General features: G+C 67.7%; 49 protein-coding genes (1 of these 49 running past the window's edge). 17 read left to right on the top strand and 32 right to left on the bottom strand.

The annotated features are described in order from the left end of the window. Window positions 1-18: 18 nt before the first annotated feature. From J2S73_RS10200 to J2S73_RS10190, 3 genes are all read left to right on the top strand, one after another. A complete protein-coding gene (locus tag J2S73_RS10200; protein WP_306885417.1) occupies window positions 19-1,029 on the top strand; it encodes an ABC transporter substrate-binding protein in 1,011 nt (336 codons plus the stop codon). 240 nt (window positions 1,030-1,269) lie between these two features. Then, on the top strand, window positions 1,270-2,139 hold the full coding sequence (locus J2S73_RS10195) for an ABC transporter permease (RefSeq protein WP_306885416.1): 870 nt from the start codon (window positions 1,270-1,272) through the stop codon (window positions 2,137-2,139). A 15-nt stretch (window positions 2,140-2,154) separates the two neighbouring features. Next, window positions 2,155-3,360, top strand: a complete 1,206-nt coding sequence (locus tag J2S73_RS10190; protein WP_306885415.1) for a quaternary amine ABC transporter ATP-binding protein — start codon at window positions 2,155-2,157, stop codon at window positions 3,358-3,360. A gap of 38 nt (window positions 3,361-3,398) precedes the next feature. Here the strand turns inward: J2S73_RS10190 and J2S73_RS10185 are convergent, their stop codons facing one another. The 11 genes from J2S73_RS10185 to J2S73_RS10135 form a co-directional block, all read right to left on the bottom strand. Continuing rightward, on the bottom strand, window positions 3,399-4,331 hold the full coding sequence (locus J2S73_RS10185) for a cation diffusion facilitator family transporter (RefSeq protein ID WP_306885414.1): 933 nt from the start codon (window positions 4,329-4,331) through the stop codon (window positions 3,399-3,401). A 110-nt stretch (window positions 4,332-4,441) separates the two neighbouring features. Then, window positions 4,442-5,245: a YdcF family protein gene (locus J2S73_RS10180; protein ID WP_306885413.1), complete on the bottom strand. Its 804-nt coding sequence runs from the start codon at window positions 5,243-5,245 to the stop codon at window positions 4,442-4,444. 112 nt (window positions 5,246-5,357) lie between these two features. Then, window positions 5,358-6,182: an aldo/keto reductase gene (locus J2S73_RS10175; protein WP_306885412.1), complete on the bottom strand. Its 825-nt coding sequence runs from the start codon at window positions 6,180-6,182 to the stop codon at window positions 5,358-5,360. A 105-nt stretch (window positions 6,183-6,287) separates the two neighbouring features. Further along, complete coding sequence (locus J2S73_RS10170; RefSeq protein ID WP_306885411.1) at window positions 6,288-6,632, bottom strand: hypothetical protein; 345 nt, start codon at window positions 6,630-6,632, stop codon at window positions 6,288-6,290. Window positions 6,633-6,639: 7 nt separating this feature from the next. Then, the gene (locus J2S73_RS10165; RefSeq protein WP_306885410.1) at window positions 6,640-7,254 is read right to left on the bottom strand and encodes an ATP-dependent Clp protease proteolytic subunit; all 615 of its coding nucleotides are present in this window, start codon (window positions 7,252-7,254) and stop codon (window positions 6,640-6,642) included. Between the two features lie 161 nt (window positions 7,255-7,415). After that, window positions 7,416-8,102 (bottom strand): SMC-Scp complex subunit ScpB, encoded by a 687-nt coding sequence (gene scpB, locus J2S73_RS10160; RefSeq protein ID WP_306885409.1) that lies wholly within the window; start codon window positions 8,100-8,102, stop codon window positions 7,416-7,418. Next, window positions 8,099-8,902, bottom strand: a complete 804-nt coding sequence (locus tag J2S73_RS10155) for a segregation and condensation protein A (protein WP_306885408.1) — start codon at window positions 8,900-8,902, stop codon at window positions 8,099-8,101. The genes scpB and J2S73_RS10155 overlap by 4 nt, the downstream gene beginning before the upstream one ends. Continuing rightward, window positions 8,899-9,936: a beta-N-acetylhexosaminidase gene (gene nagZ, locus J2S73_RS10150; protein ID WP_306885407.1), complete on the bottom strand. Its 1,038-nt coding sequence runs from the start codon at window positions 9,934-9,936 to the stop codon at window positions 8,899-8,901. Before nagZ ends, J2S73_RS10155 begins: the two co-directional genes overlap by 4 nt. A 174-nt stretch (window positions 9,937-10,110) precedes the next feature. Beyond that, window positions 10,111-13,767, bottom strand: a complete 3,657-nt coding sequence (locus J2S73_RS10145) for an SPOR domain-containing protein (protein WP_306885406.1) — start codon at window positions 13,765-13,767, stop codon at window positions 10,111-10,113. A 336-nt stretch (window positions 13,768-14,103) separates the two neighbouring features. Next, the gene (gene argS / locus J2S73_RS10140) at window positions 14,104-15,864 is read right to left on the bottom strand and encodes an arginine--tRNA ligase (protein WP_306885405.1); all 1,761 of its coding nucleotides are present in this window, start codon (window positions 15,862-15,864) and stop codon (window positions 14,104-14,106) included. Between the two features lie 134 nt (window positions 15,865-15,998). Next, a complete protein-coding gene (locus J2S73_RS10135; RefSeq protein WP_306885404.1) occupies window positions 15,999-17,213 on the bottom strand; it encodes a deoxyguanosinetriphosphate triphosphohydrolase in 1,215 nt (404 codons plus the stop codon). A 116-nt stretch (window positions 17,214-17,329) separates the two neighbouring features. Between J2S73_RS10135 and erpA the strand changes: the two genes are divergently transcribed. The 3 genes from erpA (at window position 17,330) to J2S73_RS10120 (ending at window position 19,015) form a co-directional block, all read left to right on the top strand. Further along, complete coding sequence (gene erpA / locus J2S73_RS10130) at window positions 17,330-17,674, top strand: iron-sulfur cluster insertion protein ErpA (protein WP_306885403.1); 345 nt, start codon at window positions 17,330-17,332, stop codon at window positions 17,672-17,674. A gap of 97 nt (window positions 17,675-17,771) precedes the next feature. Beyond that, window positions 17,772-18,551, top strand: coding sequence for an exodeoxyribonuclease III (xth, locus tag J2S73_RS10125; RefSeq protein WP_306885402.1), 780 nt, complete (start codon window positions 17,772-17,774; stop codon window positions 18,549-18,551). 38 nt (window positions 18,552-18,589) lie between these two features. Further along, a complete protein-coding gene (locus J2S73_RS10120; protein ID WP_306885401.1) occupies window positions 18,590-19,015 on the top strand; it encodes a GFA family protein in 426 nt (141 codons plus the stop codon). A gap of 537 nt (window positions 19,016-19,552) precedes the next feature. Here J2S73_RS10120 and J2S73_RS10115 read toward each other — a convergent pair. Further along, window positions 19,553-20,371, bottom strand: coding sequence for a tetratricopeptide repeat protein (locus tag J2S73_RS10115; protein ID WP_306885400.1), 819 nt, complete (start codon window positions 20,369-20,371; stop codon window positions 19,553-19,555). A gap of 546 nt (window positions 20,372-20,917) precedes the next feature. Here J2S73_RS10115 and parE point away from each other — a divergent pair. Then, window positions 20,918-22,978 (top strand): DNA topoisomerase IV subunit B, encoded by a 2,061-nt coding sequence (parE, locus tag J2S73_RS10110; RefSeq protein ID WP_306885399.1) that lies wholly within the window; start codon window positions 20,918-20,920, stop codon window positions 22,976-22,978. A gap of 11 nt (window positions 22,979-22,989) precedes the next feature. Then, entirely contained in the window at window positions 22,990-23,208 is a 219-nt protein-coding gene (locus J2S73_RS10105; RefSeq protein ID WP_306885398.1) for a helix-turn-helix domain-containing protein, read from the top strand. 76 nt (window positions 23,209-23,284) lie between these two features. On the opposite strand, the gene J2S73_RS10100 is transcribed toward J2S73_RS10105, so the two are convergent. Further along, window positions 23,285-24,385 carry an NAD(P)/FAD-dependent oxidoreductase gene (locus tag J2S73_RS10100; RefSeq protein WP_306885396.1) on the bottom strand — a complete coding sequence of 367 codons (1,101 nt, stop codon included), beginning with the start codon at window positions 24,383-24,385 and terminating at the stop codon, window positions 23,285-23,287. A 139-nt stretch (window positions 24,386-24,524) separates the two neighbouring features. Between J2S73_RS10100 and J2S73_RS10095 the strand changes: the two genes are divergently transcribed. Continuing rightward, window positions 24,525-25,496, top strand: a complete 972-nt coding sequence (locus J2S73_RS10095; protein WP_306885395.1) for a 2-hydroxyacid dehydrogenase — start codon at window positions 24,525-24,527, stop codon at window positions 25,494-25,496. Here J2S73_RS10095 and J2S73_RS10090 read toward each other — a convergent pair. From J2S73_RS10090 to tpiA, 3 genes are read right to left on the bottom strand one after another with little or no spacing between them, the layout of a single operon-like run. Then, entirely contained in the window at window positions 25,493-26,026 is a 534-nt protein-coding gene (locus tag J2S73_RS10090) for a hypothetical protein (protein WP_306885394.1), read from the bottom strand. The two genes, J2S73_RS10095 and J2S73_RS10090, sit on opposite strands and share 4 nt — an antisense overlap. 4 nt (window positions 26,027-26,030) lie before the next feature. Next, window positions 26,031-26,735, bottom strand: a complete 705-nt coding sequence (locus J2S73_RS10085; RefSeq protein ID WP_306885393.1) for an alpha/beta fold hydrolase — start codon at window positions 26,733-26,735, stop codon at window positions 26,031-26,033. Beyond that, window positions 26,732-27,484, bottom strand: coding sequence for a triose-phosphate isomerase (gene tpiA / locus J2S73_RS10080; protein ID WP_306885392.1), 753 nt, complete (start codon window positions 27,482-27,484; stop codon window positions 26,732-26,734). Before tpiA ends, J2S73_RS10085 begins: the two co-directional genes overlap by 4 nt. A gap of 194 nt (window positions 27,485-27,678) precedes the next feature. Between tpiA and J2S73_RS10075 the strand changes: the two genes are divergently transcribed. From J2S73_RS10075 to lexA, 6 genes are all read left to right on the top strand, one after another. Beyond that, the gene (locus J2S73_RS10075; protein WP_306885391.1) at window positions 27,679-29,571 is read left to right on the top strand and encodes a peptidylprolyl isomerase; all 1,893 of its coding nucleotides are present in this window, start codon (window positions 27,679-27,681) and stop codon (window positions 29,569-29,571) included. A gap of 66 nt (window positions 29,572-29,637) precedes the next feature. Continuing rightward, a complete protein-coding gene (trpD, locus tag J2S73_RS10070) occupies window positions 29,638-30,651 on the top strand; it encodes an anthranilate phosphoribosyltransferase (RefSeq protein ID WP_306885390.1) in 1,014 nt (337 codons plus the stop codon). Window positions 30,652-30,654: 3 nt separating this feature from the next. Beyond that, window positions 30,655-31,476, top strand: coding sequence for an indole-3-glycerol phosphate synthase TrpC (gene trpC, locus J2S73_RS10065; RefSeq protein WP_306885389.1), 822 nt, complete (start codon window positions 30,655-30,657; stop codon window positions 31,474-31,476). A gap of 7 nt (window positions 31,477-31,483) precedes the next feature. After that, on the top strand, window positions 31,484-31,975 hold the full coding sequence (moaC, locus tag J2S73_RS10060) for a cyclic pyranopterin monophosphate synthase MoaC (RefSeq protein ID WP_306885388.1): 492 nt from the start codon (window positions 31,484-31,486) through the stop codon (window positions 31,973-31,975). After that, complete coding sequence (locus tag J2S73_RS10055; protein WP_306885387.1) at window positions 31,972-33,180, top strand: molybdopterin molybdotransferase MoeA; 1,209 nt, start codon at window positions 31,972-31,974, stop codon at window positions 33,178-33,180. Before moaC ends, J2S73_RS10055 begins: the two co-directional genes overlap by 4 nt. A 170-nt stretch (window positions 33,181-33,350) precedes the next feature. Continuing rightward, a complete protein-coding gene (gene lexA / locus J2S73_RS10050) occupies window positions 33,351-34,064 on the top strand; it encodes a transcriptional repressor LexA (protein ID WP_306885386.1) in 714 nt (237 codons plus the stop codon). 44 nt (window positions 34,065-34,108) lie between these two features. On the opposite strand, the gene J2S73_RS10045 is transcribed toward lexA, so the two are convergent. Next, window positions 34,109-36,343: a ComEC/Rec2 family competence protein gene (locus J2S73_RS10045; RefSeq protein WP_306885385.1), complete on the bottom strand. Its 2,235-nt coding sequence runs from the start codon at window positions 36,341-36,343 to the stop codon at window positions 34,109-34,111. 118 nt (window positions 36,344-36,461) lie between these two features. Between J2S73_RS10045 and gltX the strand changes: the two genes are divergently transcribed. After that, window positions 36,462-37,883: a glutamate--tRNA ligase gene (gene gltX, locus J2S73_RS10040; protein ID WP_306885384.1), complete on the top strand. Its 1,422-nt coding sequence runs from the start codon at window positions 36,462-36,464 to the stop codon at window positions 37,881-37,883. Window positions 37,884-38,459: 576 nt separating this feature from the next. Further along, window positions 38,460-39,755: a citrate synthase gene (gene gltA, locus J2S73_RS10035; protein WP_306885383.1), complete on the top strand. Its 1,296-nt coding sequence runs from the start codon at window positions 38,460-38,462 to the stop codon at window positions 39,753-39,755. Window positions 39,756-39,911: 156 nt separating this feature from the next. On the opposite strand, the gene lpxB is transcribed toward gltA, so the two are convergent. The 15 genes from lpxB to dnaE form a co-directional block, all read right to left on the bottom strand. Beyond that, window positions 39,912-41,180: a lipid-A-disaccharide synthase gene (gene lpxB / locus J2S73_RS10030; RefSeq protein WP_306885382.1), complete on the bottom strand. Its 1,269-nt coding sequence runs from the start codon at window positions 41,178-41,180 to the stop codon at window positions 39,912-39,914. After that, a complete protein-coding gene (locus J2S73_RS10025) occupies window positions 41,177-42,046 on the bottom strand; it encodes an LpxI family protein (protein WP_306885381.1) in 870 nt (289 codons plus the stop codon). The genes lpxB and J2S73_RS10025 overlap by 4 nt, the downstream gene beginning before the upstream one ends. Next, the gene (lpxA, locus tag J2S73_RS10020) at window positions 42,043-42,843 is read right to left on the bottom strand and encodes an acyl-ACP--UDP-N-acetylglucosamine O-acyltransferase (protein WP_306885380.1); all 801 of its coding nucleotides are present in this window, start codon (window positions 42,841-42,843) and stop codon (window positions 42,043-42,045) included. Before lpxA ends, J2S73_RS10025 begins: the two co-directional genes overlap by 4 nt. Window positions 42,844-42,855: 12 nt before the next feature. Beyond that, entirely contained in the window at window positions 42,856-43,320 is a 465-nt protein-coding gene (gene fabZ, locus J2S73_RS10015; protein WP_306885379.1) for a 3-hydroxyacyl-ACP dehydratase FabZ, read from the bottom strand. Beyond that, entirely contained in the window at window positions 43,317-44,399 is a 1,083-nt protein-coding gene (gene lpxD / locus J2S73_RS10010) for a UDP-3-O-(3-hydroxymyristoyl)glucosamine N-acyltransferase (RefSeq protein WP_306885378.1), read from the bottom strand. Before lpxD ends, fabZ begins: the two co-directional genes overlap by 4 nt. 290 nt (window positions 44,400-44,689) lie before the next feature. After that, window positions 44,690-47,035: an outer membrane protein assembly factor BamA gene (gene bamA, locus J2S73_RS10005; RefSeq protein WP_306885376.1), complete on the bottom strand. Its 2,346-nt coding sequence runs from the start codon at window positions 47,033-47,035 to the stop codon at window positions 44,690-44,692. Between the two features lie 424 nt (window positions 47,036-47,459). Then, entirely contained in the window at window positions 47,460-48,596 is a 1,137-nt protein-coding gene (gene rseP / locus J2S73_RS10000) for an RIP metalloprotease RseP (RefSeq protein ID WP_306885375.1), read from the bottom strand. 50 nt (window positions 48,597-48,646) lie between these two features. Further along, window positions 48,647-49,843: a 1-deoxy-D-xylulose-5-phosphate reductoisomerase gene (locus J2S73_RS09995; RefSeq protein WP_306885374.1), complete on the bottom strand. Its 1,197-nt coding sequence runs from the start codon at window positions 49,841-49,843 to the stop codon at window positions 48,647-48,649. Next, complete coding sequence (locus J2S73_RS09990) at window positions 49,840-50,733, bottom strand: phosphatidate cytidylyltransferase (RefSeq protein WP_306885373.1); 894 nt, start codon at window positions 50,731-50,733, stop codon at window positions 49,840-49,842. Before J2S73_RS09990 ends, J2S73_RS09995 begins: the two co-directional genes overlap by 4 nt. A 2-nt stretch (window positions 50,734-50,735) precedes the next feature. Continuing rightward, the gene (locus J2S73_RS09985) at window positions 50,736-51,506 is read right to left on the bottom strand and encodes an isoprenyl transferase (RefSeq protein ID WP_306885372.1); all 771 of its coding nucleotides are present in this window, start codon (window positions 51,504-51,506) and stop codon (window positions 50,736-50,738) included. 30 nt (window positions 51,507-51,536) lie between these two features. Then, window positions 51,537-52,100 carry a ribosome recycling factor gene (gene frr, locus J2S73_RS09980; protein WP_306885371.1) on the bottom strand — a complete coding sequence of 188 codons (564 nt, stop codon included), beginning with the start codon at window positions 52,098-52,100 and terminating at the stop codon, window positions 51,537-51,539. A gap of 40 nt (window positions 52,101-52,140) precedes the next feature. Beyond that, window positions 52,141-52,878 (bottom strand): UMP kinase, encoded by a 738-nt coding sequence (gene pyrH, locus J2S73_RS09975; protein ID WP_306885370.1) that lies wholly within the window; start codon window positions 52,876-52,878, stop codon window positions 52,141-52,143. A 181-nt stretch (window positions 52,879-53,059) separates the two neighbouring features. Beyond that, window positions 53,060-53,983 (bottom strand): translation elongation factor Ts, encoded by a 924-nt coding sequence (gene tsf / locus J2S73_RS09970; protein ID WP_306885369.1) that lies wholly within the window; start codon window positions 53,981-53,983, stop codon window positions 53,060-53,062. A gap of 257 nt (window positions 53,984-54,240) precedes the next feature. Then, complete coding sequence (gene rpsB / locus J2S73_RS09965; RefSeq protein ID WP_306885368.1) at window positions 54,241-55,101, bottom strand: 30S ribosomal protein S2; 861 nt, start codon at window positions 55,099-55,101, stop codon at window positions 54,241-54,243. 472 nt (window positions 55,102-55,573) lie between these two features. Then, window positions 55,574-57,671, bottom strand: the 3' portion of a protein-coding gene (gene dnaE, locus J2S73_RS09960) for a DNA polymerase III subunit alpha (RefSeq protein WP_306885367.1). It continues 1,349 nt past the right edge of the window; 2,098 of the gene's 3,447 nt are visible here — the last part of the coding sequence; its start codon lies beyond the right edge, outside the window; it ends in the stop codon at window positions 55,574-55,576.

Here is a 57,671-nt window from a genome sequence, read left to right as displayed (position 1 = left end):
ACCAAGAGGAGCAGCACCATGACGCATTTGAGACCGCTGGTTGCGGCGGGCGGCATTGCCCTGTTCGCGACCTTCGCGCCGGCCGGCGCGAAAGCTGCGGAGTGCGGCACCGACGACACCATCACCATCGCCAACATGACCTGGCTCTCCGCCAGCGTGCTGGCGAACGTCACCGAGCAGATCCTCTCGGAAGGCTATGGCTGCAACGCCGAGCTGGTCCCGGGCGACACGGTTCCGACCGCCACCTCGATGCTGACCAAGTCGGAACCCGACATCGCCCCGGAGATGTGGGTCTCCACCGCCCAGGCCATCTGGGACAAGGCGATGGACAAGGGCAACGTCTACAAGGCCGGTGACATCTTCGGCGACGGCGGCGTCGAGGGCTGGTGGATTCCCGACTACGTCGCCGAGGAGCACCCGGAGATCAAGTCGGTCACCGACCTCAAGGAGAACTGGGAAGTCTTCTCCGAACCGTCCTCTCCCGATGCCGGCCGCCTCTATGGCTGCCCGCCCGGCTGGGGCTGCGAGATCATCACCAACAACCTGTTCGACGCCCTCGGCCTCGAAGAGACCTTCGAGCTCTTCTCGCCGGGGTCCGGCGCCAACCTGAAGGCCTCGTTCGCCCGCAAGGTGACGCGCAAGGAGCCCATCGTCGGCTACTACTGGGGTCCGACGGCCGTGATCGGCCGCTACAACCTGGTCCGGCTGGAGATGCCGCCGTTCGAGCAGGAGAAGTTCACCTGCCTCACCGATTCCAACTGCGCGGATCCGCAGGTGACCGGCTGGAAGAAGGGCGAAGTGGCGGTCGCAGCCACCACCGACCTGCGTGAAAAGGCCGCCCCCGTCGCCGACTTCCTGTCCAAGATGCAGGTCCCGAACGACGTGGTGAACAAGGTCCTCGCCTGGGGCGACGAGCAGTCGGCGAGCCCGGAGGACACGGCGGTCTACTTCCTCAAGACCTATGAGGACGTTTGGACCGAGTGGGTTCCGGAGGACGTCGCGACCTCCGTGAAAGAGTCGCTGTCCTGACGGCGCCCGCCCACCGGTGAAAACGCCCGACCGGCCGACGATGGCGACAGGTGTGCATACCGGCTCGCCACAAGCAGGACGGCTGCGCACGTCGGCCGGAGTCGGGTGATCACGACCAACGACCGGCGCGGCGGCCTTCGGGCCGCCGCGTTCGCACGGGGCAACCACACAAGCGCCTGACAAGAGCGTGCGCCCGCATTTCGAACAAAAAGCCTTTCCGAAGCAGAGGGACCACAGGCGATGGACTCCGGCTTTCCAGAGCTGATCAACACGCGCGGGCTGCGGCTCGCGATCGACGACGCCTTCAACTGGGTCGTCATCGAATGGGGCCGTCAGCTCGAGATCGCGTTCCTGCCGGTGCTCCGGCTTCTGAACAATATCGAAGACGGCCTCCTCTGGCTCCCCTGGTTCGTCGTCATCGCCGTGATCGCGGGCATCGGCTACCTGGCCACCCGCTCGATCTGGACCGCGATCGGCATCGCCGTGATGCTGTTCCTCACCGGCCTGATCGGGCTTTGGGAACCGGCGATGGCCACCATCGCGCTGATGCTCACCGCCACGCTCCTCGCCGTCCTGATCGGCATTCCGCTCGGCATCCTGATGTCACGCTCTGACCGGATGCAGTCGATCATGCTGCCGGTCCTCGACGTCATGCAGACCATGCCGATCTTCGTCTACCTGATCCCGTTCGTGATGCTGTTCGGCCCCGGCAAGATCCCGGCATTGCTCGCCACGATCGTATTCGCCGTACCGCCCGTGATCCGGCTGACCAATCTCGGCATCCGTCAGGTCGATGCGGAGGTCATCGAAGCGGTCACCGCATTCGGCGCAACGTCCACCCAGCGCCTGTTCTCCGTGCAGATCCCGCTTGCCCTGCCGACCATCATGGCCGGCATCAACCAGACCACCATGATGGCGCTCTCCATGGTGGTGATCGCCTCCATGATCGGCGCCGGCGGCCTCGGCTATCAGGTGCTGCAGGGCATCCAGCGGCTGGAGGTCAGCCGCGGATTGCTGGCCGGCCTCGCCATCGTCTTCCTGGCCATCATCTTCGACCGGATCGCCCAGGCCTATGGCCGCCGCGTCCAGCAGCACCTGCACAACAACTGAGGGGCCTGAGCCACGATGAGCAACGACGCCCCGGCGCAAGAACCCAAGATCTCGATCGAGCATGTCTACAAGATCTTCGGCGAGGATCCGCAATCGGTGCTCCCGCAGGTCGAGGCCGGTGCGGACAAGCGCGAGATCCTGGAACAGACCGGCCACGTGATCGGCATCCGCGACATCAGCCTGCAGATCCAGCCCGGCGAGACCTTCGTCGTGATGGGCCTGTCGGGGTCGGGAAAGTCCACCCTGATCCGCCACGTGAACCGGCTGATCGAACCGACCGCCGGCCAGATCCTGATCGACGGCCAGGACGTTCTCACCCTCGACGAGAAGCAACTGCGCGATCTCAGGCGGCAGAAGATCTCCATGGTGTTCCAGAAGTTCGCGCTTCTGCCGCACCGCTCGGTCCTGTCCAACGTCATGTATCCGCTGAAGGTCGGAGGCGTCTCCACCGACAAGGCCAAGGCGGCGGCGATGGAGCAGATCGAGACCGTGGGGCTCGCCGGTTACGAGGACCGCTACCCGCGCCACCTGTCGGGCGGCATGCAGCAGCGGGTGGGACTCGCCCGGGCGCTCGCCACCAGCGGCGACGTCCTGCTCATGGACGAAGCCTTCTCCGCCCTCGATCCGCTCATCCGCGGCGACATGCAGGCCCAGCTCAAGACGCTGCAGGCCAAGCTGCACAAGACGATCATGTTCATCACCCACGATCTCGACGAGGCGCTGCTGCTGGGCGATCACATCGCGATCCTGAACGATGGCGAACTGCGCCAGGTGGGCACCGGCGAGGATATCCTGCTCAATCCGGCCGACGATTATGTCGCCCGCTTCGTCCGCGACGTGAACCGGGGGCGCGTGGTGACGCTGGCCACCACGGCCCGGACGCCCACCACCCTGTCGGCGTCGGATCTCTCCCGCGACAAGCTCGAGCAGGCGCTGACCAGCGTCTCCGAAGCCGTCATCGTCACGGACGCGGACGGGCGCCCGGTCGCAGCCGTCACCGAAGGCCATCTCCACGCCAATCGGGACAAGGCCGAAGACTGGTGGCGGTCGCCGGACAACCTCCCCACCCCGCAGACCGCCGACGAGACGACGGTCCTGGCCGAGATCCTTCCCCTGTTCGCCGGAAGCGAGACCCCGCTCGCGGTGGTGAATTCCAACGGGGTTCTCGTCGGCAAGATGGCCGCCGCAGACGCCCTTGCAGCCCTCTCCAATTCCGACTGACCAACGACGCGGCCGGAGCGGCCGCTCAACCGGCGGCGTTACGGAAGCACGGGCGTCGGCGTTTCGCTTTGGGAGCGGATGGGCCGCAGAAAGACGCGGCTGATCTCGTCGCGGCTGGCCTCCAGCGCCCGGGTCAGCTCGCGCATGGTCGTCTCCACCTCTTCGCCCGAGAGGGTCTCCCGGAAGTCGATGGACACGGCCACGAGGATCTCGCGCGGGCCGAGATGCATGGTCAGCACCTCGCCCACGTGATTCACGCGATCATCCGCCGAGAGAACCTCGTCGACGTCCTTGAGCACACCGGCCGAGGCGCTCTCCCCAGTCATCAGGCTCAGGGTCTCGCGGGCGAGGAACACGGCCGTGGCAACCAGAATGGCGCCGATGAGGATCGAGGCGATGCCGTCGAACACCGGCATCTGTAGATAATAGGCGAGAGCGACGCCGACCAGCGCGACCGTCAGGCCCGCCAGCGCCGCGAAATCCTCGCAGAAGATCGCGAACACGCTCGGGTCCTTGCTGGCCCGCAGGGCGCGCCAGATCGACCGGTTGGGCTGCCGATGCCTGAGCTCCTTCCATGCGATCCGGAAGACGAAGCCCTCGATGACGATCGCGATCCCGAGAACGAGAAAGTTGATCCAGGGCTGATGAATGGGTTCGGGCTCGAGCAGGCGATGGATGCCCTCGTAGATCGACACCGATCCGCCAAGCGCGAAAATCAGCAGCGCCACCACGAACGCCCAGAAATAGATTTCCATGCCGTAGCCGAACGGATGCCGGTCGTCCGGCGGCCGTGACGCGCGCTTCATGCCGAGGAGCAGAATGGCCTGGTTGGAGGTGTCCACCGTGGAGTGGATCCCCTCCGACAGCATCGCGCTGGAGCCCGTCCAGGCGGCCGCCGCGAACTTGGTCACCGCGATCGCCAGATTGCCGATCATCGCGGCGTAGACGACGCGTTTCGATCCCGATGCCATCGGCCCCTACCCCTTCAAATCATTCCGTTCGTTGCCGGTCGTGGATCATCAACCCCCGGGTGGCAAGCCGGTTCCCGGTCCGATCGACAGAGACCGGTTTTGGCAGAGACCTACGGCTCCACCGGTCCGGGCACCAGCGCAGGGGTCTTGCCGGTGAGGTAATAGGCGATCAGCGACAGCCATTCCCGAACGGCGAGATTGGTGCGATAGAGCCCGAAGGCCATCGACGGGGTCCAGGCGTAGGGATCGTCGCCGCCGGGGGTGCGGTAGTCGACCGGCCACGGCACGATCCCTGTCCAGCCGGCCTCCTCGAACACGCCGATGGCGCGCGGCATGTGCCAGGCGGACGTGACCAGGATCCAGGTCTGCCCAGGCTCCGGCTGCAGGAGGGATTTGAGATTGACGGCGTTGTCCCATGTGGAGGCCGCCCGTTCCTCGATCCGGATGCGGGCCCGGGAGACGCCGAAGCTTTCGAACAGCCGTGCCGCGAATTCCGCATTGCCGATCTGGCCGACCGGCGGCGGCGGCCCGTTGGAGATCGCCACGGTCGCCAGCGCATAGCGCTCGGCCAGTTCCGCGACGGCGATCAGCCGGTCGGCGCCGTCGTTGACCTCCGGGATCTGCCGCGACCGCACCATGGCCGCATCGATGGCCCCGCCGAGAACCAGGATGCCGCTCGGCGCTTCCTGCGGAGGTGTCGGACCCGGAAACCGCTGTTCCAGCGGGCGCATGAGCAGCGTCGACAGGGGCGCGAACCCGGCGAACACGAACCCGAACGCGGCCAGCGCCACCAGGATCAGTCCGGTCCGCCGGACGTTCACGAGAAGGCAGGCAAGCCCGAGAAACAGGAGAACGATCAGGAAGTTCGACGGACGAAGGATGAAGAAGACCCAGTCGGCCAGCCAGTCCGGCATCGCTTTGCCCGTCTCCCGATCGCGGCCGCCTCACAGATTGCCGCAATAGCCCGATATCAGTCCGTCGGGAAAGTCCCGGCCGGCCACTCGATCATAGCACGCACCGCCGGGCCTACGTATCCCACTCGGGCTCCACGTCCATGCGGACGAGCCGGCCGTCTGGACGGCGGAGCGAGGTCAGTTCCTCCATCTCCTCGCGGGCCAGCTCGAAATCGTAGGCGCCGAGATTCTCTTTCAGCCGATCCGGGTTGCCGGTCTTGGGAATGGCAACCACGCCTTCCTGCTGGATCAGCCAGCGCAGCGCGATCTGGGCCGGCGTCTTGCCGTGGCGCTGGGCGATGTCCTTGACCAGCGGCTCCTCCAGAACCTTGCCGCGGGCGACCGGCGCGTAGGCGGTCACCGCCATCTGATGCTTGCGGCAGGCGTCGCGCACCGGATCCTGGTTGAGATGAAGGTGGTACTCGACCTGGTTGGTGGAGAGCGGCGCATCGGTCAGCTCCGACGCCTCCTCGATCAGCGCCACGTTGAAGTTGGCCACGCCGATGCCGCGGGTGAGCCCGCGCTCGCGCACCTCGTTCAACGCCCCGATCGGTTCGGCGAGCGCCACCTCCGGGCTCGGCCAGTGAATGAGGTAGAGATCCACATGGTCCAGGCCCAGACGCTGCAGGCTGTCTTCGGCCGCGTGCTGGAGCTGCCCGTCGCGCAGGTGCGTGTGCCAGACCTTGGTGGTCACGAAGATCTCGTCGCGGGGTACGCCGGACGCCTTGATGCCGCGCCCCACGGCTTCCTCGTTCCCGTACATTTCGGCGGTGTCGATATGGCGGAACCCGGCCTTCAGGGCCTGGGTGACCATGTGCTCGCATTCCTCGCCCTTGAGGGGCCAGGTACCGAACCCGAGCGCGGGGATGTGAACGTCGGCGGTCTTCACCGTATGCATGACGAAGCTCCGGAATTGGCGGGACACGAAAGGCGGGGGCGACGGCGGGAGACCCGACCCGGAAGGGCCCTGATCAGGAATGTTCCCCGCGTCGCGGTTCGTCTGCTAACGCGCCGGGGCCAGCGCTGTTCCGTCGACGAAGCCCACGCTGCCGTTCCACTCGACTTCGCAGGCGCGCTCGTCGAGGATCTTGCGCCAGGTGGCCGGCGATCCGAACTGCCAGGTCGCGAACGGGATCTCCGGACGGCACCAGCGCAGCACGATCCCGTCCGCCCCCTTCGGCACGGTCGCGACCGGCCGGGCTCCAGCTTCGATCGCCCCGCGAAGGGGCGTTTCGGACCGGGCGGTGTACCGCACGTCATAGGGGCTCGGCGACTGGGCGACGGAGGGCGGCGCCAGTCCCGTGCCGAAGACGATGAGCGCGGCCGTCATGGCCGCCCGGACCGGCATCTTAGCGCTACCCGATTTCGGACGCCGACGAGACGATCTTGCCGACCAGCCCGTACTCGACGGCCTCGTCCGGACCCATCCAGTAGTCGCGGTCGGTGTCCTTGGCGATGCGCTCGATCGGCTGCCCGGTCGCCTCGGAGAAGATCTTGTTCAGGCGGTCGCGCATCTTGAGAATCTCGCGCGCCTGGATCTCGATGTCGGTTGCCGCACCGCCGGCGCCGCCGGACGGTTGATGCAGCAGGAAGCGGGTGTTCGGCGTGCAGTAGCGCCGCTCCTTCGGCACCGACACATAGATCAGCGCGCCGGCGGAGGCGACCCAGCCCATGCCGAGAATGTTCACCGGGGCGTCGATGAACCGGATCGTGTCATGGATCATGTCGCCGGATTCGACGTGTCCGCCCGGAGACGACACGATCACGTTGATCGGATCCTTCGACACGTGGGCGAGCGCCAGCAGGCGCTGGGTCACGTCGCGGGCCATTTCCATCGACACCTGGCCGATGACCATGACGGTGCGTGCCTCGAACAGGTGCTTGTCGACCGGGATCGACTGTTGTCCCTTGATCTTCTCCTCGTCCTCTTCGTCGTCGAGGCGGGGCGCGGTCTCGTAGGCCTGAGGCATGTTGGTCCAATCCGATGTGGGAGAATTCCGGATCGGCGCTGCGGCCAGCGCCGTTGTCTTTTTCTAGTGCCGGAGATGTCGTCACGCAAACCCCGGAAGTCAATTCGCCATGACCTCCGGGCGCGGAGGCCATCGCATTGAAGGCCAGTTGTGGCAACCGGTCAGGCCCAGTCGTCGTCGTCCTCGTCGCTCAGCGGATCCTCGTCCTCACCGAGTTCGTCATCATCGCTGGGCACCGGCACCCGGAACCCAGGCGGCGGCGTGCCCTCAAGAAGGCCGGCTCCCTTCAGCTCGTCGAGCCCAGGCAGGTCGTCGATCGCCTGAAGGTTGAAATGATCCAGAAACGCGGTCGTCGTTCCGTAGGTCACCGGCCGCCCTGGGGTCCGACGCCGTCCGCGCAGGCGGATCCAGCCCGTCTCCAGAAGCACGTCGATGGTGCCCTTGGAGGTGGAAACGCCGCGCACCTCCTCGATCTCCGCCCGGGTCACCGGCTGATGGTAGGCGATGATGGCGAGGGTCTCCAGCGCGGCCCGCGACAGCTTGCGCGGCTCCACCGCCTCGCGGGTGAGCAGGAACGCCAGATCTTCCGCCGTGCGGAACGCCCATCCTTCGGCCACCTCCACGAGGTTGACCCCGCGGCTGGCATAGGCGTGCTTCAGATCCTGCAACAGCCCGGGCACGTCGGCCGATCGCGGTAGGCGCTCCGCAAGGGTCGCCTCGCCGAGCGGTTCGGCGGATGCGAACAGGATCGCCTCCAGCATCCGAAGGTGCTCCCGACGCTCCCGGGAGGACAGGTTGGTGACGTTGTCGCCGAACAGCCGAGGCGCGTCGGCCCCCTCCTCGCTCATGTCTCGCCCCCATCGGGCGCGCGCGTCTTCACGTAGATCGGCGCGAATGGTGCCGTCTGGCGCAGTTCCAGATGGCCCTCGCGCACCAGTTCCAGACTTGCCGAGAACGTGCTCGCCAGCACCGTCGGACGCTGGCCCGGATCGGTCATGTAGCGCTTCAAGAGCTCGTCGATCGGCGTCCAGTCGGCGATGGTGCCGACGATGCGCTCCAGCGCCGACCGGGCGTCGGCGAGCGACCACACGACCCGCCGGCGCATGTGGACCACGGTGCCCATCTCGCGCTGGCGCTGGGAGGCATAGGCCGACAGGAGATCGTAGACGCTGGCCTGCCACTTGGTGGTGCGCTTGACGCCGATGGGCTCCGGCGCGCCGCGGGCCAGGACGCCCTGCCCCAGGATCGGCCGGGCCATCAGGTCCTCGCCCGCCTTGCGCATGGCTTCCAGGCGCTTGAGACGGAAGGCGAGCTCCGCCGCCAGTTCCTCGCCCGTGGGCTCCTCGTCGTCGTCGGACTGCTTGGGCACCAGAAGCCGCGATTTCAGGTAGGCGAGCCAGGCCGCCATGACCAGGTAGTCGGCGGCCAGTTCGAGCCGGATGCGGCGCGCCTCCTCGATGAAGGCCAGATATTGTTCCGCCAGATCGCTGACGGAGATCCGGGTGAGATCCACCTTCTGGGACCGCGCCAGCGCCAGCAGAAGATCGAGCGGCCCCTCGAAGCCGCGAATGTCGAGATGCAGCGCGTCCGGTTTTTCCGGCTCGCTGCGGACCGGCGCCTCGAAAGGGTCGGTCTCCGTCTCTGTCATGATGCCGGCTCCGGGGCGGACCAGACCGGCGCCAGAAGGGACACCAGGTGGCGCCGCGCGTCCGCCACGTCGAAGTCGTCCGGCGTCCGGCGCAGAGCCAGCGCCCGCCCGCAGCGCTCCAGGGCCTGGCCGGCAAGCACCGGCGTTCGGTCGGCGACCGCGTCCATCTCCGAAAGCCGCCCGTTGCAGTGGAGATTCAGGTCGCAGCCGGCGGCGATCGCCGCCTCGGCGCGGCCGGCCAGAGACCCGCTCAGCGCCTGCATGGAAAGATCGTCGCTCATCAGGCAGCCATCATAGCCGATCTGCCCGCGGATGATCTCCTGAATGACGGTCGAAGACGTCGTCGCCGGCCGGTCCGGGTCCAGCGCCGTGTAGACCACGTGGGCCGTCATGGCGAACGGGCAGTCGGTCAGGGCGGCGAACGGAGCGAAATCGGTCGCGGCAAGGGTTTCCGGATCGGTATCGACGACGGGAAGCGCCAGGTGGCTGTCGGCGCCGGCGCGTCCGTGCCCGGGAATGTGCTTCATCACCGGAAGCACGCCACCGGCGAGGAGCCCGTCCATGGCCGCGCGACCGTAGGCGGCAACCGTCTCAGGATCCTCGCCATAGGCACGGTCGCCGATCACGTCGTGGGCGCCCGCAACGGGCACATCGAGCACCGGCAGGCAGTCGACATCGACGCCGAGCGCCGCCAGGTCCGATGCGATCAGCCGGGTGGCGAGGCGGCAGGCTTCCAGACCGGCCTCCATATCGCGGCGGCCGAGATCGCCGAACACCCTGCCCGGCGGATAGGCAGGCCAGCCCGGCGGCGACAGGCGCTGCACGCGGCCACCTTCCTGGTCGATCAGGACCGGCGCTTCCCAGCCCAGCACGGACCGGGATTCATCGACCAGCGCGTGGATCTGATCCGCGCTCTCGCAGTTGCGGCGAAACAGGATCAGCCCCCAGGGCTCCGCCGCCCGCAGGAACGCAGCCTCGTTCTCGCCGAGGCGCGGCCCCGCCAGTCCGGTGATGAAGGCTCTGCTTTCGCTCACAGCACGTCTGATCCCAACAAGGCGTGATTCCGTTTCGCCAACCTCTAGCGGAGAGGAGATGGCCGGCGGAAGTCAACCTCGCCGGCCATCGCTTCGGACATCGCTAACAGGAGAATGGGCGACGCCCATGCCCGGAGACGGGCAACCACGCCGGAGCGCTCATCGCGAACGGGCCTAATTGCGGCCGATGAAGCAGTCCCCGCCCGCGGCCTTCAGCTCGCTGCAGAGCTGATTGGCGGCCTCCCGGCTCTGCACCGGCAGACGAACCCGATAGAAGGTTCCACGGGTCCCGAGGTCCGCGGCCTGGATCGACGGCTGCCTCCCGCCAAGAACCGACGGGAACCGGCTCTGAAGCTGCCGGTACGTGGCCTGCGCGGCTTCGGGCGAGCGCTGCGAGCTGACCTGAACCGCCCAGGGACCGGACGGCGCCGACGCCACCTGAGTGCTCTCGGACGCGGGCTGGGTCGACTGGTCGGCGGCCGGCTGCCGGGTCGAGCGCTGGGCATTGGCGGCGAGCTGCGCCGGTGACACCCGCTCTCCGACGGATTCCGAAGGGCTCGTGGTCGACGGCGCGGGCGATACCGACCGGGCCGGAGCCGGCGCCGGCAGCGGCGCGTTCGCGTTCGCATTGCCGGATGCGGTTGCCGTCTGACCCTCGCCGTCCGGCGTCAGCGACAGCGGACCGTTCGATGTGGTCGTGCTGACGCGGCTCGTCGTGACCGATCGGGTCTCCGAGCCGGTGTCCGCCACGTCTTCCTCCTGGGCCGGCTGCGGCTCGGACGTCGGCACCCGTTCCGACGTGCGGATCGGCGACGGGGCCGTGATCGCAGCGGTGTCCGACGCGTTGTTCCCGGCGGATGCGGCGTCGTTCCCCGTTTCCGAGGCCGCGGTGTCCGTGCCGGCGGCCGTACCGCCCGTGAGGTTCGCGGCCGCATTGGACCCGGAACTCGGGCTGAAGATGCCCTGGTCGGCCGAGGCCGTGCTGCGGCCCGCATCGACCTCGTCGGCCGGGATGATCGTCCCGTCGGGTCGGACCACGACCGTGCGGACCCGTTTCGGCAGCAGTGGCGACGAGGCCGAACTCGCCCCGTTGGCCAGCGAACTCTGGGTCGGATCGATCGGGTCCTCGGAACTCTGAACGACCCGGCCGGACTCGCCCTCCCCACCGACGCGGTCATAGACCGTCTTGGTCTGGGCGGTGTCGCCACCGGCCTCGTCGGGGACGACCTTGACGCCGTCCGCGTTGGCCTCGATCAGCGGAGGCGGGCCGCTCTCCGTCTGCTCGACCGACGTCGCACCGAATACGAAGTAGCCCACGAGGCCCAGCGCAATGATGCCGGCGACACCCGCTGCGATGGGCACGATCGGCCGCCGCCTGCGCTCGGAGAGACCGAGTGCTGCGTCCATCTCCTCGAGGGAGTGTTCGGGCAGCGCGTGCTCGTCCTCATCCCACTCCGGCTCGGCCTCGTCATAGTAGCGGTCGTCGGCGTCGTAGGCGTCGTCGTCCGCGTACTCCGCGTCCTCGTAGGCGTCGTCGCCATAGTCCTCATCGTGGACGTCCCGATCTCCGGCATTCAGCGGCTCGCCGGAGGGAACGGCGCGCGCCTGCGCGGTGTCCTCGGCCCGGCGATCGCCGGACGCATCGCGGACGCCCAGGAACCGGGGCGCCTCGACCGGCGCATCGTCCTCGTCGTCGTCATCCGCAAACAGCGCGTCGGCGAGCCGGTCGGCCATATCCTGGGTCTTGGCTTCCGCCGGCTTCGGAGCGGCGAAGGCCCGCCACGGATCCGTGCCCGACATGCCCGGCAGATCGTCGAAATCCAGGCCGCCGGTCTTCTTCGGCGCGGGATCGACCTCTTCGGCCGGCTTCGCTTCTTCGGAAGAGGAAAAGCGGAAGCTCGGAACGGCGCGGCGCGGTCGCACCGTCGGCACCGGGATCACCGGCGCCTCCTGCGTCGGTTCGTCGTCATCGCCATCCGTCGTCGCCTCGCCGGGCTCGGCACGGCGCGGCACGCGGTAGAGGCTGGGCGACTGCGGTTCGCCGTCATCCGATGCGGGGCCGGACGCTGAGGGCTCCACGGGCCGCGCGCTGTCGGCATCCGCGGCAGCCGGACCGGCCTTCCGCTCGGTCCCGCCGCTCTGCCCGCTGTCTTCCATCTCGCGCTTGAAATCGGCCGCGGCGGTCGGTCCGGCCACGCTGGCGGCGGCCAGGCCGGCGGTCAGCGGCGGCGTCCGCCCCATCATCGGCGCCGGGTGGGCGCGGCTGCCTTCGGACGCCGACTTCGGGTCGTCGCTGCTCTCCGTCTCCCCGCCGGAGCCGTCCTGCTGCCCGGCGCTGGCCTGGCCGGAACCGGTATCGTCGGAACTCCGCCGTCCGAGCCGGTCGCGAAGCCGGTTCAGGGCCGCAATCGTCGGATTGTTGTCTTCGTCGGGCTCGGACGTAGCCGGAGGCGTCTCTGCCCGACGCGGCGGCACGCGGGGGGCTTCCGGCGACGACGCCCGAGCAGGCGCCTCGGGGGCGTTGCGATCCGGATCCTGAAAAATGCGCGGACGGGGCGTCGGCTCCGATGGGGCCGCATCCCCGGTGCCCGGACGCGCCGGCGTCTCGGCAGATCGCGGCGCAGGCGCAGCTGGCGCCGCCGTCCGCGTGGGCGCTGCCGGTGCCGGACGGGCCGATGCCCGGGTGGCCGAACCCTGGGCCGACCCGGACGGGTCCGGACCGCGGCGCCCCTGGGACGTAGCCCGCTCCGCCTCTGCACGGGCCGAAAGCGCAATCTTGCGGAACGCAGCGAAATCGTCGCCGTCGTCCGGTTCCTCGGTGTCATCAGCCGCCGGACGGGACGGACCTGCCTCAGGAGGGGCAGCCGGAGCTGGCGTGGCGGCGGGAGCCTGCGGCGCAGTCGCGGCCACACGTCCGGCATCCGGATCTGCGGGCTCGTCCGATACCGACGACACGGGCTCGACGGGCCCTTCGGGTGCCGCTATCGGGCGGGCCACCGGCGCATCCTCGGCCGATCGCCGGCGCACCGGCGCGCTTTCGGAGGCCTCCTGAGTGCGGCGGCTCGATGCCGGAATCGCGAACGACGGCCGCGGGCGCGGCGCCGACGGCTGGGCCGCTGGCTTCCGATCCGTCTCGCCGTCGAGCTCCATCATCAGCGCCTGCATGAAGGGATCGTCGTCCTCGGGCGCCCCCTTCTCCGGCTCGGGTTCCTCAAGCGCGGGCGCCTCAGGCGCGGTGTCGTGGACCGGGTCCGCGTCCAGATCCGACTCGTCAGGCTCGTGTTCGGAGGCGTAGATCTCGCCCTCCGGCTCCAGGCCCTCGAAATCGGACTCGTCGTCCGGCACCCAGCGGTCCGCCTGATCGTCCGGCTCGCGGTCTCCCGCATCGTCGGAGTAGGAAAAATCATCGCCGTCATCCGGCATCGGCTCGAATTCGGCATCCGCCTCGTCCGCGCCGCTCAAAGCTTCTGCGTCGGCCGGCCCGTCCTCGCGCCAGCCCTCGTCAGCCTCGAGCTCGTCGCTGAAAGCCCTGCGGAACGCGTCCATCGGGAGCCCGCCGCGGCTTTCGCGGGGCGGATCTTCCGGCGCGTCTTCCGGGGAGAACCGATCCTCGTCGTCCAGATCGAACCGGAACGGGTCGTCCTGGTCCGGGTCATCGGCGCCAGGTCCGTCCTCGGGCTCGGACGATGCTTCCGCCGGGAAGCTCTCCCGATCCTCGTCGGGCAGGTTCTCGTACGGCTCATCGGCCGGGCCGGCTTCGAGGCCTCCCCGCACGGAACTCGACCGCCCACCGGGCCGCGGCCGCGGATCGGGCTCGACGTCCTGGTCCATGAATCGCGTCAGTTCCGACAGCGGATCGCCGCCGGTGTCGGCGGAAGACTCGCGGCGATCTGGCCAACGAGGCCCGATCGGGCGTCGCGGGGTCGGTTTCTCGTCGGTCATGTTTCGAACAGTCGCACTCTTTGCAGGACCGCCCTCAAAGGCCGGGCCGGTCTGGCGGAAACAAACTGGCGCGTCGTCCAACGACGTGATCGGGGACGACCGCCCTGGGCTTCATGCCCGCGGAAGGCCGCAACCGGCCGTTCCTTTCCCACGCCCCATCTTCGATCCAGACGCGTCGCCTTTCGCAATCAGACCCGCACGTCCGGCAGCCGCGCCGGACTGCCCTCAGCGCATTTCGTTCGGTGCCGTCACGCCGAGCACCGACAATCCGGCCTTCAGGGTCGTCTGGGTTGCAACGACAAGTGCCAGCCGAGCCTGGGTCGAGCCTGGATCGTCAGCGTTAATAAAGCGTAAGTGTGGCAATTCCTTCCCGCGATTCCAATGGCCGTGGAAGGCACTGGCCAGATCGTGGAGATAGAACGCCACCCGATGGGGCTCCCGCGCCTCGGCTGCAGCCAACGCGATGCGCGGCCACTCGGCAATCTTGGCGATCAGCGCGAGCTCGCCCGGATCGTCGAGCCGGCTCAGCGACGCTTCGGCGAGATGCTCCGGCGCCTTGGCTAGGTCCGGCACTTCCTCGCCCGCCTGTCTGAGCACGGACGCACAGCGCGCATGGGCGTACTGGACGTAGAAGACCGGGTTTTCGCGGCTCTGCTCGGTCACGGTCTTGAAGTCGAAATCGAGCGGCGCGTCGGCCTTGCGGAACAGCATCATGAAGCGGACGGCGTCGGCACCGACCTCGTCCACCACGTCGCGCAGCGTAACGAAATCGCCGGCCCGCTTCGACATGCGCACCGGTTCGCCGCCCCGGAACAGCTTCACGAGCTGGGTCAGTTCCACCGACAGCGCGCCCTTGCCATCGGTCAGGGCCGTGACGGCCGCCTTCATCCGCTTCACGTAGCCGCCGTGGTCGGCGCCCAGGACGTCGATCATGTCCAGGAAGCCGCGCGTGATCTTGTCGTAGTGATAGGCGATGTCGGAGGCGAAATAGGTATAGCTGCCGTCCGACTTCAGCAGCGGACGATCGATGTCGTCACCGAACTGCGACGAGCGGAACAGCGTCTGCTCGCGGTCTTCCCAGTCCTCGATCGGCTGGCCCTTCGGCGGCGGCAGCGTCCCCTGATAGATCAGGCCGCGCTCGGTGAGCGCCGCCATGGCCTCGGCGACCCGGTCCCGGTCGCCGGAAACCAGCGAGCGCTCGGAGAAGATCACATCGTGTCGGATCGAGAGCGCCGCGAGATCGTCCCGGATCATCGCCATCATCCGCTCGACGGCGAACGGGCGGATGACCGCGAGCCGGTCGGCTTCGTCCAGGGCCAGCAGCGCGTCACCATGGGCCTCGACCAGCGCCGCGCCGATCTCCTTCAGATAGTCGCCCGGATAGAGCCCCTCCGGGATCGCGCCGATCTCCTCGCCGAGCGCCTCCCGGTAGCGCAGGAAGGCTGAGCGGGCGAGCGTGTCGATCTGGGCCCCGGCGTCGTTGACGTAGTATTCGCGCGTAACGGCATAACCGCTGAAATCAAGGAGATTGGCGATCACGTCCCCAACCACGGCGCCACGGCAATGGCCGACATGAAGCGGACCGGTCGGGTTCGCCGAGACGTATTCGACGTTGACGGGCGCCCCCTCGCCCGCGTCGGACCGGCCGTAGTCGGTTCCGTCGCGCAGCACTCCGGCCAGGACGTGGGCCCACATCGACTGGGCAAGCCGGATGTTCACGAAGCCGGGACCGGCCACCTCGACGGCATCGACATCGGCGTCTTCAGCCAGTTGCTCGGCGATTTCGGTCGCCAGATCGCGCGGTTTGCGGCCCAGCGCCTTGGCCAGCACCAGGGCCGCGTTGGTGGCGAGATCGCCATGGCTCTGATCGCGCGGCGGCTCGACGACGATGCGGGAGGCCGGGATCGGCTGGCCCTGATCGTCGACGATGCCGAGCCGGTCGAGAATGTCCGCGACGCGGACGGCGAAATCGTTGAAGAGGTTCATTCCCAATCCGAGTCCGTCACGAACAAAGCGAAGGCGATCGCAGGCGGCCTGCGCATGCGGTCCGCACGCAAGCCCCAATGCGCTGAAATACAAGGTTTTTCTGCGGAAATCCGAGCATCTCGGCCGCGCGTCATCTACCGCAAATCCGGTGTTGCGTCAAACAGACGCCGGTGCTCCTGGAAGGCGAACCGGTCGGTCATGCCGGCGATGTAATCGCACACGCGCCGAGGCAGTTGGCTCTCGTCGGCCGGGTCCAGATCCTGGCGCCATTGGTCCGGCATGGTCTCCGGCCGCCTGAGGAAGACATCGAACAGATCGGCGACGATGCCGCCCACCCGGTCACGGACCGCCATCACCGACGGAGCGCGGTAGACGCGCTCCATCAGGAACGCCTTCACCGCCCGCTCCGCCTCTTCCATCGGTTCGGAGAACGCCGCAAGCATTCGGGGACAGGCACGTACGGCATCGATGCTGTCGACCCCATCGGCCTCGATGCGCCGACGCGTTTCGCCGATGACGTCCTCGATCATCCGGGTAAGAACCCGCCGGCCGATCTCGTGCACCACCCGGGGGCGCTCCAGACCCGGATAGCGTTCCTCGATCTCCCGCAGGAAATCGCCCACCAGCGGCACGCCGCGAAGGTCTTCGATCTCGATGAGACCGGCCCGCAGGCCGTCGTCGATATCGTGGGCGTCGTAGGCGATGTCGTCCGCGATCGCCGCCACCTGCGCCTCCAGGGAGGGTTGGGTCCACGGCTCCAGCCCGAGGAAGTCGGGATCGGAGCGGAACGCGTGGGGCAGCACGCGCCCGGCATAGCGGCCGATCCCGTTCCCGCTCGCGTCGGCGAGCGGCCCGTTGTGCTTGACCAGACCTTCCAGCGTCTCCCAGGTCAGGTTGAGCCCGTTGAAGCCGGCGTAGCGGCGCTCCAGCCGGGTCAGGATCCGGTAGCTCTGGGCGTTGTGGTCGAAGCCCCCGAAGTCGGCCATGCACCGGTCGAGCACGTCCTCGCCTTCGTGCCCGAAAGGCGTGTGGCCGAAATCGTGAGCGAGCGCGACGGATTCCGCGAGATCCTCGTCGAGCCCCAGCACCCTTGAGATGGATCGGGCAATCTGGGCGACCTCCAGGGAATGGGTCAGGCGGGTGCGGTAATGGTCGCCTTCCAGCGACACGAAGACCTGGGTCTTGTGGGTGAGCCGGCGAAACGCCGTGGAGTGGACGATGCGGTCGCGATCGCGCTGAAAATCCGACCTCGTCGGGCTCCCCGGCTCGGGGAGACGCCGGCCGCGCGAGCGGTCCGGATCGGCCGCATAGGCGGCGCGCGGCCGGTCGAAGGCTCTGTCTTCGCTCACGCGGTGTCCCTCTTGCGACCGGCTGCGGGGTTGGACGAACGTCGCGAACGTCTTAACTATGGGTCAGGCAGGCTGACAAGCTTCTGCCGACTGCGTCCGAGTGGAGACCGATTGCGATGGAAACCGAACTTCAGGCCGATGTGGTTGTGACCGACCGCGCGATGAAGCGGGTCGCAAAGATTCTGGCAGGCGAGCCCGCCGAGACCGCCCTGCGCGTCGGCGTGTCCGGCGGCGGCTGTTCGGGCTTTCAATATACCTACGATCTGGTGCGCGAGCGTGAGCCGGACGACATCGTGATCGAACGCGACGGCGGCGTCGTGCTGATCGATCCGGTGTCGCTGGAATATCTGTCCGGCTCCCAGATCGATTTCGTCGACGACCTGATCGGCCAGTCCTTCCAGATCAACAATCCGAACGCCACGGCCTCCTGCGGCTGCGGCACCAGCTTCTCGCTGTTCTGAAGACGGCCCGCCGCCAAGGCTTGCCTCCCGGCAGTCGTTGGCCGCACCTTGAGACCGGTGCCGACTCAGCGGCGCCGGAATCCCTGGTGGCCCACCTGTGAAAATCGCGACCTGGAACATCAACGGCGTCAAGGCCCGCCTCGACGCGGCGACCCTCTGGCTCGAGGAAGCCTCTCCCGACATTGCCTGCCTGCAGGAGATCAAGTCGGTGGACGAGGCCTTTCCGGCCGAGGCCTTCGAGCGGCTGGGCTATAACGTCACCACCCACGGCCAGAAGGGCTTCAACGGCGTCGCGATCCTCTCAAAGCGCCCGCTGGAAGATCCGGTGCGCGGCCTGGATGGCGCACCTGACGACGTGCAGGCCCGCTATCTTGAGGGGGTCGTCTCCACCGACGAGGGCGTCGTCCGGGTGGCGAGCATCTATCTGCCGAACGGCAATCCCGTCGAAAGCGAGAAATTCGCCTACAAGCTCGCCTGGGCCGAGCGGTTGATCGCCCGGGCCGGCGAACTTCTGGCCAACGAGGAACCGGTGGTGCTGGCCGGCGACTACAACGTCATTCCCGAGCCGATCGACGCCAAGAAACCGGAGGCCTGGACCAACGACGCCCTGTTTCAGCCGGAAAGCCGGGCCTTCTATCGCCGGCTCCAGGCCATGGGCTATCTAGACGCCGTCCGCGCGACGACCGACGAGGCCGTCTATACCTTCTGGGATTATCAGGCCGGCGCCTGGCAGAAGGACAACGGCATCCGCATCGACCACCTTCTGCTGTCGCCGCAGGCCGCCGACAGGCTGGAGACGGTGGAGATCGCCAAGGATGTTCGCGGCCGGGACAAGCCCTCCGACCATGTCCCGGTCATCGCGACGCTGGCGGTGTGAAGCGGCCGGCCCAGCGAGGCCGACCAGAAAGGCAGCCGATGAGCGCACCCGAGGAGACTACGGTTCACAGCGGCGGCTGTTTCTGCGGCGCCGTGCGCTATCGTCTGAGCCACCCGCTCGGCGACACCGCCCACTGCCATTGCCGGATGTGTCAGCAGGCCGTCGGCGCCCCCGTCGTCACCTGGACCTCTGTTCCCATCGGCGCGTTTGCATGGACCGCAGGTCATCCGGGCGAACATCGCTCCAGCGAACGCGGCCTCCGGAGCTTCTGTCGGGAATGCGGGACGTCTCTCACCTTCCGTCTGGACGGAGATACGGTCATCGACGTGACGGTTGCGAGCCTGGACGACCCGGAAGCCGCGGTGCCCGATCGCAATATCTGGACCGGGTCGCGCCTTGCGTGGATGCACGGGTTCGACAGGGACCTGCCCGACGAAATGGAAGAAAACGTTAAGCCGACCTGACTTATCGCGCTATGATCCATCCATGGTCAGGGGAACCATCATAGGTATAGCTGCCGTGATCTGGTTTTCGCCGATGCCTGCGGCAGCCGGAGACATCCCCTGCTGGTGCCGGACCAAGGATGCCAAGTACGAGCTTGGCACCGTCATATGTCTGCGCTTCGGCGACACCGAGCGGCTCGCCCGCTGCGAACGGGTTCAGAACAACACGTCCTGGAAGCTTTTATCGGAAGGATGTCCGACTGCGGGAGACATGCCAGCGTCGACCTCGGTCGATCTCTCTGCCCTCGATCGCCGCGGCTGAGCCCAATATATCCGGATGTTCAGGGACTTTGGGCGCGTTGCGCGGGGGCGCAGCAGTGACTGCTTCGGCTGAGATCGCCCGCACCGGATCGCGCTTGGTCGCCGGCCTGCGCGCGCTCTCGGCGGCAGGTTCCCCGCGCTGCCGATGGAAAGTGAGCGTGTCAGGGCGACGCAACGCGACATCGGCGGTCCGCCCGCAGCGGAGAGACGGCGCACGAACGCGGCGTCACTGCACCTTCAGTTGGTCTTGGCGTTCCGCGTGAGCCAGGTGTCGGCGAGTTGGGTCGCCCGTTTGCGCTCGTCCTCGGCGGCCCGCGCGAACGCCTTTTCCTGACGCTCCCGGATCCACTCGCTGTCGGAGCCGGTCGCCGTCTGGCGGGCGACGGTCAGCCACATCAGCCCGGTGACCGGACGCCGGGGCATGTCCTCGCCGAAGAACAGGAGGTCGCCCAGCAGCGCCTGGGCGCTCGCATTGCCCTTCTCGGCCGCCAGCTTCAGCCAGCGCGCCGCAAGGCGCGGATCACGGCTGGCAATGTCGCTCTCCAGATACATCCGGCCGAGACGGTACTGGGCCTCGGCGTTGCCGAAATAGGATGCGGCGTAGGTGTAGAGATTGCGGGCGCGTTCGACGTTCGGCTTGACGGCGGAATCCTGGATGCCGGTGACGTAGTAGTCGCCGAGTTCGATAAGCGCGTCGGCCACGAACGGCGCCTGCGGGGAATTCGGCAACTCGTCGACGTGGGCGTTGGCGACCTTGCTGAAATACTGGAACGCCTTGAGGTCGTCTTCGCCGACCCCGTCGCCGTCGGCATACATCCGGCCCAGCTTCCACTGAGCCATGGTGTGGTCGCTCTCGGCCGCCTTTGAAAGTTTATCCACGGCAGCGGCCTTGTCGCCGCGATAGTAGGCCCGCACGCCGTCCTTGAACACGTCGATGAGCGACGTGCTGTCCTCGGTTCCGGGCCCGGCGGGTTCTTCCGCACCCGCGGCCGTGGAACACAGCGTTATGACGGCGCCCGCGGCAAACGCGCGAGCCATGACCTCGAAGGCACGCATTTCAACTCTGTTCCGCATTCCGCATGTCCGCGCCCGACCCCGGATCGCCAGCGACATGCCGCACCCATCTCTGATCAGATAGAGGAAGCGCGTCCGGAACGGAGCGGCGCCCGATCACAAGATGATCAGCCTCGTCTGACCCGCACACCGGTCGGCTCGGTTTGTGGCACAATGGGGGCAAAATCGCTCCGCCGGCCCTTTCCGCCTGACGCGGATGGGCGGATGTTGCAAACACATCACAGGGTGTGACGGCAGCCGGGCAACAATATGATCGGATGCCCCAAGCTGGGCGAAAGAAAGGTCGCCGATCTTCGCCCGCAGGGCTCAGGACACCCCCTTCTTCTCCAGCTCCATCCGATGTCCGGATACGACCGGCGGCAGTCCGGCCTTGCCATTGGCGCCGGTGAAAGCGACATCAGGGCCCAGGTGGCGAACCAGCCGCCCGACCGACACACCCCGGTTCGTCTCCCGTGCCGATCGTGCGAGACTCCGCGGAGATGATTCGCGCGCTTGTGCGCGCCGCATTTGGAATTGGACCGTACGCCGATGTCGAACAGCGACGACCTGTTTGCTCCTGCCCAGCCCTCCAGCGGCAAGCCGGCATCCGAGCCGAGCCGTCCGGCACCGCGGCCCCAGCCGTCCCAGCGCCGGACCGCGGCGCCGATGGTGCAGGAAAGCGACGGCGGCTACTCGGCGGCCGACATCGAGGTCCTGGAAGGCCTGGAACCGGTCCGGCGCCGGCCTGGCATGTATATCGGCGGCACCGACGCCAAGGCCCTCCATCACCTCTTCGCCGAGGTGCTCGACAACTCCATGGACGAGGCGGTCGCCGGCCATGCCAGCCGGATCGAGATCTATCTCGACACCGACGGCAGCATCTCCGTCTCCGACAACGGCCGCGGCATTCCGGTCGATCCGCATCCGCGCTTTCCCGACCGCTCGGCGCTCGAGGTCATCATGACCACGCTGCATGCTGGCGGAAAGTTCGGCTCCAAGGCCTACGAGGCATCGGGCGGACTTCACGGCGTCGGCGTGTCGGTGGTGAACGCCCTGTCGACACGGCTGGACGTGGAGGTCGCGCGCGGACGCCGGCTCTACAAGCAGAGCTTCGAACGCGGCCTGCCGGTCGGTCAGATCGAGGACTGCGGCGAGGTCATGAACCGGCGCGGCACCACCGTCCGCTTCTGGCCCGATCCGGAGATCTTCGGCACCGCCATTCATTTCGACGCCGCCCGCGTCCTGCGCATGGCGCGCGCCAAGGCCTATCTGTTCGCCGGTGTGGAGATCCGCTGGGCCTGCGCGCCGGAACTTGCCCGCGACGACGTTCCGGCCGAGGCCGTGTTCCGCTTTCCCGGCGGCCTGTCGGACTATCTGGAAGAGCGCCTCAAGGGCGAGCGCCGGGTCGTCGAGACCGTCTTCTCGGGCCGCACCGGCACCTCCGGCAAGCACGGTTCGGTGGAATGGGCGGTCGGCTTCGTGCTGTTCGACGGCTTCACCCAGTCCTACTGCAACACCGTGCCTACACCTGAGGGCGGCACCCACGAGCAGGGCCTGCGCGCTGCGCTTCTGAAGGGGCTCAAGGCCCACGCGGAGCGCATCGGCCAGAAGAAGGCGGCGCAGGTCACCGGCGACGACCTGATGGGCCTCGTCGCCGGCATGCTGTCGGTGTTCGTCCGCGAGCCGGAATTCGTCGGCCAGACCAAGGACAAGCTCGCCTCCAACGAGGCGGTGAAGATCGTCGAGCAGGCCGTCCGCGACGCCTTCGACCACTTTCTGGCCGAGGACCCCGGCCGGGCGAGCCAGATCCTGGAAGCCGCGATCGACCGGGCCGACGAGCGGCTGAAGCGCAAGCAGGAGCGCGACGTCCAGCGACGCAGCGCCACCCGCAAGCTGCGGCTGCCCGGCAAGCTGGCCGACTGCACCGCCAACCAGGCGGAAGGCACCGAGATCTTCATCGTGGAGGGCGATTCGGCCGGCGGTTCCGCCAAGCAGGCCCGCGCCCGCGCCACCCAGGCCGTGCTGCCCCTGCGCGGCAAGATCCTGAACGTCGCGAGTGCGGGACGCGACAAGCTCGCCCAGAATCAGCAGCTCGCCGACCTGATGCTGGCGCTCGGCTGCTCGACGCGGTCCGCGTTCCGGCTGGAAGACCTGCGCTACGAGCGGATCATCATCATGACGGACGCCGACGTGGACGGCGCCCACATCGCGTCCCTGCTGATCACCTTCTTCTACCGCGAGACCCCGGGGCTTGTGCGGTCCGGCCGGCTCTATCTGGCCGCCCCTCCCCTCTACCGGATGACCCAGGGCTCCAAGACGCTCTATGCCCGCGACGACGCCCACCGCGAGGAGTTGCTGCGCACCGAGTTCGACGCCAACAAGAAGATCGAGACGGGCCGCTTCAAGGGTCTCGGCGAGATGCTTCCCGGCCAGCTCAAGGAAACCACGATGGACCCGAAGACCCGCACGCTGCTGCGCGTCGTGGTCGCCGAGGAGGCCGACGAGACGTCGGAGACCGTCGACCGGCTGATGGGCAACAAGGCCGAGGCGCGCTTCGCTTTCATCCAGGAGCACGCAGCCTTCGCGGACCTCGAAGCGCTGGACGTCTGAGCGGGGACGCCATGACACCGGAAGACTTCAAGAACTGGCGCGCCCACTGCGGGTTCAAGTCCCAACGGATCGCTGCCGAGGCGCTCGGGCTTTCAGTCGGCACCATCGAGAACTATGAGCCCGGCGTTCGCCGCGACGGCAACCCGGCTCCAATCCCCTACACCGTTGCCCTCGCCTGCTCGGCCCTGGCGATGAACCTTCCGCCGTGGCCGGCGAAGCTCGGCTCCTGACCCGTCACTTCCGAAGAAGACGCGCGCGATCCCGGCCGTGCCAGACCTTGCCGTTTTTCGGCCTTGCAGGCTCCGCCTATCCCCTCGCGTCGACCAACTCCAGGACATGCTCCGCGATCGCCAGGCTCGAGGTCAGGCCCGGCGATTCGATCCCGTAGAGATTGATCAGGCCGGGCACGCCGTGGGCGTCGGCGTCCTGGATAACGAAATCATGGAACGCGGCCGGATCCGGGCCGATCTTCGGACGGATACCCGAATAGGACGGATGCAGCTTGTCGATCGGGACGTCCGGCCAGTAACGCCGGATCGCCTCGACAAAGGCATCGAGCCGATCCGTGCTCACCTCGTAGTCGAGGTCATCGACCCATTCCACGTCCGGTCCGAACCGTGCCTGCCCGCCGAGATCGAGTGTCAGATGCACGCCGAGACCACCCGGCTCCGGAACCGGATAGATCAGCCGGGAGAACGGCGCGCGGCCGGCAAGCGACACATAGTTGCCCTTGGCATAGTGGAGCGGCGGGATCGATGAGGGCGCCACGCCGTCGATCCGCGACGCGACCTCGGTCGCGTGGAGCCCGGCGCAGTTGACCACCGTTTTCGCCCGAAGCCGCGTCCCGCCGGCCTCGATCACGATGCCGTCCGAGCCGGCCTCGCCCCGCTCCAGCGGCGCCTGGAACGCGATCGCGGCGCCAGCAGCCTCGGCGTCGCCCTGAAGGGCCAACATGAAGGCGTGCGCGTCGAGGATCCCGGTCGTGTCCGATTGAAGCGCGGCCTCCGCCCGGCATTCGGGCTCCAGGGCTTCGACCTCCCGCTTCGACAGAAGCCGCATGCCTTCCACGCCGTTCGCCCGCGCCTTCTCAAGTGTGGCTTCCAGCACCGGGATCTGGTCCGGTTCGGTCGCGACGATCAGCTTGCCGGTCTGCCGGTGCGGCACCCCCCTCGCCTCGCAATAGGCGTAGAGCATCCGCCGCCCGCGCACGCAGAACGCTGCCTTCCGCGAGCCCGCCGGATAGTAGATCCCGGCATGGATGACCTCGCTGTTGCGGCTGGAAATGCCGGTGCCGATTCCGCCCTCGGCCTCCAGCACGATGGTCTCGCGACCGCTTTCGGCAAGCTCGCGCGCCACTGCCAGCCCGATGACGCCGGCCCCGATCACGACACACTCGACGTCGTCCATGTCCGCTCCTTACAAGGCACGGGAAGCCCTTCATCGCGCCCGGCCCTTTGCCTCGCCGGTCGAGGCGTTTCGCGTCGCTTCTGACGGCTCAGGGGAGCAGTCCGCTCCGTCCGACCGAATCCTCCTCACCGGAGACATCATGCCCAAGACCAGCCAGTCCCTGCACCCTCTGCTCGTTCTCCATCCGATCCAGCCGGCCTATCTGCGTCTGTTCGAAGAGGCCGGATTCGATCCGATCCCGGGCTGGGAACGGTCGGATTTCGAGGCTGCCAACCGCAGGGTGGCAGACGACCTCCGCTTTGTCCTGACCAGCGGTTCGCGCGGGTTGTCGGCGGCTGAAATGGAGCTCTATCCGAAGCTTGAGATGATCTGCGCGCTTGGCGCCGGCTACGAGAACATCGACCGTGCTGCGGCACGCGGCCGGGGGGTTGTCGTCACCTTCAGTCCCGGCGCCAACGCGCCCCAGGTTGCCGACCATGCGATCGCGCTGATCCTTGCCATGCTTCACGACATCCCGGCCGCCGACCGCGCCGCGCGCACCGGTGCCTGGAAAACCTATCGAAACAGCCGGCTGCACCCGACCCTGTCCGGACGGCGTCTGGGTATCCTCGGGTTCGGGCGTATCGGCCGCGAGACGGCCGGCCGCGCGGCGGGCGGGTTCGCGACACCCATAGCCTACAGCGCCCGGACACGCCGCGACGACGTCGACCACACCTATTTCGCGGATCCGCGGGCGCTCGCGGAGTGGGCCGAGATCGTCGTGGTCGCCACGCCCGGCGGCCCGGAAACCCGCCATCTCGTCGACGCGGAGTTCCTTTCGGCCCTCGGACCCGACGGATATCTGGTCAATGTCTCGCGCGGCAGCGTGGTCGACACGGCTGCGCTGATCGACGCCTTGAGGAGAAAGACCATCGCGGGCGCTGCTCTCGATGTCGTCGACGGAGAGCCGGAAGTCCCTGCCGAGCTGGCGGACCTTCCGAACATCCTGCTCACCCCGCACATCGCCGGCCATTCCCCGGAGGCAGTGACCGCGACGATCCGGCTCGTCATCGACAATCTGGCGGCGCATCTGGAAGGGCGGCCGGTGCCGACCGCGGTGCCGATCGACTAGCGAAAGCGCGCCCACGGGTCGGGATTTGCTTGCGCCAGCACCTTCGGATCGGCCGGAATACGGTAGCGGTAAGTGACGTTCACGCGCCTGGAGCGCAGGAAATACCAGCACAGCAGGGCGCAGACGATCCCGCCGACTCCGATCGCGACCAGGATCGATTGCGTCATCAGGTCGGCCGTCATCGATGGCGCTTCCGGCGCTTCGAAGTGAAACACCGACGCGATGAGGATGGTCGCGAAATAGCGCAGGAGCAGGGCTGGAACGATCAGCGATCCGAACAGTGGCGAGCGATTCAGGCCCAGGACCGCAACGACGGCGAGCACCAGCCCGACGAACGAATCCACGTAGTGGACCTGCCGGTCGAAGGGACCGAACAGCTGGGCGAAGCCGCGCGGGTCCGGCAGAAAGAGCTGCAGCAGGCCGAACAGCCCGCCAAGCACGAACAGGATCAGAAAGACCCGCAACGGCCCCTTCACCCCGTAGAGCGGGTGCGCCTCGGCCTCGTTGATCGAAAGCTTCTGCCAGGCCATCAGGCTAGATCCGCGCCAAACCCAGCCAGGTAGCCAGCGCCTGGGCGACCTCGGTCGGACGTTCCAGCGACGACAAATGTCCGCACGCCTCGATCGTCACGAGGTTGCTGTTGGGAAGCGCCGCGTCGATTTCCTGACCCATCTCCGGCGGCGTGAGCTGGTCTGCATCCCCGACAAGCACCATCGTCGGCATGCGGATTTCTCCAGCCCGTCCGCTGATATCCTCGCGGGTCAGCAGCGCGCGTTCCTGCGCCACGAAGACGTCCGCGCCCGTGTCCACCGCCATGCGGCGGACCCGATCGACGAGATCCGGATCGGCGAGCCGGTCGGGGTGGAGCAGACGCGGCATCAGCCGGTCGGCGACCGCCTCCATACCCTCCGCTTCGGCCAGTTCGATCAGCGCTTCGCGATTCGCCCTCTCGTCGGGTGTGTCCGGCCGGATCTTGGTGTTGAGCAGCGCCAGCCGCTCGATCCGGTCCGGCGCCCTCAGAGCGAGTTCCATCGCCAGATAGCCCCCCATCGAAAGCCCGGCGAGGGCGAAATAGGAGGGTGCGTTCGCCAGGATCTGGTCGACGATCGCCTCCATCGTGTCCGGACCGCGATGGTCGACGATCTGCATGGTGACCCGGTCTCCGATCTCCCCGACCACAGGCTCGAAGAGCAGCTCCGTGCAGGCCAGTCCGGGAATGAAGACCAGGGGAACCATCATGACGCGGACGCCCCTTCTGCGATCGCGAGGAAGTCGGACGCCTTCAGGCTCGCCCCGCCGACGAGCGCACCGTCCACGTGGTCGATGGCGAGAAGTGCTGCGGCATTGGCCGGCTTCACCGAGCCGCCATAGAGGATCTTGATCGATTTTCCGGCCTCGCCGAAACGCTCTTCGAGCGTCGACCGGATCGCCGCATGGACCGCCGCCACGTCGTCGTCCGTCGGCGTCCTCCCGGTTCCGATCGCCCAGACCGGCTCATAGGCGACGACGAGCGTGTCTGCGGTCGCCCCGTCAGGCAGCGATCCCGCCAGCTGCCGGCGCACCACATCGAGAGCCTGGCCGGCGTCGCGCTCTGCCTCCGTCTCGCCGACGCAGGCGATGGCCACGAGGCCGGCCCGCCAGGCCGCCTCGACCTTCGCCCGCACCGTTTCGTCGCTTTCGCCGTGGTCGGCGCGCCGCTCCGAGTGACCGACGATCACGTGGCTCGCCCCGGCGTCAGCCAGCATTTCCGCCGAGATGTCGCCGGTGTGAGCGCCGCTCGCCTCCGTATGGCAGTCCTGGCCGCCGATCCGCACGCCGGTCCCCTGGGCCCGCATCGCGAAGGCGGCGACGAGCGTCGCCGGCGGGCACAACAGGAGTTCGGTGTCGCCGGCGATGTCCGAGCGTCCGGCGATCACCCCCTCAAGCTCGGCGATCGACTGCGCCAGACCATTCATTTTCCAATTGCCGGCGATCAACTTGGACGTCACGCCCGTCCTCCCATTTCTGTTTCCGAAGCGCACATGTGCGGGGCCGGGTTTACCGCCCCATCGTGGTCCAACAAAACACCGTGTTCGGCCGACAAGTCCATACGCTTGCTCGCAGGCACCGGCCTTTCTATGATCCGCCGCCCTGACAGCCTCGAGTTCACCGGCGAACCCATAACAACGGTTGATCCTTTTTCATGCTCACCCAACTGCGGCGCGGCGCCAGCACCTGGCTCGCCAAACTCCTCATCGCGCTTCTCGTCCTCAGCTTCGCGATCTGGGGCATCGCCGACATCTTCCGGGGATTCGGGGCCAATCAGCTCGCCCGTGTCGGCAACACCGAGATCACCGCGACCGATTTCCAGCGCGACTACAACCGCGCCGTCCAGCGGCTGAGCCAGCAGGCCGGGCGTCCGATCCCGGCCGACGAGGCGATCCAGTTCGGCCTGCCTCAGCGGGTGCTGTCGCAGCTGGCCACTGACGCGCTGCTGACCGATGCGACCAAGGACTACGGGATCGATGTCGGCGACGAGCGGGTCGCCCAGGCCATCCGCAGCGACGAGACGTTCCAGGGGCCCGACGGCTCCTTCAACCGGTCGCGCTTCCAGCAGATCCTGGCCGCCAACGGTCTGGACGAGGACGGCTACATCGAGGACCAGCGCGAACTCATGGATCGCCGTCAGCTCGTCGACGGGCTGTTCGGCGGTCTGGACGTGCCGACCGCCTATCTTGCCGCCCTCAACCAGTACAGCAACGAGGAGCGGACGATCCGCTTCTTCCTGGTGGGGCGCGATTCGATCGCCGCCATTGCCGACCCGACCGAAGAGGAGCTGAGCACCTTCTACGATGAGAACAAGGGCCGGTTCGCCGCGCCGGAATACCGCGCGCTGAACATCCTTCAGGTCAATGCCGACACCCTTGCCGATCCCGCTTCGGTCAGCGAGGACGACGTTCGCCAGGCGTACGAATCCGGCGAGTTCGGCACGCCGGAGCGCCGCCACGTCCAGCAGGTGGTGTTCGGCGACCGCGCTGAGGCCGAGGACGCCGCCGACACGCTGTCGTCGGGCGGGACCTTCCAGGAGGTCCTCACCGCCGCCGGGCGGACCATGAACGACGTCGATCTCGGCGTGGTCAGCCGCTCCGACATCGTCGATCCGGCCGTGGCCGACGCCGCGTTCTCGATGGAGGAACCCGGCACCGAGATCGTCGACGGGCGGTTCGGAACCGTGCTGGTGCGCGTGAGCGAGATCCAGCAGGCCGACCGCCAGCCCCTGGAGGAGGTCGCAGGCTCGATCCGTGACCGGCTCGCCCGCCAGGCGGCCCAGGACGAGGTGGTCGATCTCTACGACGAGGTTGAGGACGCCTTCGCCGGCGGCGCCACGATCGCCGAGGTCGCCGACCGGTTTGGCCTGTCGCTGCGCAACGTGCCGGCCGTCAGTGCCGCCGGTGCCGCCCCCGATGGCAGCACCGTCCAGCTTCCGGCCAAGCAGGAGCTCCTCTCCGACGCCTTCGACACGGAGGTCGGCGCCGACAATCCGCCGATCCAGGTCAGCTCGACCGACTATGTCTGGTACCGGGTCAGCGACGTGACGCCGGCCCGCGACCGGGAGCTCGACGAGGTCCGCGGACAGGTCTTCGCCGCCTGGACCGAGGATCAGGTCGCCACACGGATCGCCGAGGCGGCCGACGAGGCGGCCGAACGCATCCGCAACGGCGAGAGCATCGACGCCGTGGCCGATTCGCTGGGTGCGACCCTGCAGACATCGGAGCCGTTCACCCGGCAGGGCAGCATCAACGGCCTTCCGTCCGCTGCCGTGTCCGAGGCGTTCTCCGGTCCGCAGGACACCGTGGCAACCACCACCGCGTCCCAGGGCCAGCAGGCTGTGCTTCAGGTCGCATCGGTAAACCGCCCGGCCTTCTTCGCGGAAGCCGCCGACAACGTTCCTGCGCGGCAGCGGCTGGAGCAGTCGCTGGGCGATGCGCTGGTCGGGGCCTATGTCTCGGCGCTCGAGCAGGAACGGCCTGTGCAGGTGAACCAGCAGATGCTGAACCAGATCGTCGGCGTTCCGGGTAGCGGCGCCGGCTCGTAAGTCCATCGACTGACCATCGGGCGACCGGGTCGGACAGACGGCCCTGTCGCTAGGGGGAGACAGCGCATGTCCGACTTGAAGGCCCTTCTCGACAAGGCCGCCCAGGGCGACACGCTGAGCCGCGAGGAGGCCCGCCGGGCATTCGACATCATGATGTCGGGCGAGGCCACGCCTTCGCAGATGGGCGGACTGCTGATGGCGCTGCGCGTGCGCGGCGAGAGCATCGACGAGATCACCGGCGCCGTGGAGACGATGCGCGAGAAGATGGTCCGCGTCGACGCGCCGGCCGATGCCATCGACATCGTCGGAACCGGGGGCGACGCCAAGGGGAGTTACAACGTCTCCACCTGCTCCGCGTTCGTCGTCGCGGGCGCCGGCATCCCGGTCGCCAAGCACGGCAACCGGGCCCTCTCCTCGAAATCGGGTGCCGCCGATGTGCTCACCGCGCTCGGCATCGACATCGAGATCGGGCCGGAGCGGATCGGCACCTGCATCCGCGAAGCCGGTCTCGGCTTCATGTTCGCGCCCGCCCACCACGCCGCCATGAAGCACGTCGGCCCGACGCGGGTCGAACTCGGCACCCGGACGATCTTCAACATCCTCGGTCCGCTTTCCAATCCGGCCGGTGTCTCCCGCCAGCTCGTCGGCGTGTTCGACAGGCAGTGGATCGAGCCGCTGGCGCACGCCCTCGGCAAGCTCGGCTCGGCCAAGGCCTGGATCGTGCACGGGGCCGACGGGCTGGACGAGATTACGGTCACCTCGGAGACCTACGTCGCCGCGCTCGAGAACGGCGAGGTGTCGACCTTTTCGATCAAGCCGGAGGACGTGGGCTTGCAGCGCTGGCCGCTTTCGGAGCTGATCGGGGGCGACTCCCATAAAAACGCCACAGCGCTGCGCGAGGTGCTGGAAGGACGCGCCGGTCCCTATCGCGACATCGTCCTGATGAACGCGGGAGCGGCATTCCTGGTCGCCGACCGTGTCGCATCGCTCGAGGCGGGCGTTGCGCTGGCGGCCGAGACCATCGACAGCGGCCGGGCGCTCGACGCACTCGGCCGGCTGATCGCGGCATCGAACGAGTAGTGAATGACCGATATTCTGAGCAAGATCGAAGCCTACAAGCGCGAAGAGATCGAAGCGGCCAAGGCCGCGGTGCCTCAGGCGGACATCGAGACCGAAGCGCGCGACGCGCCCCCGCCCCGCGGCTTCCGTGCTGCGCTCGAGGCGGCCATCGAAGCCGGCAGGCCCGGGCTCATCGCCGAGATCAAGAAGGCGAGCCCGTCGAAGGGTGTCATCCGCGAAGACTTCGAACCGACCGAGATCGCGAACGCCTATATGGCCGGCGGCGCTTCCTGCCTGTCGGTGCTGACCGACGGCCCCTCTTTCCAGGGCTCACCGGAGATCCTGAAGGCGGTGCGTGAGGCGGTCGAGCTGCCGATCCTGCGCAAGGACTTCCTGTTCGACCCCTATCAGGTGTTCGAGGCGCGGGCCTGGGGCGCGGACGCGATCCTGGTCATCATGGCCGCCGTCGACGACGCCACGGCGACCCGGCTCGTCGAGACGGCGCACAATCTCGGCATGGACGCCCTCATCGAGGTCCACGACGCGGAGGAACTCGCCCGCGCCATCGAGATTCCGGCCGTCCTGATCGGCGTGAACAACCGCAACCTCAAGACCTTCGAGACCTCGCTGGAGACCTCCGAGCGGCTCGCCCCGCACATTCCGGGCAACCGGCTCCTGGTCGCCGAATCCGGCATCAACTCCGTCGACGACGTCTCCCGGCTTTCCCGGGCCGGCTTCGATGCGTTCCTGGTCGGCGAGAGCCTGATGCGGCAGGACGATATCGAGACCGCCACGCGCGACCTGATCGCCGTGGATGCCCTGCGCACCGACGCCGCGGCCCAGTAGGCCGGTCATGTCGGGCGGCTCCCTCACCCATCTCGACGAGACCGGGGCGGCCCGCATGGTGGACGTCTCCGAAAAGGACGTCACCCGGCGCGAGGCCGTCGCCACCGGAAACGTCACCATGCGCGCGGAGACGCTCGAGGCGATCCTGGCCGGCCAGATCAAGAAGGGCGACGTGTTTGCCACAGCGCGCATCGCCGGCATCATGGCCGCCAAGCGGACCCACGACCTGATCCCGCTGTGCCATCCGCTGCCGGTCTCCTCGGTGAAGGTGGAGATCGAACCCGACCGGAACCTGCCCGGCCTGACCGTCACGGCGACGGTCGGCGTCGACAGCAAGACCGGCGTGGAGATGGAAGCGCTGACGGCGGCGAGCGTTGCCTGCCTGACCATCTACGACATGGCCAAGGCCGTGGAGCGCGGCATGGTCGTCGGCGACATCCGTCTGCTTGCCAAGTCGGGCGGGCGATCCGGCGACTGGCAGGCCGGAGCCGCCGAATGAGCCTGCTGCCGGTCGCACACGCGCGGGCGCGGGTGCTCGACGGAGCCGACCGCCTCGGCATCGAGACCGTGTCCCTGGCGGACGCGGGCGGCCGTGTTCTCGCCGCGGACCTCGCCGCCACCCGGTCGCAGCCGCCCTTCCCCGCCTCCGCCATGGACGGCTATGCCGTGCGCGCCGACGATGCCCGCGTGGCCGGTGCCCGTCTGAGGGTCGCAGGCGTTTCCGCGGCCGGACGCCGCTATCCCGGCACGCTCGCCCCCGGAGAAGCCGTCCGGATCTTCACCGGCGCGCCGGTTCCCGAAGGCGCCGAAACCATCCTGATCCAGGAAAACGCGGAGCGGATCGACGAGGAGACCGTGGAGGTTGCCGTTCCCGTCGAGCCCGGCCGGCACATTCGCGCGGCCGGCCTGGATTTCGAGGAAGGGCAGCCTCTTCTGACCGCCGGAACGCGGCTCGGCGTCCGCCACATCGCGCTTGCCGCCGCTATGAACCATCCCGAGCTTCCGGTCGCCCGGCGTCCGCGGGTCGCGCTGATCGCCACCGGGGACGAACTCGTCCCGCCCGGCGCTGTCCCCGGTCCGGACCAGATCGTCGCCTCGAACACCCCGGCGCTGGCCGCGATGATTGCGGCCGCTGGCGGCGAGCCCCTCGATCTCGGGATCGTCCCCGACGCACGGGAAGCCACCGCCGATGCCCTCGCCAGGGCAAGGGCGAGCGGCGCGGACGTGATCGTCACCCTCGGCGGCGCCTCGGTCGGCGAGCACGATCTGGTCAAACAGGCGTTCGGCGACGTCGGCATGGAGCTCGGCTTCTGGAAGATCGCCATGCGGCCCGGAAAGCCGCTGATCTTCGGCCGGCTGAGCGATCTCAGGGTGCTCGGACTTCCGGGTAACCCGGTCTCCAGCCTGGTCTGCGCCCTTCTGTTCCTGACGCCGCTTCTGCGAGCCCTTCAGGGCGACACCGATCCCGGACCGTGGTTCGAGCCCGCGGTCCTAGCCTCGGACATGCCGGCCAACGGCGACCGAGAGGACTATGTCCGCGCCCGGGTGGCGGAAAGCCCGACCGGGCCCCCGCTGGTGGAGCCGTTCTCCGTGCAGGACTCATCGATGCTCTCCACCCTCGCCGTTGCGAAGGCGCTCCTGGTCCGTCCAGCCCACGCGCCCGACGCCCGCGCCGGCGAGACCTGCCGGATCATCCGGCTCTGACACCGTCGGACACACTGCCCGCCACACCGTGGCCTTACACTGTTCTCCGTTTCCACCTTCCATCGGGTAACCGGCCATTAACCCTTGCGGAACACATATGGAACGCGTAGTGTTCGTTCCTGATTTGTACGCATTTGCGATGCGCCGGACCGAGGGGTGGGGCCGAAGACATGTTGACCCGCAAGCAACACGAACTCCTGATGTTCATCCATGAGCGACTGAAGGAGACCGGGGTCCCGCCGTCGTTCGACGAGATGAAGGAAGCGCTCGACCTGCGCTCCAAGTCCGGCATTCACCGGCTGATCACGGCGCTCGAAGAGCGTGGCTTCATCCGGCGCCTGCCGAACCGCGCACGGGCACTGGAAGTGCTGCGGCTTCCCGAGTCGGCCAATGCCGGCCTTGCCGGCCCGCGCACCAAAGGCTTCGCGCCGGAAGTGATCGAGGGCTCGCGCGGCAAGGCGCCGCCGGTCCCCGCCCGGGAGCCCGAGCCCGCGGAGATCGCCGGCCTGACCGTCCCCGTGATGGGCCGCATTGCTGCCGGCGTTCCGATCGCCGCCATCCAGACCGAAAGCCATCAGATCACCGTCCCGGCCGACCTCGTTGGCGGCGGAGAACACTTCGCGCTGGAGGTCCGTGGCGATTCCATGATCGAGGCAGGCATCCTCGACGGCGACACGGTGCTGATCAAACGGTCCGACACTGCCGACAGCGGCGACATCGTTGTGGCGCTCGTCGACGATGAGGAAGCCACGCTGAAGCGGCTGCGGCGCAAGGGCGGGTCCATCGCGCTGGAAGCGGCCAATCCGGCCTATGAGACGCGGATTTTCGGACCCGATCGGGTGCGCATCCAGGGCAAGCTCGTCGCCCTGTTCCGCAGCTATTGAGCGGTTTCGGGCCGAACGGACACCGGCGGTCTTCCAGAACCGCGTTATCTCCTGATCACAGGTCGTGCGCTCCACGGTCGCGGCACCGGCGGGCGGGCCCGCTCGATCCGGTATCCGGGCGGATCCTTTATGCGAAAGAGCGCGAGAGCACCCTGCTCCATCAGCATGTGACGGTCGATCACCAGCCGAGGCCCCTCGCACCCGGCGGGACGGGTGTGGCGTGTCACCAGGATCTCCGCCCTGCGGCAATCCAATAGAAATGCCTGGGACTGCTCCACGAAGGCGATCCGGCGGCCACCGATGTCGCCGGGACCGCGGGCAATCGGCAGCGTGCAGCCGAACGGGTCGCAGCTGACGCCGGCGCGCACCGTGACGTCTTCCAGAGGACGCGGATCGCCGTCGGCCCTGAGCCACATCGCGGCCGCGAAATCCCCGCCCCGTGCCGTCGCGATTGTCAGGCGACCGTCGGTGCCGCGGGCAGCGACCGTGCGGCCGTCGTCGGAGACCAGGATATCCGGACGGGCGGCTGCAGGCGTCAATGCCAGCCCGGCCAGGACCAGCGGCAGGCCGAGAACCCGCCAGCGGGCCGTCCAGAGCGCGAGCCAGAGCAGTCCGGCCGCCATCAGAAGCACCGCTGCCGCGGGCATGCGGCCCACATGGCCGGCATCGCCGCCCAGGGACGCGACCCGTTTGGCGACGGCCACGACCCCGTCCAGGCCCCAGCCCATCGCAGCGAGCGGGACCGGGTCGACACCGAGCGGCATCACCGCCACCGACAGCACCCCCATGGGCATCACGATCAGGGTCACGAGCGGCATGGCCAGAAGGTTGCCGAGAAGGCCGAACACGGCGATCCGCTGAAAATGGAAGGCGCCGATCGGGCCGGTCGCGAGACCGGCGATCAGGGAGGTCAGCGCCAGGCCTGCGATCCAGAGGGCAGCCAGCCGCAGCACCCGAAGAACCGGGCCGCGTCGGGGCGGAGGCCGGTCGGCCCGCTCGCGCGAGGCCAGATACTCGTAGCCGGCGACCAGCGCGATGACGGCCGCGAACGACATCTGGAAGCCCGGCGATACGACGGCGGCCGGGTCGAACAGCATGATCGCAAGCGCGGCCACGGCGACCGAGCGCAGGGTCAGGGCCGGCCGGTCGGCGAGCACCGCCACGAGCGCCACGGCGAGCATCACGAAGGCCCGTATGGTCGCCACCGCCCCGCCGGAGACGATCAGATAGAACAGCCCTGCCGCGAGCGCCGCTGCCGCCGCCCATTTCTTGATCGGATAGCGCAGCGCGACCGGCGGTATGGCGGCAAGGCTCAGCCTCAGCACGGCGAACACGGTGCCGGCCACCAGCGCCATGTGCAGCCCGGAAATCGCCAGGATGTGGCCGAGCCCGGACGCCCGCAAGGCCTCCTGTGTCGATTCGGGTATGCCGCCGCGATCGCCGACCAGGAGAGTGGCGGCCAGTTCCCCGTTCTCGCCGGGAAGGGCGGCGCGCAGCCGCCCGGCAATCCGCTCGCGCACCCCCGCGACCGCTGCCTTGGCACGAAGCAGGAGCGGCGGCGGCCCGAGATCGGCCGGGCGCGGCTGGCCATAGGAAAAACCGGTCCCGCCGATCCGCTGGAAGAACAGGCTGCGGGCGCCGTCGTAGGCGCCCGGCGCCACAGGCCCCCGCGGCGGCGCCAGCCTGACCAGAGCCGTCAGCCCTTCGCCGACGTCGAGCGGGTCCTCCCGTCCCCGGCTGGTGAAGCGCACGCGCGCCGGCGTCTCGGCGGGGTCGAGCCGCGACAGGCTTTCGACCCGGACCACGTAGCGCACGGCTCCGTCCGGCCGGGGCTCGCGCCGTTCCACGAACCCGGTCAGGGTATGGGTGCCTTCCCAGCCCAGAACAGGCGCCGCGACCCGGGCCGTCTGGCCCGCCGCCGCCGCAACCCCGAAGGCAACCGATGCTGCCATCGCCAGCGCCGCGAACACCGGCGGTCGGCGGCGGCTGGCCATCGCTCCGGCCACGAGCGCCCCGGCGAGCGCAAGCATCGTCGGCCAGTGCGGCTCGCGGGGAAGCGCGAAATAGACCGCCACCCCGACGGCCACGGCGACCGGCAGCCACAGGACGCCCCGGCCCCGGTCGAGATCCAGGTGAAGACAGTCCGACAGCCATTCCGCGCATCGCCCCGGCAGGGCACCGAGCGCGGCGAAGCGGCCCGGCGGGACGAACGGAAGTCGCCGGCGCGATGACCGCGCCTGCCCCGACCGTGCGTCCTTCCGGTCGCGCGTCGTCGCCACAAGCCCCTCCCGTGCGTTCACGCCCGGCGCACGGCGTGCTAAACGACCCCCGCCCCGCGCCCTCGATCTTCACCCTGAGGTAGAATGCGGGAAAAACGGATAATCGAAAGAGGCAAACATGTCGGCGCCCGTGGTCACGCGCTTCGCTCCCTCCCCGACCGGCTTTCTCCACATCGGCGGCGCGCGCACCGCTCTGTTCAACTGGCTCTATGCGCGCCACACCGGCGGACGGATGCTTCTGCGCATCGAGGACACCGACAAGGAACGGTCCACCGAAGCCGCCATCGCCGCCATCCTGGACGGCCTGACCTGGCTCGGCATCGAGTGGGACGACGCCCCCGTGTTCCAGTCCCTGCGCGCGGATCGCCACGCCGAGGTCGCCTACGCGCTGCTGGAGAGCGGTCAGGCCTATCGCTGCTACGCCTCGGCGGAGGAGCTTACCGAAATGCGCGAGAAGGCCCGCGCCGAGGGCCGTCCGCCGCTCTATGACCGCCGCTGGCGCGACCGCGACCCGTCCGAGGCGCCGGAGGGTGTGGATCCGGTGATCCGCATCAAGGCGCCGCTGGACGGCGAGACGGTCATCGACGACCACGTCCAGGGCCGCGTGTCCTTCGCCAACAAGGACCTCGACGACTTCATCATCATGCGCTCCGACGGATCGCCGACCTACATGCACGCCGTCGTGGTCGACGATCACGACATGGAGGTCAGCCACATCGTGCGCGGCGACGACCATCTGACCAACGCCGCCCGTCAGACGCTGATCTACAAAGCCATGGGCTGGGACGTGCCGAGCTTTGCCCACATCCCCCTCATCCACGGCCCCGACGGCGCCAAGCTCTCCAAGCGCCACGGCGCGCTCGGTGTCGAGGCCTATCGGGCGATGGGCTATCTGCCGGAAGCGCTGCGCAACTATCTGGTCCGCCTGGGCTGGAGCCACGGCGATACCGAGATCTTCTCCACCGAGGAGATGATCGAATGGTTCGATCTGGACCAGATCGGCCGTTCGCCGGCGCGCTTCGATTTCGCCAAGCTGGAGAATCTCAGCGGCCACTACATCCGCTCCGCCAGCGACGAGCGGCTGCTTCAGGCGATCGACGACCTGCTGCCTCATCTGGAGGACGGCGACGCGATCGCCAATGCCCTCACGCCGGACGCCCGGACCCGTCTGACCCACGCCATGCCCGGGCTGAAGGAGCGCGCCAAGACGTTGCTGGAGCTCCTGGATGCCGCCGCCTATGTCTGGGTCACGCGGCCGATCACGCCCGACGAGAAGGCCGGCAAGGTGCTGGACGCCGACGCGCGGACGCATCTGAAGGCGATTGCCGATCGCCTGTCCGAGCTTGCCACCTGGACCGCAGCCGACACGGAAAGCGTCGTCCGCGCCTATGCCGAAGAGACCAGCCTGAAGCTCGGCAAGGTGGCGCAGCCGCTGCGCTGTGCGCTCACCGGCCGAACCACGTCGCCGCCGGTCTTCGACGTGCTGGAAACCCTGGGACGGGAGGAAAGCCTGGCCCGGATTCGCGACCAGGCGGCCTGAATCCCCGGCCGACTTCCCATCGCGGCCACGGCCCTCCCGGAACCGTCACCAACCCCTCGCAACGTCGGCTCCGGCCGCGCGCTTTCGGCGCGGCCGGAGAATGGCTTCAGGCGACGAAAAGAATGAAAATTCTTTCAAATAATTCAAGGTTTTAATCGGCAGAAATCAACCAAGGCCGACGCGCAGATCTACCTGAGAGACGACGTGAGATATTTTCATCAACCATATGTTTTTAATTAATATTTTTAGAATTAATTAAGCCGATCCGACGGACGGGTCGTCATACCGCGAAACCGCTACCGACGCCGTCCTCAGATTGCCTGCCTGGGACGAGAGCGTGGTGCAGAGCGCCAACCGGCGGCGCAGGCGCGCCCTCCGGACGGGCCGCCCAGAAATGAGGCAGATCCGGTCTGCCTCGGAAACACCACAGTTGCTTGCGGCTCCTAGACAAATGGGCTAGGCAATCTCCCGACAATCCACCCATCGCGAGACGTCTTCGTCGTGCGGTGATCGGGCGACAACCGCCCTTTCGCACGGATCGAGGCGCCTGCGATCTTTCAAGACTGGGGTGTGCTTATGGCAGATGGGAAAAACGCGACGCTGAAGATCGGCGACGAGAGCTGGGACTTCCCGGTTCAGTCCGGATCGGTCGGCCCGGACGTGGTCGACATTCAGGCGCTGTACAAGCAGACGGGACGGTTCACCTACGATCCGGGCTTCACGTCCACCGCCTCCTGTGAATCGAAGATCACCTTCATCGATGGCGACGAGGGTGTGCTGCTCTATCGGGGATACCCCATCGACCAGCTCGCCGAGCACGGCGACTTCCTGGAGACCTGCTACCTGCTCCTCTACGGCGATCTGCCGACGTCGGGCCAGAAGGCCGATTTCGTCCAGCGCGTCACCTACCACACGATGATCCATGAGCAGATGAACCGGTTCTTCACCGGTTTCCGCCGGGACGCGCATCCGATGGCGGTCATGACCGGCGTCGTCGGTGCCCTGTCGGCCTTCTATCACGACTCCACCGACATCAACGATCCGCAGCAGCGCATGATCGCCAGCCTTCGCATGATCGCGAAGATGCCGACCATCGCCGCGATGGCCTACAAATACTCGATCGGCCAGCCGTTCGTGTATCCGAGCAACGAGCTCGACTATTCGGCCAACTTCCTGCGGATGTGCTTCGCCGTTCCGTGCGAGGAGTACAAGTTCAACCCGGTGCTCTCCCGGGCCATGGACCGCATCTTCATCCTGCACGCCGACCACGAGCAGAACGCGTCGACCTCGACCGTCCGCCTCGCCGGCTCCTCGGGCGCGAATCCGTTCGCCTGCATCGCCGCCGGCATCGCCTGCCTGTGGGGTCCGGCCCACGGCGGCGCCAACGAGGCCGCGCTCAACATGCTCCATCAGATCGGCTCGGTGGACAAGATCCCCGAGTTCATCGCCCGGGCGAAGGACAAGAACGATCCGTTCCGCCTGATGGGTTTCGGCCACCGGGTCTACAAGAACTACGACCCGCGCGCGAAGATCATGCAGAAGACCTGCCACGAGGTCCTCTCCGAGCTCGGCATCAAGGACGATCCGGCGCTCGACGTGGCGATGGAGCTGGAAAAGATCGCGCTGTCCGACGAGTACTTCATCGAGAAGAAGCTGTACCCGAACATCGACTTCTATTCGGGCATCACGCTGCGCGCTCTCGGCTTCCCGACCACGATGTTCACCGTCCTGTTCGCGCTCGCGCGCACGGTCGGCTGGATCGCCCAGTGGAAGGAAATGGTGGAAGATCCGAACCAGAAGATCGGTCGTCCGCGCCAGCTCTACACCGGCGCCACCCACCGGGACTACGTGCCGATCACCCAGCGCTCGTAATCGGAGCCGGCCGCCCGGCCGGACCCATGCGAAGACGATATCCAAAGCCCGCGGGAGACATTCTCCCGCGGGCTTTTTCATGCGCCGGCGGCAGGCATGCACAACCCGGCCCACCACAAGGGCCTGATCCGGAAGCAGATATGATCTGGAAGCCTCTCAGGAGGCGCTGAGGGCCGGGCGTCCGGTGCGTGCGACCCCAAGGACGGTCCGGGCCGCCGCCTCGCTGGGCAGCGCCCCGTCGTTGAGGCGCATCAGGTCGTGAAGGCGCTCGAAGGCGGCGAGCTGGCGCCGGCGCTCATCGGTGTCGGCAAGAAGCGGCGCGACCGCGTCGGCGAGCTTGTCCGGCGTCACGTCCTCCTCCAGGAAGTCGGGGATCGCATGCCGGAACGCGTCCTGCGTCCGCCCTTCCGCCCCGGCTTTGGATGCCGGCACGCCGCCGCTGCCGTAGTCGAGAATGATGTTCGGAAGCACCATGGTGGTGTAGTTCACGAACGGCACGATCCGGTTCACCGTGCGCAGGAACCGCGAGATGCCGTCCAGCTTGTAGGCGACGGCCATGGGCACGCCGGCGACGGCCAGCTCGAGGGTCACGGTTCCAGACGCCGCGAGTGCCGCCCTGGCCTCGGCGAAGGCCTTCAGCTTGGCCTCGCGTCCGCGGACGACCTCCGGCTTTATCGGCCAGTCCGCGACCTCCGCCTCGATCCTGTCCGCCAGATGGGAGACCGCCGGCAGCACGGGGCGGATCTCCCCGACCCGCTCGGCAATGCGCGCCACCGTCTCCCCGAACGTCGCCAGGAGCGCCCTGACCTCGGACCCGCGGCTGCCGGGCAGGATCAGCAGCACCGGCGGGCCGGATCCGTCGGGGCCCTGCCCGGTCTCCGGCAATTGCGGCAGCAGCGTTTCCAGAACCGGATGGCCGACATAGGTCGTCGTCGGTCCGCCGAGTTCGGCGTGCACACCCGGCTCGAACGGGAGCACCGCCATCAGCCGGTCGACATAGGCGGCCATTGCCCGGGCACGACCCGAGCGCCAGACCCACACCGTCGGGCTCACATAGTCGACGATCGGGATCGAGGGATCGCGGCGGCGCACGCGCCGGGCGACCCGGTGGGTGAAGTCGGGAGCGTCGATGATGACGAGCACGTCGGGTCGGGACGTCACGACCGCCGAAGCGGTCTGGTCGATCCGCGCCAGAAGCTGCGGCAGGCGCCGGATGATGGCGTCTACCCCCATCACCGTGATGTCGGAGAAGGGAAACAGCGGCTCCAGGCCTTCCGCCTGCATGGTCTCGCCGCCGACACCGGTGAAGACGACCCTGCCGTCCGTCTGCGCCTTCAGGGCCGCCATGAGCGCGCCGCCGAGATGATCCCCGCTCGGTTCTCCTGCGATGACGAAGACGTTCAGGGGCCGCTCTGTGGCCGTCATGGGCCCTCCTCGCCGTCGGTTCCGGCGACCAGGAACAGCCGCGCCGCATCCGCGGCCGCAATCGTCCCCTTGCGATCGGCGACGAGTGTCCGGCCGGCCTCCAGGTAGACGCCCGACAGCCGGGCTGCGGCCACGCCGGCGATGGTCGACGCGCCGATGGTGGGCAGTTCGGTTCTGAGATCCTGTCCGGGCTTCGAGCGCTTGACCAGCACACCGCCCTGTTCACGGACGCGGCCGGCCTTGCGCAGCTCGACGACGCGCTCGAGCATCCGGTCGGTGCCTTCCGCCGCCTCGATGGCAACCACCCGCCCCCTGGTGACCACGGCCGCCTGCCCGACGTCATACGGGCCGAGCGCGCCGAGCGCCTTCATGCCCAAGGCGGCATCTGCCAGGTCGTCGGGTTCGGGTTCACAGCGGCCGAGGGTGCCGCTCTTCACCAGGAGCCCTGGCGCGACCTCCGCAATGCCGCGCACGCGAAATCCCTCTTCCTCGACGAGGGCGAGCGCGCGCCGGACCACGCTGTCGTCGCCGCCAACCAGCACCCGCAGGATCTTGGGAACCCGGCGCCATGCGCCTGCGTCCAGACGCATCGCCTTGAAGTCCGGACGGCGCGTGATGGTACCGACGAAAACGACGTCGCGGGCGCCCCGGGCGGTCATGAAGTCGACGGCTCCGCCGACCTGGCCCCACCGGAAGACATGGGCTTCGGGATGGTCCAGCGCGAGGTCCGCTTCGCCGTCGATGCAGGCAAGAACGACCTTCCGTCCCGTGGCCTCGACGGCCTCGGCGACCTCCAGCGGGAGACGCCCGCCCCCCGCCACGATGCCGACCGGACCGGGACCGGCCGGCTCGGCGGGATCGGTCAATTCTGCCCCTGTCCCCATGGCGTGCACAGCGCGCGGTCGCCGCCGGAGCGGATGAAATCGAGGATGAGTTCGACCAGCGGTTCGCCGCCGAACATGTTGGTCACATCCTCGAGCCGCTCCTTGAGGGTGCCTTCGTTGGAAAACAGGTACCGATAGGCCCGGCGCAGGGTGTGGATCTGTTCGCGGTCGAACCCGCGCCGCTTGAGCCCGACGAGATTCAGTCCCATCAGCTTGGCCCGGTTGCCGAACACGTTGCCGAACGGGATCACGTCGTCGCCCACGCCCGTCACGCCGGAGACGAAGGCATGGTCGCCGATGCGGACGAACTGGTGAACAGCCGACCCGCCACCCATGATGACGTGGTCGCCCACCTTCACGTGGCCGCCGAGCATGACGTTGTTGGACAGGATCACGTGCGCACCGACCCGGCAGTCGTGGGCGACGTGACAGGCGACCATCAGGTAACAGTGGTCGCCGACCGTCGTCAGGAGCTCACCGCGCGCCGTCCCGGGATTGATGGTCACGTGCTCCCGGATGATGACGTTCTCGCCGATGACGATCCTGTTGGTCTCGCCCTTGTAGCTGAGATCCTGGGGCGGCGACCCGAGACTGGCGAAGGGATAGATCCTGGTCCCGGCCCCGATCTGGGTCCGGCCTTCGATCACCACGTGCGAGCCGACCCAAACCTGGTCGCCCAGAACCACTTCCGGTCCGACGATCGAATAAGGGCCAATGGAAACGTCCGCGCCGAGCGATGCCGCCTCAGACACGATCGCAGTCGGATGAATGGTCGCCACGTCTCTACTCGTTTACCCGTCGATGATCATGGCGGAGATTTCCGCCTCTGCGACCTTGGTGTCCCCGACCATGCCTACGGCGGAGAATTTCCAGATGTTCTGCCGGTTCTTGATCTTGGTCACGTGATATTCGAGCACATCGCCCGGCACGACCGGCTTGCGGAACTTGGCCCGGTCGATGGTCATGAAATAGACCACCTTCGGCTTGTTCGAGCCGCGTGCGGCCACGCACAGGGCGCCGGCCGTCTGGGCCATTCCCTCCACGATCAGCACACCCGGCATCACCGGCTGACCCGGAAAATGCCCCTGGAAGTGCGGCTCGTTGTAGGTGACGTTCTTGATGCCGATCCCGAACTCGTCCCCTTTCATCTGAACGATGCGATCGACCATCAGAAAGGGGTAGCGATGAGGCAACAGCGCGAGGACCTGCAAGATGTCCGCGGCCTCAAGCGTTGCTCCCTCAATCGGCTCATTCATTCGGCCGTCTCCTCACCCGATGTCTTTCCATCTTCTTTTCGTGCACCGGAGCCGCGCTTGTTGGCAAGAGCGCGCACCGCCATCCGCTCGCGCATCCACCGCCGAAACGGCACCGCCGGATGCCCGAGCCACCGCTCGCCGGCCGGCACGTCGTCATTGACCGCGCTGGTCCCCGCGATCTGGGCACCGGTGCCGATCTTGATGTGCTCACCGACCGCCGCACCGCCGCCGAGGACCACGTAGTCGCCGAGCTCCGCGCTGCCGGAGATGCCGACTTCCGCAACGATCACGCAATGACGCCCGATCACCACGTTGTGGCCGATCTGAACGAGATTGTCGATCTTGCTGCCTTCACCGATCACCGTGTCGCGCAGCGAGCCGCGATCGATCGTGGTGTTGGCACCGATCTCGACGTCGTCCTGCACGATCAACCGGCCGAGCTGCGGGATCTTCATGTGCTTCATGCCCATCGAATAACCGAAGCCGTCCTGGCCCAGCTTGACGCCCGGATGCAGGATCACCCGGTCACCGATGAGCGAAAACTGAAGCACGGATCCAGCCCCTATCCGACAGTTTCGACCGATCCGACAGCTCTGAGCGATCACCGCATTGGGGCCGATCACCGTTCCGGATCCGATCTGCACGTGCGGACCGACAACCGCCCCCGGCTCGACGATCACGCCCGGCTCCAGCTCTGCGGTCTCGTCGACGTGGGCGAATGGGGAAATCCCGTCTACGCCCGTCATCGCCGGCAGCGACACGGCCGCGGGAAACAGCTTGCCCGCCACGGCCGCAAACGCACGATAAGGCGCCCCCGCCGTCAGCACGGCCATGCGTTCGGGCACATGCGGGACGTCCGCCTCGCGGCAGACGACCGCCACGGCCTGGCTTTCAGCCAGCTTCGGCCAGTAGGCCTTGTCCTCGACGAAGGAGAGATCGCCCGTCCCCGCCCGGTCGAGCGCCGCGACGCCGGAAACCGTCGCCTGAGCGTCCCCGCGCACCAGGACGGCACCCGTCAGCGATGCGACCTCATCCAGCGAAAGCGGAACCGGCGGCGCGAAGAAAGAGGGATCGGACATGGGGGCTGAAGCCTCCGCTGGAGTGGGGCCGTCCGCTTCCAGCCGTCGACGACCCACATGCGGACGGTAAGCCTGGCGCCGGTCCCTGCCGCGACAACCCTGTCGGCAGGGAACGGGGTCGGGCGCCTGGAACGGGAGCCGCCCATCATATGCGAGGGTCAGCCGGCGTGTCCGGAAAGGCCCGGTTCGCAAAAAGGGCGCCCGACCATGGGCCGGACGCACCCGAATTCGCAGTCGTCTCGGATCGCGCCGGCTTGACCCGACGGTCCAGCCGGCCCGCGTCCCGGTTGCTAGAACCGGGTGCCGCCGCCGATCCGGAAGATCTGGGTCTCGTCCGCGTCGTTCATGACGATCGGCCAGGCGAAGTCGGCACGAAGCGGACCCAGCGGCGATTTCCAGAGGATACCGAAGCCGGCGGTCCAGCGCAGCTCGAAGTCGTCGGATTCGACCGTGACGCCGCTCGGAACCGCTTCGGGGTCTGCCGCCCAGAGCGAACCCGCGTCGGTGAACACGGCACCCGAGAAGCCGATCTCCTGGGGAATCAGCGGCAGCGGGAACGTCGCTTCGGCGGTACCGGCGATGTAGTACTGGCCGCCCAGCGAGTCACCGGTCGAGGCGTCGCGGGGACCGATACCGGAGGTCTCGAAGCCGCGGATCACCGAGCCGCCGACGAAGTACTGGTCCTGCAGATCGAGACCGTCGTCGCCGATCGACTTGATCATGCCGCCTTCGCCGCGGATCACGCCGACAACGCCCCAGGCCGGGATGACTTCCTTGTAGAAGCGGGCTTCGCCGCTGGTGCGCGAGAAGTGGGTGTCACCGCCGAGGCCGGCCACTTCCTGGGTGAACTTGGCGAAGATGCCGTCCCGCGGGAAGTTGGTGTTGTCGAGGGTGTTGTAGATCAGCGACGCGCCGACCAGCGAGGTCACCGTCGAGCCCTGGGTCTGACAGACCGCATCCGAGATGTAGTTCTGGTTCTGGATGCAGTTCGCTTCCGTCGTGAAGTCCGGGATCGAGATGTCACGGTCGTAGAGGCGGTAGAACGGCTGCAGCGTGGTGTCGTCGTTCAGCGGGAAGCCGAAGCGCAGCGCGCCGCCGGTCAGCGTCTGATCGTAGGACTGGGTCGAGTCGGCGTCGTTCGTCCGGTTGTAGACGTCGAAGCCCGCCGAGATCCGCCGGCCGAGGAAGAACGGCTCGGTGAACGAGAACTCGATGTTGGTCGTGTCCGAACCGCCGCCGACGAGGAACTTCACGTACTGTCCGCGGCCGAGGAAGTTGCGCTCTTCGATGGAGACGTCGCCGATGACACCGTCCGAGGTCGAATAGCCGACGCCGAAGGACACCTTGCCCGTGGGCTTCTCCTCGACGAACACGTTCACGATCACCCGGTCGGGCGCCGAGCCCGGCTCGGTGGTGATGCGGACGGTCTCGAAGAAGCCGAGATCGTTCAGGCGGCGCTCGGCGCGATCCACCAGGATCCGGTTGTAGGCGTCGCCCTCGACGAGATCGAACTCGCGGCGGATGACGTAATCCCGGGTCGAGGTATTGCCGATGATGTTGATGCGCTCGACATAGGCACGCGGCCCCTCGTCGACCTGATAGTCGATGGAGATCGTGTGCTCGTCGAAGTCGCGGCGGCCGCGCGGACGCACCTGGGCAAACGCGTAGCCCTGCTTCGCGGCTTCGATGGTCAGGTTCTCGAGCGACTTCTCGACCAGCTCGGAGGAGTAGACCCGGCCGGACCGGGTCTCGACGCGGCGGCGCAGCTGCTCGGGGTCGAGATTGCTGAGCGTGGTGTCGACCTCGATCTCCCCGAACCGATACTGCGGACCTTCCTCGACGGTGTAGGTGATGAAGAAGGTGTTCCGCTCGCGGTCGAAATCGGCAACCGACGAGATGATCCGGAAGTCGGCATAGCCGTGGTCGTAATAGAAGCGGCGGATCAGTTCCTGGTCGGCGGCGAAGCGGTCCGGATCATAGGTGTCGGTGGTGCGCAGCCAGCCGAGATAGCCGGACTGGCGCGTCTTGATGACGTCGCGCAGACGGCCGTCGGAAAAGTGCTCGTTGCCGATGAAGGTGATGCGGGCGACCTGGGTCTTGCCGCCCTCGTCGATCTCGAACACGAGGTCGACCCGGTTCTGCTGCAGGTCGATGGTCTTCGGCTCGACGCTGGCCTGATAATTGCCGCGACGACGATAGGTCTCGAGAATCCGCTCGACGTCGCTCTGGACGCGCGCGGTCGTCAGCACGGAGCGCTCCTTCGACTGGACCACGCCGGCCAGCGTCTCGTCGGACAGGCCGCGATTGCCCTCGAAGTTCACCCGGTTGATGATCGGGTTTTCCTGAACCGTGACGACCAGGCTGGAGCCGCGCTGGACGATCTGCACGTCGGCGAACAGGCCGGTGGCGAACAGCGACGCGATCGACTCGTCGATGTCGCTCGGGCCGAACGACTCACCCGGCTTGATGGTCAGGTACGCGCGGACGGTCTCCGGATCGACGCGGGTGTTGCCCTGCACCGATATCGAACGGACGACCGCTGCCTCGGCCGGCGAGGCCGACAGGAACGCGAAGGTCGGGATGGCCACGGACGCCACAGCAAACAGCGTGATGGCGAGGGCGAGCTTTCTGATCAAGACGGAACCAGCGTGCATTGCGGGGGATTGGCCCTTTGTGCTCCGCATTTACCGCCGCCTGGGAGCGGCGCCGATACGCGTAACGAAAAGCGATTGCGCTTGGTATTGCAGGCTTTTGGCGCAGAGGCAAGCCGGCCGCCGGGGGCGTTGCCGAGATTCACCGGCAACCGTGTCCCGGGTGCCACGCTCGTTAAGAAATTGCCCGCTGAGCCGGGCTTTGCGCGCCGCGGGAGGACCAACCTGGCGGGCAATACGCGCCCGTTAGGCGGATTTTAATCTTAATGGGCAATTTTTCGGTCGCCTGGGAGCGATTGACCTACCGGACGGACGATTCTCCGCCCGCCGACTGGACCACCGCCGGCGCTTATCCGCCGCGACCGAACATGCGCGGCCGCTGCGCGAGACCCGGATTCGCCGGCTCCGGTCAGGACCCGGCGATCTGTCTTATGTCGTTGAATGTCGCGAAGACCATCAGCATCAGAACCAGCGCCAACCCGATCCGGAATCCGATGTCCTGGGACCGTTCCGACAACGGTCGGCCGCGCGCCGCCTCGATTCCGTAGAAGACCAGATGGCCGCCGTCGAGCATGGGAATCGGCAGAAGGTTGATCAGGCCGATCGAGACCGAAAGGATCGCGGCGAGGTTTATGAGGGCGACGATCCCGATGCTCGCCACCTGCCCCGAGACCTGCGCGACCCGGATGGGACCGCCGAGCTGATCGGGCGATTCCCGCCCGGTCACCACGCCGGATATGTAGGACACCGTCCGGTCCACGATGAACCAGGTCTCCCCCACTCCGGCGGTGAAGGCGGCCGGCAGCGAATAGGTCTTGGTCTCCACCTGGCTGGCGTCGCTCGCCCGGCGTATCCCGAGCACGCCAATGCGGTGCGTGCCTCCGAATCCGTCGGCGACCTCCCGGAATTCCGGCGTGGCCGTCAGATCGATGCGCTCGCCGCCACGCTCAACGGTGAAGGTGAGCGCGCTTTCGCCGCTGCCGGAGACGGCTCGCTGGACGTCGGAGAACGCCTCCACCGTCTGTCCGTCGATGGCAACGATGACGTCACCGGGCTCGAAGCCGGCGACGGCTGCCGGCGACTCCGGCTGCACCTCGTCCACCCGCGCCTGGGTGATCGGGCGCCCGAAGGTGACGAACAGCACCGTGAAGATGGCGATGGCGAGGATGAAGTTGGCAAACGGTCCGGCCGCCACGATGGCAGCCCGTTGCCACACCGGCTTCAGGAAGAAGCTGCCTTCGCGTTCTTCCGGTGACATGCGGGCGATTTCCGCGTGGTCGGGAACGCTGGCGGCATTCTCGTCGCCGGCGAAGCGGACATAGCCGCCGAGCGGAACCGCCGCCACCCGCCATCGCGTACCCTGGCGGTCCTCCCATCCGAACAGCTCCGGGCCGAAGCCGATGGAGAACGTCCGCACGGCGACACCGCACCAGCGGGCCACCAGGAAATGGCCCAGCTCGTGGAAGAAGACGACGATCGTCAGCACGAACAGGAAGGGGATGATGTAGGACAGGATGGTCCCGCCGAATCCGCTGATTAACTCCATCGCCGCTCTCTGAATCCCGTGCGTGTCTGTGTGCGGCCCGGTCCGTGGCGTCAGGCGCCCGTCCCGGCCATGCCTGCGATCGCATCCGTTCCGACCCGCCGCGCATAGGCGTCCAGGCCGGCGACATCGTCGAGGCTTTTCGGTTCGACCAACATATGGTCACGTTCGGCGCAATTAAGAACCCTCTCGATCGTCGCAGCGATCTCCAGGAAGCCGATCCGTCCATCCAGGAACGCCGCCACGGCGACCTCGTTGGCGGCATTGAGGGCCGTCGGCGCCCCCTCCCCGCGTCGAAGCGCCGCCTGCGCCAGCGCCAGGCACTGGAACCGGTCCACATCCGGCGCCTCGAAGCTGAGACTGCCGACCTTCACCAGGTCGAGCGGCTCGACACCCGCCGGCCCGCGGGCGGGCCAGCTGAGGCAATTGGAGATCGGGGTGCGCATGTCCGGGGTCCCGAGCTGCGCCAGACACGAGCCGTCCACATAGCGCACCATGCCGTGGATGATCGACTGCGGGTGAACGACCACCGAGAGCTGATCGGCCGTTATCGGGAACAGGTGGAACGCCTCGATCAGCTCGAGGCCCTTGTTCATCATCGTCGCCGAATCGATCGTGATCTTCGCGCCCATCGACCAGTTGGGATGCTTCAGGGCCTGTTCCGGCCGCGCCGCTGCCATATCGGCCTTCGACCAGGTCCGGAACGGCCCGCCGGACGCCGTCAGCACCACTTCGGCCACAGCCTCGGCCGCGGTGTCCTCGAACACCTGAAAGATGGCGTTGTGTTCCGAATCGACCGGAAGGATGGTCGCACCCGCCCGGCGCGCCTCCTCCATGACCAGCGTGCCCGCCGTCACCAGGCATTCCTTGTTGGCGATCGCGACCCGTCCACCGCGCCGGATGGCCGCGACCGTGGGGGCCAGGCCTGCGGCACCGCTGATCGCGGCGACCACGATATCGGCCGGCATCGTCGCCAGTTCGACAAGGGCGTCCTCGCCGGCCCCCACCTTGATACCCGAGCCGGACAGCACCTCCTTGAGTTCCTCTCCCTTCGCCGCGTCGGCGACGACGGCTCGGCTCGGCCTGTGGGTCCGGCAGAGATCGGCAAGAGCGGACACGCTGCGGTTCGCGGCTATTCCGACCAGTTCGAAGCGGTCCGGGCTGCGGGCGATCACGTCGAGCGTCGCCGCCCCGATGGAGCCTGTCGCACCGAGGACCACGACCCTCTGAGGGGAACTGGATTGCGTCATTGGAAAGCTCCGATCGCCGTCAGCACACCGACGGCCGGCTCAAGCGGGCCATGGACCAGGGACCCGATCACCAGCGCGAGGACGCCGGCGGCAAGCAGACCGTCCACGCGATCCATCAGTCCGCCGTGGCCGGGAATCAGGCGGCTGGAATCCTTGATCCCGAAGCGCCGCTTGGCACCCGATTCGAAGAGGTCGCCCAGCTGCGCGATGGCCGACAGGGCACAGAAGATCAGAACGCCGATGAGCGTCAGCGGCAGTGACAGCCCCAGCGCGAGCAGCGCGCCGGCCGCCGCCGCGGCCACCGCCCCGCCGATCGCGCCTGACCAAGTCTTCTTCGGCGAGACGGCCGGCCACAGCTTCGGCCCGCCGATGGTGCGGCCGACGAAGTAAGCGAAGACATCGGTCGCCCAGCTCACCGCGAACACGAAGAGGATCGCGGCGAATCCGTCGTCGCCGTGGCGCAGCGCTATGAAGGAGACCGTGCCGAAACCCGCATAGGCCAGCCCCCCGGCTGCCCAGAATCGGACGCTGCGGCGGGTCCGTCCGGCTGCGGCAACGGCGGTCACGGCTGCGGCCGTTAGGACGGAACCGACGATCAGAACGAGGGCGGCGAAACCGGCCCCGCGATAGTCGGCCCCGATGCTGGCCGCAACCAGCACCGCCAGCGCAACCGCGAACGCGATCGAGGAGAGCGGAACGGAGATCATGCGGAACCATTCCGCGATAACCACGGCGCCCAGCAGAATCAGACCGGCGGTGAAGTAGGCCTCCCCCGCCCAGGCAAGCACGAGGGCGCCGGGCACCAGAACGGCCGCCGAGAGGACCCGTTGCGCCAGCTCCGCGTGGCGATGCTTCGGCCTGCCGTGCTCGATCGCCACGTCCCGCGCCACCCTCAGCCGCCGCCGGCGTCCGCGGCGACGCTGCCGAACCGCCGGCTCCGGTTGCGGAACTCCGCGATGGCGGAATCGAGGGCGGCCTCGTCGAAATCGGGCCAGTGGACCGGAACGAACACGAACTCCGAATAAGCCGCCTGCCACATGGTGAAGTTCGACAGCCGGCACTCGCCGCTAGTGCGGATGATCATGTCCGGATCCGGCACGCCCGCGGTATCGAGATGGGCGGCGATCATGTCCTCATCGATCGCGTCGGGCGAGACCGCGCCGGTCTGAACGCCCCGGGCGATCGCCTGGCAGGCCCGCACGATCTCGTCGCGTCCGCCGTAATTGAAGGCGACGAACAGCGTCATCCCGGTGTTGCCCCGGGTGGTGTCCTCGGCGTTGCGCAGCAGAGACTCGATCTCCGGCGACAGGTTGTCCCGCCGGCCGATCGGACGGACGCGGACGTTGGCCTGGTGGAGCTCCCTGAGATCCTCCTGGATGAAGCGCCGCAACAGCGCCATCAGGCTCGCGATCTCCTGCGCCGGGCGCGACCAGTTCTCCGAGGAGAAGCTGAACACGGTCAGATAGCGCACGCCCAGTTCACCGGCGTGCCGGACCGCGCGCCTGAGCGCCTCGACACCCTTGCGATGGCCGGCCGCACGCGGCAGTCCCCGCGCCTCGGCCCAGCGACCATTGCCGTCCATGATGATACCGACATGCGCCGGCACCGCAGCGGCGTCGGTCGCGGGACGCTGGCGAAGCTGCGCTTCTCCAAGGGCGCTCATAAAGGGGCCTCGCTTGCAGGTCCGGCGAGCCTAGACCTGCATGATCTCCTGTTCCTTCTGATGCAGGACCTGATCGATCTCCGCGACGGTCTCATCGGTCAGCTTCTGGACCTGGTCGGAATAGGTCCGGCTGTCGTCCTGACCGATCTCACCCTCCTTCTCCAGAAGCTTGACCTCCTCCATGCCGTCACGACGGACATGGCGGACGGAGACCTTCGCCTGCTCGGCGTATTTGTGGGCGACGCGAACGAGTTCCTGACGGCGTTCCTCGTTCAGCTCCGGGATCGGGATCCGCATAAGCTGTCCCTCGACCACCGGATTGAGGCCGAGCGACGACTCGCGGATCGCCTTCTCCACGGCGCCGGCGACGGACCGGTCCCAGACCTGAACCGAAATCAGCCGCGGTTCGGGAACGGAAATGGTCGCCACCTGGTTCAGCGGCATGTGGCTGCCGTACACATCGACCGTGATCGGATCCAGCATGCTGCTGGAGGCGCGCCCGGTGCGCAGCCCCGCGAGATCATGCTTCAGGGAATTCACCGCACCTTTCATGCGGCGTTTCAGGTCGTCGAGATCGAGCGCGGAATCCGCCATTCTTTCCTCTTTTCGGATAGGGCCCGCGGCGAGCGCGTGACTACGCGGCAGGCGCGTCGTCGACGGTGACGAGGGTGGCGCGGCCATTGCCGGATGCGACGGCCACGAATTCCCCCGGCTCACCTATTGAAAAAACGATTACCGGAATCCGGTTGTCCCGAGCAAGGGCGATTGCCGTCGCGTCCATGACCGACAGCCCGTTGGCCAGCACTTCGCGGTGGGTCAGGTGGTCGTAGCGGGTGGCCGACGGATCGGTCTTCGGATCGGCGGAATAGACGCCATCGACCTGCGTCCCCTTCATCACCACGTCGCAGCCCATCTCGACGGCCCGCAGCACGGCGCCGGTATCCGTCGTGAAGTAGGGGTTGCCGGTTCCGCCCGCAAACAGCACCACCTGCCCCGCCTCGAAACTGGCGAGCGCGGCGCGCTGGGTGAAGGTCTCGCAGACGGCCGGCACGGCGAGGGCGGACAGGACCCGGGAAGGAACGTCGCGCACCGCAAGCGCGGCGCTGAGGGCGAGCGCGTTCATCACCGTCGCCAGCATGCCCATGTGGTCACCGCTGACCCGGTCGAGACCGCTGGCCGCGATCTGGGAGCCGCGCACGAAATTGCCGCCGCCCACCACGACACCCACCTGGCCGCCGCGCGCGACGACGTCGCCGATCTCGTCGGCGATCCGCCCGGTGACCTCGGCATCGATACCGAACCCGGCATTCCCTGTCAGCGCTTCGCCCGAAAGCTTGAGGAGGATGCGTCGCCAGGGCAGCTCGGTCGTCATGTGGGTCTCGTCCTGTCTCGGATGCGGCATGCCGGCAAGCGGCTCGTCTTTCGGGCCCCCGCGCGGTCACCCGGCTCGGCGCCGGACATGATCCGGGGTCCACGATACTCTTTGGCAGTCGGAAAACCGCCGGGCAGTCAAAAAAAAGCCCGCCGGGTGACCCCGGCGGGCGATTGTCGGATCAGTTGCCGGCCGCCGCGGCGACCTCGGCGGCAAAGTCCGATTCTTCCTTCTCCACGCCCTCGCCTAGCGCGAAGCGCATGAACGCGACGAGCTTGATCGGAGCGCCGGCCTCGGCCTGGGCCGCCTCGATCGCCTTCTCGACGGTGTTGTCCGGATCGACGACGAAGTTCTGCTTCAGGAGCGCCACTTCCTCGTAGAACTTGCGCAGCCGGCCTTCGACCATCTTCTCGATGATATTCTCCGGCTTGCCCGACTGGCGCGCCTGGTCGGAATAGACCGCCCGCTCGCGCTCGACGACGGCCGGATCGACCTCGTCCGGCGTAACCGCCAGCGGGTTCACGGCCGCCACGTGCATGGCGATCTTCTTGCCCAGGTCGTTGAGGACCTCCGGCTTGCCTTCCGACTCCAGCGCGACCAGCACGCCGAGCTTGCCGAGACCGTCGGCCACGGCGTTGTGGACATAGGTCGCCACCACGCCCGGAGAGACCGACAGGACCGCCACGCGGCGCAGGTTCATGTTCTCGCCGATGGTCGCGATCGATTCGGTGATCTCGTCGGAGATCGAATGGCCAGCCCCCGGCATCGTCGCCGCGAGCAGCGCATCGCGGTCACCCGCCGTCGACAGCGCCTCGGTGGCAATGGTGCGCACGAGCTTCTGGAAGGTCTCGTTGCGGGCCACGAAGTCGGTCTCGGAATTGACCTCGACCAGCGCAGCCGCGCCGTCGCCCTGGGCCACGCCGATCAGGCCTTCGGCGGCAACCCGGTCGGCCTTCTTCGCGGCCTTGGAAAGACCTTTCTTGCGCAGCCAGTCGACTGCCGCTTCCATGTCGCCGCCGGATTCCGTCAGCGCCCGCTTGCAGTCCATCATGCCGGCGCCGGTCTTCTCGCGGAGCTCTTTGACCTCTTGAGCGGAAATGCTCATCGCTGTCCTCGCCTGAGTTGAGTTTCAAGAAAGCTGCGGCCGCAGACGGAATTCACCGGTGGGCTTGGCAGGCCAATCCCGACGGATCTCGTCCGCCCCTGTTGCGGGCGCGAGTTACATGCGCGATCGGCCTCGGGAAGTCGAGACCGATCGCAGAAGATTTGGATCGCGATCGTCGAAACGGAAGGCTCGCGGCAACCGCATCACACGGATCGCCGCCAGGACCCTTCCGGTTCCGAGTTCTTCCCCGAACCCGCTCAGCGGGCTTCGGAGGTCTCCGCGGCCGGCGCTTCGGCGGCCTCGGCCGGTGCCGTGTCGCTGCTCACTTCGCCCAGCGACACTTCTTCCGGCTGCGCCGCTTCCGGCGTTTCCAGAGCCACCTCAGCCTGCGGCTCCTGCTCCTCGCCGACGTCCACGCCCATCGAGCCCTGGGCCCGCGACAGGCCGTCGATGGCGGCGCGGGAGATCAGGTCGCAGTAGAGCGTGATGGCGCGGGCCGCGTCGTCGTTGCCCGGGACCGGATAGGTGATGCCGTCCGGATCGCAGTTGGAATCGACCACGGCCGCGACCGGAATGCCGAGACGGCGGGCTTCCTGGACCGCGATCTGCTCGCGGTTGGTGTCGATGATGAACACCAGGTCCGGGACGCCGCCCATGTCCTTGATGCCGCCGAGGTTCCGCTCCAGCTTCTCACGCTCGCGGTCCATGAAGAGCCGCTCTTTCTTGGTGAGACCCTGGGGGTCGGTAGCGATCAGGTCTTCCAGCTTGCGCAGGCGCTGGATGGAGACGGAGATCGTCTTCCAGTTGGTCAGCATGCCGCCGAGCCAGCGGGCGTTCACGTAGTACTGGGCCGAGCGGCGCGCGGATTCGGCAACGGCCTCCTGCGCGGCACGCTTGGTGCCCACCATCAGCACGCGTCCGCCGCCGGCGACGGTGTCCGACACGGCCTTCAGGGCCTGGTCGAGCATCGGCACGGTCTGCGCGAGGTCGATGATGTGAATGTTGTTGCGCTCGCCGAAGATGTACTGACCCATCTTCGGGTTCCAGCGGTGGGTCTGGTGACCAAAATGGACACCAGCTTCCAGGAGCTGGCGCATAGTGAAATCGGGCAGAGCCATGGCTTGCCTCTCCTCTCGGTTCGATCCGGTTCAGCCTCCGCGGGGTCTGCCGCCGGCCCTTGGCCGAAGCGACACCGGATCCTCAAGGACGCCGACTTGTGACGCCTTCGAGGAGTTCCCCGCGTGTGGAATGGTGCGCGATATAGGGGCTTCGCGCCCGCAAGGCAAGCGTTTCAAGAGCCGAGCAGCGCAGCGACGGGCACCTCGACGTCCGCTCACCCCGGCGAAAGCCGGGGGCCAGGGCGAAAATCTCCCGCGCCGGCCGGTCAAGAGGCGAGTAGCGAAGCGACCGGGACGAAGGAGACCAGGCCGCGCCCGCGCAGCGGTGAGCGAAGCGAACTCGCGTGAGTGGAAAAGACCCACCCTTCCCGCAAAGCCGGACGCGAAACCGGTCCCCACTTTCGCTGGGATCCGTCTCTCTCTTCGCAACGCCCGGGCGGAAAACCGCAAGAGCACTTTTCCTGGCGTTGCTTCAGGCAAACTCCACCTGCACCACGCCCGGAAGCTGCTTCAGGGCGCTGGCGACCGGCGGCGTGACCTGATAGCGGCCCGGCAGCTTGACCTCGACCTCCTGGCGTCCGCCGTCCACCAGAAGCACCAGCGACACGTCGGCGTCGCCGGACTTCGGAAGATGGCGCGACAGGCTCTCCAACGGCGCCGGATCGCGCAGGAAGACCCGGAGCGACCGCTTCAGCCGAAGCGCCGCCTCGTCCAGCGGCTCGACGGACTGGATCCGGGCCGACACCCCCTCTTCCCGCTCTTCCGCGTGGACCATCAGGATCACCGACTGGCCCGGCTCCAGGAGATCGCGGAACTGGGCAAGCCCGTCGGAGAAGATCACCGCCTCGTACTGCCCTGTCGGGTCCGACATGCGCACGATGCCCATCCGGTTGCCGGACCGGGTCCGCCGTTCCTGGCGCTGGGTGACGGTACCGACCAGACGGCCGGCCGTGGCGCCGCGCTTCACCGCCTCCACGAAGGTCGACCACATCTGCACGCGCATGCGCTCCAGCACCTGGCGGTAGTCGTCGAGCGGATGGGCCGACAGATAGAAGCCGATCGCCGCATATTCGCGTTGCAGGGTTTCCGCCGGCGCCCACGGCAGGATGTCCGGCAGTTCCACCGGCTGTGGCTCGCCGCCGAAGAAGTCGTTCTGCCCGGACGCGATCCCGTCGGCGTTGCGGTGGGCGATGCCGAGCACCCGATCCAGTCCTTCCATCAGCCGGGCCCGGTTCGGCTCCAGCGTGTCGAACGCGCCGGCCGTCACCAGGCATTCCAGCCCGCGCTTGTTGGCGATCTTCGGATTGATGCGGTGGGCGAACTCCGTCACGTCGCGGAACGGACGCTCCTCCCGCAGCGCCACGATGTGGTCGACGAGCGGGCGGCCCACGCCCTTGATGGCGTTGAGCGCATAGACGATCGCCCCGTCGGCGACCGAGAAGCTCGCCGACGACTGGTTCACCGAGGGCGGCAGCACCTTGATGCCGAGCCGCATCGCTTCGCGCCGGAAATCCGACAGCTTGTCGGTGTTGCCCATGTCGAGCGTCATGGTCGCCGCCAGGAACTCGACGGGGTAGTTCGCCTTCAGCCAGGCCGTGTGATAGGCGACCAGCGCGTAGGCGGCGGCGTGGGACTTGTTGAAGCCGTAGTTGGCGAACTTGGCAACCAGGTCGAAGATCGTCGAGGCATCCGACTTCTTGACGCCCTGCTCCACCGCGCCGTCCACGAACCGGCCGCGCTGGACGTCCATCTCCGCCTTGATCTTCTTGCCCATCGCCCGGCGCAGAAGGTCTGCGTCGCCGAGCGAATAGCCCGACAGGACCTGGGCGATCTGCATCACCTGCTCCTGGTAGATGATGATCCCGTAGGTCTCCTTCAGGATCGGCTCCAGCAGCGGATGCAGATAGTCGGGCTCCTCCTCGCCGTGCTTGCGGCGGTTGTAGCTCGGGATGTTGTCCATCGGGCCCGGACGATAGAGCGCCACGATGGCAATCAGGTCCTCGAACCGGTCGGGCCGCATGCCGATCAGGGCCTTGCGCATGCCCGCACTTTCCAGCTGGAACACGCCGACCGTCTCGCCGCGCGCCAGCATCTCGTAGGTGGGCGCGTCGTCGAGCGGCAGCGAGTCCAGGTCGACCTCGATGCCGCGCTGGGCGATCAGCTTCACCGCCGTGTCGATCACGGTCAGCGTCTTCAGGCCGAGGAAGTCGAACTTCACCAGCCCGGCCTGCTCGACCCATTTCATGTTGAACTGGGTGACCGGCATGTCGGAGCGCGGATCGCGGTACATCGGGACCAGCTCATCGAGCGGCCGGTCGCCGATCACGATACCCGCGGCATGGGTCGAGGCGTGCCGGTAGAGGCCCTCCAGCTTCATCGCCATGGTCAGGAGCGTGGCGATGATCGGCTCCTCGTCACGCGCCTCCTGCAGCTTCGGCTCGCCGTCCACCGCTTCCTTGAGCGTGACCGGATTGGCCGGGTTCGCCGGCACCAGCTTGCACAGCTTGTCGACCTGACCGTAGGGCAGCTCCAGCACCCGGCCCACGTCGCGCAGCACGGCGCGCGCCTGC

The organism is Amorphus orientalis, assembly GCF_030814015.1.
GTDB classification, from domain to species: domain Bacteria; phylum Pseudomonadota; class Alphaproteobacteria; order Rhizobiales; family Amorphaceae; genus Amorphus; species Amorphus orientalis.
This window is presented reverse-complemented; position numbering and strand designations above follow the sequence as displayed.

Coding starts and splice junctions, on each gene's coding strand:
- J2S73_RS10115 (WP_306885400.1), bottom strand. CDS start 20,371: ATGCGTGCCTTCGAGGTCATGGCTCGCGCGTTTGCCGCGGGCGCCGTC.
- J2S73_RS10180 (WP_306885413.1), bottom strand. CDS start 5,245: ATGCCGGACTGGCTGGCCGACTGGGTCTTCTTCATCCTTCGTCCGTCG.
- J2S73_RS10200 (WP_306885417.1), top strand. CDS start 19: ATGACGCATTTGAGACCGCTGGTTGCGGCGGGCGGCATTGCCCTGTTC.
- J2S73_RS10170 (WP_306885411.1), bottom strand. CDS start 6,632: ATGCCGGTCCGGGCGGCCATGACGGCCGCGCTCATCGTCTTCGGCACG.
- parE (WP_306885399.1), top strand. CDS start 20,918: ATGTCGAACAGCGACGACCTGTTTGCTCCTGCCCAGCCCTCCAGCGGC.
- J2S73_RS10145 (WP_306885406.1), bottom strand. CDS start 13,767: ATGGACCAGGACGTCGAGCCCGATCCGCGGCCGCGGCCCGGTGGGCGG.
- J2S73_RS10120 (WP_306885401.1), top strand. CDS start 18,590: ATGAGCGCACCCGAGGAGACTACGGTTCACAGCGGCGGCTGTTTCTGC.
- J2S73_RS10190 (WP_306885415.1), top strand. CDS start 2,155: ATGAGCAACGACGCCCCGGCGCAAGAACCCAAGATCTCGATCGAGCAT.
- trpC (WP_306885389.1), top strand. CDS start 30,655: ATGACCGATATTCTGAGCAAGATCGAAGCCTACAAGCGCGAAGAGATC.
- fabZ (WP_306885379.1), bottom strand. CDS start 43,320: ATGAATGAGCCGATTGAGGGAGCAACGCTTGAGGCCGCGGACATCTTG.
- J2S73_RS10085 (WP_306885393.1), bottom strand. CDS start 26,735: ATGATGGTTCCCCTGGTCTTCATTCCCGGACTGGCCTGCACGGAGCTG.
- argS (WP_306885405.1), bottom strand. CDS start 15,864: ATGAACCTCTTCAACGATTTCGCCGTCCGCGTCGCGGACATTCTCGAC.
- gltX (WP_306885384.1), top strand. CDS start 36,462: ATGTCGGCGCCCGTGGTCACGCGCTTCGCTCCCTCCCCGACCGGCTTT.
- J2S73_RS09985 (WP_306885372.1), bottom strand. CDS start 51,506: ATGAGCGCCCTTGGAGAAGCGCAGCTTCGCCAGCGTCCCGCGACCGAC.
- J2S73_RS10095 (WP_306885395.1), top strand. CDS start 24,525: ATGCCCAAGACCAGCCAGTCCCTGCACCCTCTGCTCGTTCTCCATCCG.
- gltA (WP_306885383.1), top strand. CDS start 38,460: ATGGCAGATGGGAAAAACGCGACGCTGAAGATCGGCGACGAGAGCTGG.
- lpxD (WP_306885378.1), bottom strand. CDS start 44,399: ATGTCCGATCCCTCTTTCTTCGCGCCGCCGGTTCCGCTTTCGCTGGAT.
- frr (WP_306885371.1), bottom strand. CDS start 52,100: ATGGCGGATTCCGCGCTCGATCTCGACGACCTGAAACGCCGCATGAAA.
- J2S73_RS10155 (WP_306885408.1), bottom strand. CDS start 8,902: ATGACAGAGACGGAGACCGACCCTTTCGAGGCGCCGGTCCGCAGCGAG.
- lpxB (WP_306885382.1), bottom strand. CDS start 41,180: ATGACGGCCACAGAGCGGCCCCTGAACGTCTTCGTCATCGCAGGAGAA.
- scpB (WP_306885409.1), bottom strand. CDS start 8,102: ATGAGCGAGGAGGGGGCCGACGCGCCTCGGCTGTTCGGCGACAACGTC.
- J2S73_RS10105 (WP_306885398.1), top strand. CDS start 22,990: ATGACACCGGAAGACTTCAAGAACTGGCGCGCCCACTGCGGGTTCAAG.
- J2S73_RS10090 (WP_306885394.1), bottom strand. CDS start 26,026: ATGGCCTGGCAGAAGCTTTCGATCAACGAGGCCGAGGCGCACCCGCTC.
- lexA (WP_306885386.1), top strand. CDS start 33,351: ATGTTGACCCGCAAGCAACACGAACTCCTGATGTTCATCCATGAGCGA.
- tsf (WP_306885369.1), bottom strand. CDS start 53,983: ATGAGCATTTCCGCTCAAGAGGTCAAAGAGCTCCGCGAGAAGACCGGC.
- rseP (WP_306885375.1), bottom strand. CDS start 48,596: ATGGAGTTAATCAGCGGATTCGGCGGGACCATCCTGTCCTACATCATC.
- J2S73_RS10195 (WP_306885416.1), top strand. CDS start 1,270: ATGGACTCCGGCTTTCCAGAGCTGATCAACACGCGCGGGCTGCGGCTC.
- pyrH (WP_306885370.1), bottom strand. CDS start 52,878: ATGACGACCGAGCTGCCCTGGCGACGCATCCTCCTCAAGCTTTCGGGC.
- J2S73_RS10185 (WP_306885414.1), bottom strand. CDS start 4,331: ATGGCATCGGGATCGAAACGCGTCGTCTACGCCGCGATGATCGGCAAT.
- rpsB (WP_306885368.1), bottom strand. CDS start 55,101: ATGGCTCTGCCCGATTTCACTATGCGCCAGCTCCTGGAAGCTGGTGTC.
- J2S73_RS10055 (WP_306885387.1), top strand. CDS start 31,972: ATGAGCCTGCTGCCGGTCGCACACGCGCGGGCGCGGGTGCTCGACGGA.
- J2S73_RS10165 (WP_306885410.1), bottom strand. CDS start 7,254: ATGCCTCAGGCCTACGAGACCGCGCCCCGCCTCGACGACGAAGAGGAC.
- J2S73_RS10175 (WP_306885412.1), bottom strand. CDS start 6,182: ATGCATACGGTGAAGACCGCCGACGTTCACATCCCCGCGCTCGGGTTC.
- J2S73_RS09995 (WP_306885374.1), bottom strand. CDS start 49,843: ATGACGCAATCCAGTTCCCCTCAGAGGGTCGTGGTCCTCGGTGCGACA.
- trpD (WP_306885390.1), top strand. CDS start 29,638: ATGTCCGACTTGAAGGCCCTTCTCGACAAGGCCGCCCAGGGCGACACG.
- erpA (WP_306885403.1), top strand. CDS start 17,330: ATGGAAACCGAACTTCAGGCCGATGTGGTTGTGACCGACCGCGCGATG.
- moaC (WP_306885388.1), top strand. CDS start 31,484: ATGTCGGGCGGCTCCCTCACCCATCTCGACGAGACCGGGGCGGCCCGC.
- J2S73_RS10075 (WP_306885391.1), top strand. CDS start 27,679: ATGCTCACCCAACTGCGGCGCGGCGCCAGCACCTGGCTCGCCAAACTC.
- J2S73_RS10100 (WP_306885396.1), bottom strand. CDS start 24,385: ATGGACGACGTCGAGTGTGTCGTGATCGGGGCCGGCGTCATCGGGCTG.